The sequence below is a fragment of the Luteimonas sp. gir genome (assembly GCF_037198055.1).
Classification (GTDB): Bacteria; Pseudomonadota; Gammaproteobacteria; order Xanthomonadales; family Xanthomonadaceae; genus Luteimonas; species Luteimonas citri_A.
In genome coordinates this window covers 57,434-115,104 of sequence record NZ_JBBAXQ010000006.1, presented here as the reverse complement: position 1 = coordinate 115,104, position 57,671 = coordinate 57,434, and the positions used below count along the sequence as shown (strand labels likewise).

Sequence of the window (57,671 nt, the reverse complement as noted above, 5' to 3'; positions counted from 1 at the left end):
CGGTCGCTGCGCGTCTGCGCATCGTGCTCGTCGGCACCCAGCATCCCGGCAACATCGGCTCGGCCGCACGCGCGCTCAAGACGATGGGACTGCACCGTCTGGTGCTGGTCGCGCCGCAGAAGTTTCCGCATGCCGATGCCGAGGCGATGGCCGCCGGCGCCGACGACGTGCTGGCCTCGGCCGCGCGTTTCGACACCCTGGCCGAGGCGGTCGCCGATTGCCGGTTCGTGCTCGGCTGCACCGCACGCAGCCGGCGGGTGCAGTTGCGCGAGCTGCGCCCGCGAGACGCCGCGGCCGCGGCGCATGCGCAGGCACTGGACGGCGGCGAGGTGGCGCTGGTGTTCGGGCGCGAGCGCACCGGGCTCGAGAACTCGGAGCTGCAGCTGTGCCATGCCGCCGTGCACATCCCGGCCAATCCTGACTACAGCTCGCTGAACCTCGCGGCCGCGGTGCAGGTGCTCAGCTACGAGCTGCGGCTGGCGCTGCTGGGTGAGACAGCGGCTCCCTCGGCGGTCGCGCCGGTCTCCACCGACGCGGTGCCGCACGCCCAGCTCGAAGGGTTTTTCGCCCAACTGGCTGACACGCTCGAGGCGATCGACTTCCACAAGGGGCGGGCACCCGACTCTGCGATGCGCAAGCTGCGCCGGCTGTTCGTACGCACCGGACTCGATGAGAAGGAGGTCCGGCTGCTGCGTGGCATCCTGGCCGATGCCCAGCGCATGGCGCAGTTGGCCGGTGAGCGCCGCGAGCGCTGAGCCGCCGGCTGCGCCAGGCTAGGTGAGCCGTGAGAGCCAGTCCGTTGCCGCGGCCGCCAGCGCGCCGCTGAGCACACCGAACACCCCGATCGCCAGCAGGCCGGCGGCCCAGGCGACCAGCAGCAGGGCGCCGTCGCGCTCGAGCAGCGCCAGTGCGTAGGCCAGCAGCAGCACGGCGAAGACATAGTTGGTGAACGGGATCGGCAGCGCCAGCAGGATCCCCAGCAGCACCAGCAACAGGCCGGTGAACATGGTGGCTGCGCGATGGTCGAGGACGCCCGGCAGGCGCGGGCGGCTGACCCGCTCCAGACGCCGGAACCAGGGCTCGAGCACGGTCTCGAAGCGCTTCACGGCGCTGCGGTGCGGGCCGCGTTCGGCGATGAACCCGGGCAGCCACGGCTTGCGCAACCCGATCAGCAACTGCAGCCCGACGAAGATCACCAGCGGGCCACCGACCGCCCCGCCGACGCCGGGGATCGGGATGAACGCCGGCAGCGTGGCGACGAACAGCATCATGCCGAACACGCGCTTGTCCAGGCCGGCCAGCAGGTCGCGGAAGCGCAACTGGTCGCCAGGATCGCCCGCCGCCATCGCCGCGAGCAGTTCCCGGGTCGAAGCTTCCTCACGCGAACGCAGCTCCGGCCGATCAGGCCGCATCGTCGGCCTCATGCTCGGGCAGCCGCTGCAGCAGCAGCTTGTCCACGCGCGGCCCGTCCAGATCGACGATCTCCACGCGCCAGCCGTTGGCGTCGAAATGCTCGCCGACGTTGGGAATGCGTCCGAACTGGGCGATGGTCATGCCGGCGGCAGTGTGGAAGATGTGCTCGTCCTCGCCCGGCAGCTCGCCTCCGCCGAGCAGTTCGCGGACCGCTTCGACCGACAGGCTGCCGTCGACCAGCAGCGAGCCGTCGTCGCGCGTGACCACCAGCGGTGAGGCGTCCACACCGCTGCTCTGGGTGCGCCCGATCACCGCTTCCATGACATCGTTGATGGTGACCATGCCGGTGATGTCGCCGTACTCGTCGACCACCAGCGCCAGCGACTGCTGGTTCTCGCGCAGGATCTCCAGCAGCTTCATCGCCGGCGTCGACTCGGACACGAACAGCGGCTCGCGCAGGTACTTGAACAGGTCGAAGGCCCCGGCATCGAGCCGGTCGATCAATGACTTGATCTCCAGGATCCCGACCACGTCGGCGTCGTTGCCGCGCAGCACCGGGTAGCGCGAATAGGGTGTGTCGCGCATCCGCGCCAGGTTCTCTTCGAAGCTGGCCGACACATCGAGCCAGGCGATGCGGGTGCGCGGCGTCATCAGCGTCTCGGCATCGCGGTCGCCCAGCGTGAGTACGCGGTTGACCATGTTGCGCTCGTCGGCGTCGATCACGCCCTGCTCGTGGCTCTCGCTCACCAGCATGCGGATCTCTTCTTCGGTCACCTGGGCCGCTTCGGTGTCGTTGAGCCGCAGCAGCCGCAACAGGCCGCGGACCGAAGCGCTGAGCAGCCACACCGCCGGGGTCGCGATGCGCGAGAGCCAATGCATCGGCAGCGCGACCACGCTGGCCACGCGCTCGGGTGCCAGCAGCGCCAGCCGCTTGGGCAGCAGTTCGCCCAGCACGATGGTCAGGAAGGTGATGAGGCCAACAGCGAGCACCGTGCCGGCGGTGGTCGCATAGGCGCCCAGCGCCGGCAGCCTGGACGCCAGCCAACTGCCGATGGCGCTGCCCAGCGCGTCGCCACCGAGCATGCCGGTGAGCACGCCGATCAGCGTGATGCCGACCTGGACGGTCGACAGGAAGCGCTCGGGATGCTGGGCAAGCTCCAGGGCCGTGCGTGCGCCGCGCCGCTCGGCCATCTGCTTCAGGCGCGGCTTGCGGGACGTCACGACCGACATTTCCGACAGCGCGAAGAACGCGTTGCAGGCAATCAGCGCCAGGACGATGAGGATCAGCTCAAGCATCGACGGCGCCCGGGTTCAGGCCAAGGCCGGAGGTGAAGGCCGGCAGGCGAGGGCATCGGCGGGCGGAGGGCGGTCTAGGGTCGTCGTCCATGGGGGGCGGGCAGCGCAGAAGGGCGCGGGCCGGACTATAGCAGGTGCCCGCGTGAGGACCCCGGGCACGTCCGGGGTGGTCGCAGGCGTCATGGAGCCGTCATAATTCGCCCTTGCGCAAGCGCCCGGCCCCGCGGGTGCGCGGACAAAGGCGTCGGCATGTTCTCCCTGCAAACCATCTTCGGCCAAGGCAACCAGTTCTACACCCTGCTCGAGGAGGCGGCGGTCGCCGCGCACGACAGCGCCATCGCGTTGCACGCGATGCTCAAGGAAGCCGATCGGCAACCCGCGCTCGACGCCTTCAAGCTGGCGCGCATGCGCGAGCGCGAGGCCTCCGACAAGATCAGCCAGGCCCTGGTCGACAGCTTCATCACCCCGATCGAGCGCGAGGACATCGAGGCGCTGGGGTCGGCGTTGTACAAGATTCCCAAGCAGATCGAGAAGTTCGCCGATCGCTACTCGCTGGCCACCCAGCACCTGGAGCACATCGACTTCGCGCCGCGCGCGGCGATGCTCGAACAGGCCTCTGCGGTGGTGGTGAAGATGGTCAAGACCCTGCGCAGCATGAAGCTCGAGCCGATGAAGGCGCTCAACGACGAGCTGCGCGCGCTGGAGAACGAGGCCGACCGGCTGATGCTCGAGCTTTACCGCGATATCTATTCGGGCAAGCTCGATCCGCTGCAGATGTTCCTGCTCAAGGAGTTCTTCGAGATCCTCGAGAAGGCCATCGACCGCTGCCGCGAGGCTGGGGTCGTGGCCTACGAGATCGTGCTCAAGAACTCCTGACGGGCCGCCGACCATGCTGACCCTCGTGCTGATCGTGGTCGCGACCGCGCTGGTGTTCGAATACATCAACGGGTTCCACGACACCGCCAACTCGATCGCGACGGTCGTCGCCACCAAGGTGCTCTCGCCGATGCAGGCGGTCGGGCTGGCGGCGTCGATGAATCTGATCGGCGCGCTGATGGGCACCGCGGTCGCCAAGACGATCTCCTCGGGCCTGATCAATGCCGGCGTGATCGATGTCGGCTCGCAGCTGATCCTGTGCGCGTTGCTTGGCGGCATCATCTGGAACCTGATCACCTGGTGGTGGGGCCTGCCGTCGTCGTCCTCGCATGCGCTGATCGGCGGCCTGATCGGCGCCGCGCTGGCCGCCGCGTCCAACAATTTCGACGTGGTGGTGTGGTCGGAACCGGCGACGCCGTTCTGGCAGAGCGCGGGCGTGCTGTGGAAAGTGGTCGTGCCGATGGTCAGTTCGCCGGTGTTGGGGTTCGCGGCCGGCTTTCTGATGATGGGCGTGCTGTTCTTCGTGATCTCGATGATGGCGCGCAGCGGCGGCGTGCTGGCGCGCATCGCGCGGCCGCGCTGGGTCAATGCGTTCTTCGGCAAGAGCCAGATCGTCTCGGCCGCCGGCATGGGCTTCGCGCACGGCATGAACGACGCGCAGAAGACGATGGGCATCGTGGCACTGACCCTGGTCAGTGCGCAGAGCGTGGGCACGCTGGACAACCTGCCGGGCTGGCTGGCGTTCCTGCACCCGTCCGAGGCCGCGCTCAACAACGGCGACATCGATCTGTGGATCAAGATCTCCTGCGCGCTGGTCATGGCCGCGGGCACCGCCGCCGGCGGCTGGCGGATCATCAAGACGCTGGGCCACAAGCTGGTCAAGCTGCACCCGATCCACGGCTTCGCAGCCGAAACCAGCGCCGCCTCGGTGATCCTCGCGGCGTCCTCGCTGGGCATTCCGGTCTCGACCACCCACAACATCTCCTCGGCGATCATGGGCGTGGGCACCGCCAAGCGGCTGAATGCGATCAAGTGGTCGGTGGTCAACAAGATGATCTGGGCCTGGATCCTGACCATCCCGATGTCGGGCGGCATCGCCTACGGGCTGTTCCGGGTGTTCCACCACTTCGGCTGGGTGTGACGCCGGCCCGCCAAGCAAAGAGCGCGCGGGCCGACCGGCCCGTATCGCCGTCCCCGGCGCCGGGCGAGGGCCCGCACGCCCGCATCGTGGCTGCGATCCTTGCCGTGCCCGCCGGGCGGGTCGCCGGCTATGGCCATATCGCACGCCGCGTCGGATTGCCCGGCCGGGCACGGATGGTGGCGCGGGTGCTGCGCGACCACGACGGGCCGGCGCTGCCCTGGCACCGCATCGTCCGCAGCGATGGGCGCATTGCATTTTCCGACGGCTCGCCCGGCTTCGAGGAGCAGGTGCGCCGGCTGCGCGCCGAAGGCGTGACGGTCGTGCGCGGGCGCGTGCGCATGCCGGTCGAGGACGGGCTCGATGCGGCGTTGTGGGGACCGGACGCGCGCGACTGACGGCGACGCAGTCGACACGGCACGCCGGTATCATGGGCGCGCATAACGAGGAGTGCCGATGTTTCCGAGGTTGCCGCAGGCCGTCAAAGTGATTCTGGCCATCAATGTCGTGGTGTTCCTGCTGCAACTGGTGATCGGGAGCCTGCTCGCGCCGTTCATGCTCTGGCCGCTGGGCGGTGCCGACGCCGGTGGATTGGGCTTCCAGCCGTGGCAGCTGCTGTCCTACGGCTTCATGCACGACCCGCGCAATCTCGCGCATCTGGTGTTCAACATGCTGGCGCTGGTGATGTTCGGCTCCCAGCTCGAGTACACCTGGGGCACACGGCGCTTTGTGACCTACTACCTTGTGTGCGTGGTCGGCGCCGGGCTGTGCCAGCTCGCGGTGGTGACCTGGTCGCTGACGCAGGGGGCATTCCCGTATCCCACGCTCGGCGCGTCGGGCGGTGTGTTCGGTCTGTTGCTGGCCTACGGCATGCTGTTTCCGAACCAGCGGATCATGCTGTTGTTCCCGCCGATCCCGATGCGGGCGCGCACGCTGGTCATCGTCTACGGCCTGGTCGAGCTGGTGCTGGGCATCACGGGCACGCGCTCGGGTGTGGCGCACTTCGCGCACCTGGGCGGCATGTTGTTCGGCTGGCTGCTGATCCAGCACTGGCGCGGCCGTCCGCCGTTCAACCGCAGCCGGCGCCACGTGCGGAGGCTGTGAGCTGAGCGGCATTCCTGGCAATCGAGATTGAGGGTTCGTAGAAGCGGATTCCTTGACCGACAGCGCACTGTTGGGAAACGAAGAAGGCCGCACATCGTGCGGCCTTCTTTTTGGGGTCCTCTCAAGGGCGGAGCCGGGAGTTCCTCTTCGGATAGGCAGCAGCCTGTCAGCCGGAAGCCGCTCTCCCCTCGGTCAGGACATCCTGTCCTGACTCGGGCGCACGCCATCCATGGCGCGCTCGACGCGGCCACCGGCCGCCAGTCCGCTGCCGTGGACGTTTGCATCCTGTCTTCGAGTAGACCAAGGGTCACATGCTGAAGAAGTCGCGCACCCTCGGCCCCAGCGCGACGCGCGTTCCGGAGACGGGCGCGACTTCGGCGAGGCGTCTTCCTTCGCGCCTGGCCGGACGGGATGCCACGTCTCTTCTGGTGATCGCGCGCCGCTTCTACGAATCCCCAAACGCGGCTTATCGCCAGATCCGGACCTGATCCTCGGCTTTGCGGTTGAGTGCGTCGCCGGCCTTGCACTGGAAGGTCTCGGCGAACGCCGGCAGGTTGGCGACCGGGCCGTTGGTGCGCCACTGGCCGGGGGCCTGCGGACTGGTCGCGGCGTTGCGCGTCGCGGTATCGACCGCCGACTGCTGCCGCCACAACTGCGCCCAGGCGTGGAAGAACGCTTCGCGCGACGGCTTGGCCAGCTCGGGCGAGGCCTGCTGCAGCGCATCCCAGGCCAGTTCGACACCCGCCAGGTCGGCGGCATTCTCGTCACGGGTCAATGCCCCGTTGACGTTGACCCCGGTCAGGCCGGGATAGGGATAGCCGTTGTACTGGGTGACCAGGCGGTCGGTCGTCTGCATCCACGCCGCGTCGTCAGCCGGGGTCCACCAGCTGCGCAGGGCGTCGTTGCTGTCGACGGACTTGCCCTTGATGTCGACCGCGCGGCTCATTTCGTGGCCGACCAGCGCGCCGAAGGTGCCGTAGTGCGCGGCGCCGTCCTGGGCCATGTCCAGCACCGGCGCCTGCAGCACCGCGGCCGAGACGATGATCCGGTTCTGCGCCGGGTCGTAGGCCAGGGCCGGCGTCTGCGGCAGCACGTCCCAGCGGCGGGCGGCATTGGTCTGCCCGATGCGGCGCATTTCCTGGCCGTGGCGCCAGGTCGCGGCGATGAGCATGTTGCTGCCGAAGCTGCCGCGGCCCATCGGCTGGACGGTGTAGTCGATGTCCTGCACCGGGGCGCCGATCTCGATCCGCAGCTTCGCCAGCTTGGCGCGCGCTTCGGCCTTGGTCGGCTCGCTCATCCAGGTGCTGCGGTCGATGCCGCGGCCCAGCGCATCGCGCACTTGGCCTGCGATCGTTTCGGCGCGCGCGCGGGTGGCATCGGGCAGGTGGCGGCCGATGTACTCGCGCGAGACCATCGGGCCGGCGGCGCGGTTGATCGCCGCCAGCACCTGCTGCCGGCGCTCGGGCTGGACGGCTTCGCCGCGCAGGATGCGGCCGTGGAAATCGAACTCGGCATCGCGGAAGCGCTTGGAGAGGTACGGCGCCATCGCATTGCCGATATGGAAGCGCAGGTAGGCCTTCCACTGCTCGGGCTTGAGCGTATTGACCAGCGTGTCGAGCTGCTGGAACAGCGCGGCATCGGCCAGCGAGACCTGCTGCGCGGTCACGTGCTGGGCCTGGAGGAAATCCTCCAGTTGCAGGCGGCGATACTGCTTGCCCAGGCCGGCGACGTCGACCAGCGCGTACTGGGTGCGCGGATCGCGGATATCGGCCAAGGGCTTGGAGGCGGCGGCGATGCGGCGCTCGAGGTCGAGCACCAGCGCAGTATCGGCCTCGAGCCGGTCCTCGGTGGTTCCGGTCAGCGCCAGGATGTTGCGCACGTACTGGGTGTACTGGGCGAACACCTCCTGGGTCTGGGCATCGCCGCGGCTGTAGTACGCCGGGTCGGGCAGGCCCAGGCCGCCCTGGACGAAGTAGGCGATGTTGCGGCTGAGGTCGGCCACATCGACCTCGGCACCGAAGTTGAAGAGCACCGGGATCCCGACCGAATGCAGCGCGGCGATCGACGGTGCGATGTCGCGGGTCCGGCGGATGCCGTCGATGCGCGCGATCAGCGGTGCGATCGGCTTGGCACCGTCGGCCTCGACCGCGGCCTCGTCCAGGCCGCTGGCCCAGAAGTCGCCCAGCAACTGTTGCACATTGTTCTGCGGCGCCTGCATCGCGGCATCGAGCAGGTCGTACTGCTGCTGTTGCGCCAGCGCCTGCAGTTCGCCGAGCGCCGAGCGCGTGCCCTGGCCGGCGACCAGGACATTGGCGGCCAGCCAGTCCTTGTTGACGACGGCGTACAGGTCGCTGCAGGCAGTCACCGGCGGCGGGCCCTTGGGCGCGGCGGCGCGCCGGCGCTGGGCGTCGGCATCGGTGCTCAGGCCCACGAGCAGGGCGATCGACGCGGCAAGCAGCGCCGGGCGGGCGAGGGTGGCATGAATCGGCATTGCGGATTCCGTTCGGCGTGATGCGCGCAAGTCTAGCAAGCGCGCAAGTGCGCGACGTGCAGACGCAGGCAGGGTGCGGTGCACCGGTCGGTGGACCCGCATCGCCGCGATGCCAGCGCCTGGAAACGACGAGGCCCGGCGTCGCCGCCGGGCCTCGCTGGTCAGCCGATCGGGGCTGGCCGGGGCGTTACCAGATCACCACCTGGCGCTCGCCGTCTCGCACCATCGGGTCGCCCGGCTTGCACTGGAAGGCGGCCGCGAACGCCGGCAGGTTGGACGGCGCGCCGATCGCGCGGAACGACGACAGCGCATGCTCGTCGGTCGCCAGCCGCTGGGTCAGCTGCTCGGGCGTGAAGTTGCGGCGCCACACCGTCGCCCAGCTCAGGAAGAAGCGCTGGTCGCGGGTCATGCCATCGGTCATCGGGTCGGGCGTGCCGGCGGTGGCCTTCTTCATCGCGTCATAGGCCGTCGCCAGGCCCCCCAGGTCGGCGATGTTCTCACCCAACGTGTGATTGCCGTTGAGCGCGCGGCCATCCGGCAGGCGGTAGTCGTTGAACTGCTGGACGAGCTTGCCGGTGCGTGCCTTGAAGCCGGCGAAGTCCTCCGGCGTCCACCAGTCCTCCATGTTGCCGGTCGGCCCGAAGCGCGCGCCCTGGTCGTCGTAGCCGTGCGTCATCTCGTGGCCGATCACCGCGCCGATGCCGCCGTAGTTCATCTCGTCGGTGGCCTCGGGGTCGAAGAACGGCGGCTGCAGGATCGCGGCCGGGAACGTCAGTTGGTTGGCCAGCGGGTTGTAGGAGGCGTTGACCGTCTGCGGGCGCATGCCCCACTCGGACTTGTCGACCGGCTTGCCGATCTTGCCCAGATCCCACTTGTAGTTGAACTCGGTCGCCGCCAGCACGTTACCCAGGTAGCTGTCGCGCGAGGTCGTCAGGCCGCTCCAGTCGCGCCACTTGTCGGGGTAGCCCACGCGCGGCTCGAACGTCTCCCACTTGGCCAGCGCCTTGCGCTTGGTCTCCGGGCTCATCCACTCCAGGTTCTCGATGCGCTGCTTGAGCGCGTCGCTGAGGTTGGCGATCAAGGCCTCCATCTTGGCCTTGGACTCGGGCGGGAACGCGACCTGCACGTACAACTGGCCCATCGCGTGGCCGATCTCGTTGTCGACCGTGCCGAGCACGCGCTTCCAGCGCGGCTCGATTTCCTTCTGGCCGCCGAGCGTGCGGTCGTAGAACGCGAAGTGCTGCTGCACGAACGCGTCCGACAGGTACGGCGAGGCGCCGTCGACGAGATGGAAGCGCAGGTACGCCTTCCACTGCTCGACCGGCACGTCGACCAGCATCTTGTCGACTTCCTGGTGGAACTCGGGCACCGACAGCGACAGCGTCTGCGGCACCGCGATGCCCTGCGATTCGAAGAACGTCGTCCACGGGAAGTTCGGCGTGAGCTTGTCGGCCTCGGCCACGGTGATCGGGTTGTAGTACAGCCCGACATCGCGCGAGAACGCCTCGCGGGACTTGGAGACCCTGGCGATGCGGGTCTCGAACGCCATCACGTCCTTGGCCTGCGCCTGGGCCTGCTCGGCCGGCACGCCCGACAGCTCGAGCACCTTGGCGATGTGGGCGACATAGGCCTCGCGGATGCCAGCCTTGTCGGCGGCGCTGTAATAGGTGGTGTCGGGCAGGCCCAGGCCGCCCTGGCCGGTCGCAGCGATGTTGACCGAGGAATCCTTGAAGTCCGGCATCGCGCCGATGCCCCACAGGAAGCCCTGGCCCTTGGCCGCGCTGGTGCGCAGCCACTGCGCGATCGATGCGCTGTCGGTCAGGCCATCGATAGCAGCCAGTTCGCCCTGCAGCGGCGCCAGCCCCTGGGCCTCGATCGCGGCCTCGTCCATGCCGGTCGCCCAGAAATCGCCGACGAGCTTCTCGATGCCGGTCGCGTCGGTATGTTCGGCCGCCTGCTGCGCGAGCTGGTGCTGGACCGCGGTCGAGCGCTCGTCGAGCATTTCGAACGCGCCCCACGAACTGCGGTCGCCGGGGATCGGGTTGGCCGCCAGCCACTTGCCGTTGACGTAGCCGCCGAAGTCGGCGCAGGCGTTCTTGGTGGTGTCCAGGTCGTCGATCAGGAAGCGGTTGTAGGGCGGCAGCGCGGCCTCATCGAGGTGGAACGTCGGCGCCTGGGCCGTCTGCGGTGCGTCGGCGGCGGGGGCCGCGGCGTCCTGGCCGCCCGAGCAGGCGGACAGCGCGAGCACGACGGCGCCGGTCAGCAGCAGGCGCTTGGGAACGATGGCAATCAAGACAGTCTCCGGGAGAGCGGCGCCGGACGGCGCCCTGTGAGCGCGCACTCTACGCCTGCCCCCGGGTGCCCGGGGGTGTCGAAGGTCATGCGGGCGCGGGCCGCCGCGGCGCCGCGGTGCAGGCGAGCCGGATGGCAGGGTGACGTTCGACCCATGTGCACGGTCCGGTGCGGGCGCGACGATCGGCGCTGGCATGCCGATGGACTGGAACTTCCGATGCTCGCGATCGATGGCCTCACCAAGACCTATGCCAACGGCGTGCGCGCCCTTGACGGCGTGACCCTCGACATCCCGCGCGGCATGTTCGGGCTGCTGGGCCCCAACGGCGCCGGCAAGTCCTCGTTGATGCGGACATTGGCGACGCTGCAGTCGGCCGACGCCGGCAGCGTGACCCTGGTGGGCGAGGGCGGCACGATCGATGTCCTGCGCGACAAGGAGGCGGTGCGCAGGCAGCTCGGCTATCTGCCGCAGGATTTCGGGGTCTATCCCAAGGTCAGCGCGCTCGACCTGCTGGAGCATTTCGCCGTGCTCAAGGGGCTGACCGAGCGCAAGGTCCGACGCGAGGTCGTCGACGGTCTGCTGCAGCAGGTGAACCTCTGGGAGGCGCGCAAGCGCAAGCTCGGGACCTATTCGGGCGGTATGCGCCAGCGCTTCGGCATCGCCCAGGCCTTGCTCGGCAATCCGCGGCTGGTGATCGTCGACGAGCCCACCGCCGGTCTCGACCCGGAGGAGCGCAACCGGTTCCTGAACCTGCTGGCGGCGATCGGCGAGGACGTCGCGGTGATCCTGTCCACGCATATCGTCGAGGACGTGACCGACCTGTGTCCGACGATGGCGATCATGAACCGCGGCCAGGTGCTGCTGACCGGGCGCCCGACCGACGCGATCGCCGCGCTCTCGCAGCAAGTCTGGCGCAAGCAGGTCACCAAGGAGACGCTGGCCGGTTACGAGGCGGCGCACACCGTGCTGTCGACGCGCCTGGTCGCCGGCCAGCCGGTGATTCATGTGCACAGCGCCGAACGCCCGGATGCGGGCTTCGTGCAGATCGAACCGGATCTGGAGGACGTCTACTTCCAGCGGCTGCGCCTGCAGGCCAGGCAGCAGGCCGTGTCCGCGCCCGTCGCCTGATCGGGAGCGCGACATGCTGATCGAGTTCTTCCGCTTCGAGCTGCGCCAGCAGCTGCGTGCCCCGCTGCTGTGGTTTCTGGCTGTGCTGTTCGCGCTGCTGGGCTTCGGCGCCGCGTCCAGCGATGCCATCCAGATGGGCGAGGCGATCGGCAACGTGCACCGCAACGCGCCGGTGGTCATCGCGCAGATGTTCGGGGTGTTCACCCTGCTGACGATGCTGATCGTGCCGATCTTCGTCAGTACCGCGCTGCTGCGCGACTTCGAGCAGGGCACCGCCGACCTGCTGTTCGCAGGACCGGTCCGGCGTCGCGACTACCTGCTCGGCCGTATCGCCGCGGCGATGCTGGCCAGCTTTGCGGTGTTCGTGATCATCGCCATCGGCCTGTTCGTCGCCCAGTTCATGCCGTGGATCGACCCGGTCCGATTGGGACCGGTGTCGCTGCGTCCCTATCTATGGGCGCTGGGTGTCATCGTGCTGCCGAACCTGCTGTTCGTCACTGCGCTGCTGTCGCTGTTGGCGGTGACCACCCGGTCGATCCTGTGGGTCTATATCGGCGTCCTCGCGTTCTTCGTGCTCTACGGCGTCAGTGCCACATTTCTTCAGGACATCGACAACGTCTGGCTGGCGACGCTGCTCGAGCCGCTGGGCGGCCGTGCGCTGTCGCGCACGGTGCGCTACTGGTCGGCCGAGGAGCGCAATACCGGCTTGCCGGCGCTGGGGGAGTACCTGTTGGCCAACAGGGCGTTGTGGATCTGCGTGGGGTTGGCGCTGTTCGTCGCGACCTTTGCGCTGTTTCGCACCGAGCGCACCGGGACCGGTCGCGGTGTGTGGCGGCGTCGGCGCACGCGCGTGGCCTCGCCGCCCGCGGCCACGGTCGTGCCGGCGCGTGCGCCGATCCGTGCACAGCCCACGTTCGGCAGGGCTACCTCGTGGACCCAGACCTGGCGGCAGGTGCGTTTCGACACCGCCGGGGTACTGCGCAGCGTCCCGTTCCTGGTGATGTTGCTGTTTGGCATCGTCAACTTCGTGCCGTCGGCGTTCTCGCAGCAATCCCTGTACGGCACGGGTGTCTATCCGACGACCTCGCAGTTGCTCGATGCATTGCGCGGCAGCTACAGCTTCCTGCTCTTGCTGGTGGTGATGTTCTATGCCGGCGAGTTGGTATGGAAGGAGCGCGCGGCCAAGCTCGGCGAGGTCGTCGACGCGATGCCCGTCGCCAACCGCATTCCGCTGTTGGCCAAATGCCTGACCTTGCTGGTCGTGGTGGTGCTGTTCCAGGCGCTGGGCATGGTCATGGCGATGGCGATCCAACTGGTCAAGGGCCAAGTCCAACTCGAACCGACGGTGTACCTGCAGGCGCTGGTGCTCGATTCCATTCCCTATATGGTGATGGGCGGGCTGGCGCTCGCCCTGCAGGTGTTCGCCAACAACAAGTTCATCGGCTATGGCCTGCTGGTCCTGGTGCTGGTCGCGCAGGCCGTGCTCGGCACGCTCGACTTCACCCACAATCTCTACATCATCGGCGGGTGGCCGAACGCGCCGTATTCGGACATGAACGGCTACGGCCACTTCCTGGTGGGCCAACTGGCGTTCCAGGGCTACTGGAGCCTGTTCGTCACCGCTCTTTTGTTGTTGGCCGCGTCGCTGTGGGTGCGCGGTCGCGACAGCGGCCTGCGTCAACGCTTGGCCGGCATGCGCGCAGAACTGCGCGGTGGGCTGGGCGTGGCGCTCGCGGTCACGCTGCTGGCGTTCGTCGGGCTGGGAGGGGTTCTGTACTGGAACACCAACATCCGCAATGACTTCGTCTCGCCCGACGGCCAGCTCGACCTGCGCGCACGCTACGAGCGCGAGTACAAGCGGTACGAGTCCTTGCCCCAGCCCCGGATCATCGCCAGCCGGTCCGATCTCGATCTGCGTCCGGAGACGCAATCGATGAGCGGCGAACTCGTCTACACCGTGCGCAATCCACACCCCACGCCCATCCAGGACGTGCATCTGGGCATGACCGAGGACCGCGCGCTCGTCGAGGTCGATCTCGGTGGGCAGACCTTGCTCGAGCATGAGGTGCCGCTGGGATACCGGATCTACCGCTTGGCCACGCCGCTGGCGCCGGGAGAACAGCGCGATTTCCGCTTCCGTCTCGACTTTCACCCCACCGGCATCACCAACGATCAGGCGCAGACGGCATTCGTCGAGAACGGTACGTTCTTCGACAGCGACCTGTTTCCCCAGTTCGGCTACAACGCGCGGCTGGAGATCGACGACCGCAACGAGCGCCGCAAGCGCGATCTTGGCGAGCCGCGTCGCATGCCCAAGCTCGAAGACGAAGCCGCGCGCGCAAACCCGTACATCGGCGACGACGCGGACTGGATCGACTTCGCCACCACGATCTGCACCGCGCCCGATCAGATCGCGCTGGCGCCGGGCTATCTGGAGCGCGAATTCGAGCGTGACGGCCGCCGTTGCTTCCGCTATGCGATGGATCGGCCGATGCTGAACTTCTACGCCTTCCTGTCGGCGCGCTGGCAGGTTCGCAAGGGGACCTACCGCGACATCCCGATCGAGGTCTACTACGACCCCAAGCACCCGTTCAATGTCGACCGGATGATCGAAGCGGCGCAGAAGTCGCTGGCGTACTACGAGGACAACTTCACCCCCTACCAGCATCGCCAACTGCGGATCATCGAGTTCCCCGGCTATGCCAGCTTCGCCCAGGCCTTCGCCAACACCGTGCCGTACTCCGAGTCGATCGGCTTCATCGCCGACCTGCGCGATGCCGACAAGGTCGACTACGTGTTCTACGTCACCGCCCACGAGGTCGCCCACCAGTGGTGGGCGCATCAGGTGATCGGTGCGAACGTACAGGGTGCGACGATGCTGTCCGAATCGTTGGCGCAGTACTCGGCCCTGATGGTGATGGAGCGCGAATACGGCCGCGCCCGCATGCGTCAGTTCCTGAAGTACGAGCTGGACCGGTACCTGAGCGACCGGGGCGGTGAACGCATCGAGGAACTGCCGCTCTACCGGGTGGAGAATCAGCCGTACATCCACTATCGCAAGGGGTCGCTGGTGTTCTACCGGCTGCGCGAGGAATTGGGTGAAGCGGCACTCAATCGTGCGCTCAAGCGATTTCTCGAGGACAAGGGCTATCAGCAGCCGCCGTACACCACCTCACGCGAGCTGCTGGGCTACATCCGCGCAGAAGCGCATCCAGATCAGCAGGGCCTGATCACCGATCTGTTTGAGGAGATCAGCTTCTACGACAACCGGGTCGAGTCCGCGATGGCAAGGCGGCGCGAGGACGGGCGCTTTGACGTCACCTTGAAGCTGCACGCCGCCAAGCGTTATGCCGACGGGACCGGACGCGAGACGGATGGTGCGATGGACGACTGGATCGAGGTTGGCGTGTTCGCACGTGGTCCCTCCGGCAAGGAACGCGATGAGCAGGTGCTGTACCTGGAGCGGCATCACATCACCGATCCGGATCCGGAGATCACCGTGACCGTCGATGCGGCGCCGTACGAAGCCGGTTTCGATCCCTACAACAAGCTGATCGACCGGGTCTCGTCGGATAACCGCAAACGCGTTGCGCTGTGATCACCCGCTGCATTGCCGGCGCATTGCGCGACCTGGTGGCCGGCAATCGCCGTTCCATAGGTCCGAAGCGCCCGAGGTCATTCCCGCCCGGACGGCGCTTCCGGAGGATCGACCGGCGCTCCGGGGTTCAACGACCGCCCCTCGCGCCGAGGCCGGGTGAACGGCACCGGCTTGGGCCCCGGTGCGTCGGTGTTCTTGATCAGCAGCGGGATGCCGGCGCGGGTGTCGTTGCTCGCGGTTTCCAGGTCGAAGCGTTCGGCGTCGAGACGGCGCACCTGGGCGGCGATCGCATCGGCTTCGTCGTCGTCGACACCGAGTGCGCGCAGCGCAGCGGCGCCGAACAGCACCGCCGATTCGAAGGTCTCGCGCACCTGCACGTCGACGCCGGCATTGACCAGCTTCAGCGCATGCTCGCGGTCGTAGGCGCGCACCAGCAGCCGGGCCTGGGGAAACTCGTGGGTGACCAGCTCGACGATGCGGTCGGCGGCATCGCGATCGTCGACACAGACCGCGATCGCGCGGGCACTGTGCGCGCCCGAAGCGTGCAGCACGTCGAGCCGGGTGCCGTCGCCGTAGTAGACCTTGAAGCCGAAGTCGGCGGCGCTCTGGATCATTTCGATGTCGGTATCGATGATCGTCACGTCGACATCCCGGGCCAGCAGCGACTGGCTCATGACCTGGCCGAAGCGGCCGAAGCCGATGATCAGCACGCTGCCGGTCTGGTCGGCGACGGCCTCCACGCCATCGAGCGACGGGCGATCGCGCCGGGAGGTCCAGCGCCCGGTCGCCAGCACGACCAGTGGGGTGAGGGCCATCGACAGCACGACCACGGCGGTCAGCGTGGCGTTGACCCGGGCCTGGATCAGGCCGCTCGCGGCCGCGGCGGCGAACAGCACGAACGCGAACTCGCCGCCCTGGGCCATCAGCACCGCGCGTTCGAGCGCTTCGCGATGGCCGCTGCGGGTGACGCGTGCGACGACGTAGATGCACAGCGCCTTGGTCGCCATCAGCGCCAGCACCGCCGAGACGATCAGCGGCCAGTCCTCGACCACCACCGCCACGTCCAGCGCCATGCCCACGCCGAGGAAGAACAGGCCCAGCAGCAGGCCGCGGAACGGCTCGATGTCGGCCTCGATCTGGTGCCGGAACGCAGATTCGGACAGCAGCACGCCGGCCAGGAACGCGCCCATCGCCATCGACAGCCCGCCCAACTGCATCAGCAAGGCCGCGCCGAGCACCACCAGCAGCGCGGCGGCGGTCATCACTTCGCGCGCGCGGGCGGCGGCAAGGATCCGGAACAGGGGATTGAGCAGGTAGATGCCCGCCACGACCAGTGCGGCCAGCGAGCCGATGCCGATCGCGATCGCCATCCAGCGCGACGGCGCGTCGGCCGCGGCCTCCGGCGTCGGCGACAGGAACGCGATCGAGGCCAGCAGCGGCACGATCAGCAGGTCTTCGAACAGCAGCACCGAGACGATCTTGCGGCCGTGCGGCAACGCGATCTCACCGCGCTCCGACAGCAGTTGCATGACCACCGCGGTCGAGGTCATCACGAAGCCCGCGGCGCCGACGAAGGCCACCGGCCAGGGGAAGCCGAAGGCGTAGGCCACCAGGGTCAAGGCCGTGGTCGCGAGCAGGATCTGCAAGGCGCCCAGTCCGAAGATCTGCCGGCGCAGCGCCCACAGATGCGAGGGCCGCATTTCCAGGCCGATCACGAACAGGAACATCACCACGCCCAGTTCGGCCACATGCAGGATCGCCTGGGGATCGGAGAACCAGCCCAGGCCGAACGGGCCGATCGCCAGGCCCGCGGCGAGATAGCCGAGTACCGAGCCCAGCCGGAAGCGGCGAAACAGCGGGACTGCGACCACCGCCGCGCCCAGCAACGCGACCAGTTGCACCAACTGGCCGGTGGTGTCGTGGGCGTCGGCGGCCACCGGTCAGCGCCTCGGGGCCATGGCCGAGAGCAACAGAAAGCCCCCGGCCAGTCCCAGTTGCTGCAGGAACTGCAGCATCTGGCCGGTGCGGGCCGAGGCGCGCACTGCCCAGAACGGATGCGAGAGCACGGCATCGATGAGCACCAGCGCCACCGCCGCCAGCGCGGTCCAGCGCAGTTGCCAGCCGGCGACGATCAGCACGCCCACCAGCAACTGCGCCAGGCTGAAGGCCAGCGTCGTGTCGGAGGTCGGCACGCCGCGCAGCGCCGCCCACAGGCGCAGTGCGCCGGCGACGATGAAGACCGCGGCCAGCAGCCAGCGACCAAGCGTGACCGCGCCGCCCTGGGCGCCGGAACCAGAAGCCATCGGGAACTCCGTGAACGGGAACCCGACGGAGCGTGCCATATGCGCCGCACAACGCACAGACCCGACCGGTGGCGATGGCGCCGCGGGCTGCGGTGCCCTAGAATGGGCGGGTCCTGCAGCGCGGTCGCCCACCCAAGGTCCTTGGACCCGGTCACGATCCTGGTATGCCGTCGGCGCGTCGCGCCGTTTTCGGTCTTTATCCCGCACGTCTTTCGTCGCGCAGACACGGTGCCCGGGCGTTCCCGGTGCCGTCACATCGGATCTCGCAGCGCGGTTTACGGATAGCTCCGGGGTCCATCGCCATCGTCACGGCCATCGGCTGTTGCCCGCACGCGCGGGCCGCCGGGACGTGGACTGGCCCACAGGAGTCCTTGCATGACCACGTTCGAAACCCTCGGGCTGTCGCCCGCGCTGCTGCGCGCGCTGACCGAAACCGGTTACACCACCCCCACCCCGATCCAGGCCGAAGCCATCCCGCTGGTGCTGGGCGGCCATGACGTGCTGGGCGGTGCCCAGACCGGCACCGGCAAGACCGCCGCGTTCGGTCTGCCGCTGCTGCAGCGCCTGGCCAAGGAGACCCCGCCCAAGGGGCAGCGCAAGCCGCGCGCGCTGATCCTGGTGCCGACCCGCGAGCTCGCGATGCAGGTGTCCGACAATCTCAAGGCCTATGGCCGCCACCTGCGCATGAACGTCACGACGATCTTCGGCGGCGCGGGCATGCAGCCGCAGATCGACAACCTGCGCCGTGGCGTCGACATCCTTGTCGCCTGCCCGGGGCGGCTGCTCGACCATATGGATTCGGGCCACGCCAAGCTCGACGCGGTCGAGCTGCTGGTGCTCGACGAAGCCGACCGCATGCTCGACATGGGCTTTTTGCCGCAGATGAAGCGCATCCTGGGCCGGGTGCCCAAGGCGCGCCAGACACTGCTGTTCTCGGCCACGTTCGAGCCGCGGATCAAGGCGCTGGCGCTGGAGTTCATGCGCGATCCCAAGCAGGTGCAGGTTGCGGCCAACAGCACGATCGCCGACACCATCGCCCACCGCGCCCACCCGGTCGACAACAGCCGCAAGCGCGATCTGCTGGTCGATCTGCTGTCCAAGCGCCACACCGACCAGGTGCTGGTGTTCGGCAAGACCAAGCACGGCTGCAACCGTCTGGCCGAGCAGTTGGCCGAGTCCGGCCTGCCGTCGGTCGCGATCCATGGCAACAAGAGTCAGGCGCAGCGGCAGAAGGCGCTCGACGCGTTCAAGTCCGGCCGCGCCCGCATTCTGGTCGCGACCGACGTCGCCGCGCGCGGGCTCGATATCCCGAACCTGCCGCTGGTGATCAACCACGATCTGCCGATGGTCGCCGAGGACTACGTGCACCGCATCGGCCGCACCGGCCGCAACGGCGCGTCGGGCGAGGCGTTGTCGCTGGTGTCGCCGGAGGAGGGCGGTCTGCTGCGCCAGATCCAGCGCATGCTCAAGGCCGAGATCGACATGAGTGCGGTCGAGGGGTATGAGCCGAGCCAGCCGGTCCGGCTGGATACGCCGATCCCGAAGAACGGCGGCGGTCAGCGCCGTCAGCCGGCCGGTGGTCGTCCGGGCGCGCGCATGGGCGAGCAGAAGCCCGGTGGTCAGCGTCCGCCGCGCAAGCCGGCCGCACGCGGCCACAGCAAGCCGCAGGAACGCGGCGCGCATGCGCACGCCGGTCCCAGGCCGCACCGCCAGGGCGCCGGCAGGCCGCAGGGCGCCCGCCAAGACACCCGCGCCTGAGCCATCGGCGCGCGGTATCCAACCCCGCTTCCGCTTGCCGGAAGCGGGGTTTTTTGTGCCTTCTCTCCAAGTACGGAAGCGCTTTCCTTCGGATAGGCAGCAGCCTGCCGCCCGGAAGCCGCTCTCCCCTCGGTCAAGGCCGCTTCGCGGCCCAGCCACGCGAAGCACGCGTGGCGTTCGCATAAACGCGCGGCTGTGCCGCGCACGCCGTCCATGCTTACCCTGCCTTGACTCGGGCGCACGCCCGATCCGCTTCGCGCATCGGTCCGGCCCGGCGAAGCACGCCGGGCGTTCGCCCACTCGCGCGGCACGCCGCGCAAGCGGAAGCGGGCTCACCCTTGGCGTGCTCGACGCGGCCACCGGCCGTCAGTCTGCTGCTGTGGACGTGTGCAACCTGACTTCGGTAGCCGCACCGCCCGTCACGCTGACGAACGCGATGCGTGCGTCGTCGCCTGGCCGCGCAGCGGCCTTGACCGAAGCGCGAGTTCTGGCAGGTGGATGCCCGTCCTAACTTGACAGTCCTATCAGCGCAGAAAGGGCGCGACGGCGGACTGTTGGCTGACGCTGCGTGGACATGCTGCGGGCTGCGAGCGGTTTGAGCGCCGAAAGGCGCTGGCGTCAGCCGTTCTTGCGCTTGCCCTTGCGCGGGGACGATGGCGTCTTTGCCGCAGCGCGCCGCGGCGTCGCGGCCGGGCCGCCGTGCGCGGCGATGAAGTCGCGGACCTGCGGGTAGACCTGGTTGCGCCAGCGGCGGCCGCTGAAGATGCCGTAGTGGCCCGCGCCCTCGACGGTGAGGTGGGCGCGGTCGGTTTCGGCGATGCCGGTGCACAGCGTGTGCGCGGCGCGTGTCTGGCCTTCGCCGGAGATGTCGTCGAGCTCGCCTTCGATCGTCAACAGCGCAGTGCCGGCGATCCGCGACGGATCGACCGGCTCGCCGGCCACGACCCAGCGTCCGCGCGGCAGCAGGTGCTGCTGGAACACCACGCGGATCGTGTCGAGGTAGTACTCGGCCGGCATGTCGAGCACGGCGTTGTACTCGTCGTAGAAGCGGCGGTGCGCCTGCGCGTCCTCGAGGTCGCCCTTGATCAGGTTCTCGTAGAACGCGCGGTGCGATTCGAGATGCCGCTCGGGATTCATCGCCATGAAGCCCATGTGCTGCAGGAAGCCGGGATACACCAGGCGCCCACGCCCCGGATAGTTCATCGGCACCGGGTGGATGACGTTGTGCCGGAACCACGACAGCGGCTTTTCGGTCGCCAGGTTGTTGACCGCGGTCGGCGACTGTCGGGTGTCGATCGGTCCACCCATCATCACCAGCGAACGCGGCGTCGGCTCGCCGCGTGCGGCCATCAGCGACACCGCCGCGAGCACCGGCACAGTGGGCTGGCAGACGCTGATCACGTGCAGATCCTCGGCGCCGATGTGACGGATGAAGGTCTCGATGTAGGCGACATAGTCGTCGAGCGAGAACCCGCCCGACTCGGTGGGCACCATTCGCGCGTCCACCCAGTCGGTGATGTAGACCTTGTGGTCGCGCAGCAGCGTGCGCACCGTGTCGCGCAGCAGGGTGGCGTGGTGGCCCGACAGCGGCGCGACCACCAGCACGCGCGGCTGGGCGCGGATCACGTCCAAGTGCGCCGGATCGTCGGTGTAACGCTTGAAGCGCAGCAGCTTGCAGAACGGCAGTTCCAGTTCGTCGAGCTGCACGACCGGATAGGTGCGGTCGTTGTGCTCGACCGAATGGATGTCGAAGTCAGGCTTCTCGTAGTCCTTGCCGATCCGGTAGAGCAGTTCGTTGGCCGCGGCGATCTGGTCGGCGCCCGCCAGCTGCGACAGCCAGGTGCCGCCGGGCGCATAGGCGCGCGCGGTGGCGTCGGCCAGCAGCGTCCATGGCTTCATCCACGCGCGGCCGAGTTCGTGCATTTGGTAGAACAGCATGGCGGGTATCCGGGGAACTGGTTGTGCGTCGCAACATATTCTAGGCTGCATGAACCGGTCCTGCGGGATTGCGGCCGGATTCAGCCAGTCATTGGCGCCAGTTCGAGTGCCGTGGCGGCGTCGGCCAGGGCCGGCGAGAGCCAGCAGTGCGAGCCCAGCGGGCGAAAGCCGACGCCGGCAAACCGCGTGCGGTAGAAGCGGGCCGGACGCTGCCGGAAGCCGTCATCGTCACCTTCGGCGCCGTCCTCGCGGGCGAAGGTCTCCAGGAACGCGACGCCACCGCACAGCGCGGCCAGACCGGGCAGGCCACGATCGAGCTCGCGTGTGTCCAGGTAGTGCATGACGTCGCTGCACACCAGCAGATCGACCGGGGGGCAGGGCCGCAGCATCGCGAAATCGCCGAACCGCGCCAGGTGCAGGTTGCGCGTGCGTCCGTGCCGACCGACCGCGTAGGTGCTGGCATCGAAGCCCAGGTACTGCGCCTTGGGGCGCAGCTTACGCAGCGGTGCGCGCCAGGCGCCTTCGCCGCAGCCGATGTCGAGCACGCTGCGCAACGGCCGTTCGAGATGGTATTCGGCGGTCGAGACCGCGAGCGCGACCTTGCGCGCCAGGCGCGCCGGCCCGCCGATGTCGCCGGCGCGGTACCAGCGGTCGAAGTAGGCACGGTCGTATTGCTTGGCCATCAAAGTGCCGGCGCGAAAGGGGCGGTCATTCTAAGCGGCAGCGCCGCGTGCGACCCGATGCGGTCGACATGCGATCCTATGCGCCAGCCGAAGGAGCCAGCGCACGATGCAAGCCTATCTGTGGGTCAAGACCTTTCACCTGGTGTTCGTGATGGCCTGGATTGCCGCCGCGTTCTACCTGCCGCGGATCCTGATCAACCTGGTCGAGGCGCAGGGCCGTGTCGAGGTGCACGAGCGGCTGGTGCTGATGGGGCGGCGGTTGTACCGCTTCGGGCATGTGATGGCGGGTCTGGCGGTCGCGCTGGGCCTGGTGCTGTGGCTGGGCTATCGGGTGCTGCCGGACTTCCCGACGATGGTCGGCGGTGCGGGCTGGATGCACGCCAAACTGCTGCTGGTGGCGCTGTTGTTCGCGCATTTCGTCGTCGGCGGGCGCTGGCTCAAGGGCGCTGGGCGCGGCCGCGCGTTGCCCTCCACGCGTGCGCTGCGCTGGTTCAACGAAGTGCCGGTGCTGTTGCTGGTGGGCGTGGTGTATCTGGTGATCGCCAAGCCGTTCTGAAGCTCCGTACAGCACAACGCCCCGGCCGGCGTAGACCGACCGGGGCGTGTCCTGTCGATCACTCGTGCGCGGTGACGCCGGCGTCGATGCGTGCGTAGCTGCGGTCGCCGAAGCCGCCGGCCGTGCTGCCGTCGGAGATCGAGAACAGCCGCTCCGACAGGCCGTAATCGCTATTGCCCAGGTTGCGGCCCAACGACAGCGCGAAGTCCCAGGCCTCGGGCGTGGGGTAGCTGCCGTCGCGGTTCTGGTAGCCCAGCAGATGGCCCAGGCTCATATGGGCGCCGTTGCCGACCGCGGTGGCGGTCTTGTCGGCCAGCGCGGCCATCTGCTGCTCGCTGAAGCTCAGGGTCACGGTCTGGCCTTCCTGCACCGGCGTGCCGTCGAGGTTGCCGCTCAGTGCGGTGTTGAGCATCTGCACGTTGCTCTGGTCGACCTTGATGTCGTAGCTGTAGACGCGCGCGCTGGCGATCTCGTTGCCGTTCGCGTCCCAGCGCTGGGTCACGTTCATCGGCACGTTGCCTGCGTATTGCAGGTCGACGTTACGCTCGATGCTGCCGTCCGGACGCGTGGTCACGACCATGTTGCCGGTGTTGCGTGCACCGTCGAGCGACAGGTTCACCGGCCCGAGCTTGGCGCTGAGGTTGGTCTGCGAGCTGTAGTCCAGGCGCTCGATGGTGGCGACGTCCGCGACGCCGGCGCCGTTCGTCTCGGGCATGCGGCCGGCGGCCAGGAAGTCGTTGTAGGCGGCCTGGCCGGCCTCGGTGGACAGGTCGAACTCGGCCGTGCGCAGCGTCGCACCCGCCAGGCTGTCGTTGCGACCGAGCATGACGTTGCCGATCCCGAATTCCACGCCGACGCCGTTGTAGGCCTTGATCGCTTCGGTCGGTCCCGCGGTCACGCGGACCGTGTCCTCGCCGGTGCGCGCGATCACGGTGCTGACCCCGGTCTCGTCGGTGATCTTGGTCTGCGTGGCGAGATTGCGGAACGTCGCCTTGAACTCGTTGGTGGTGTAGTCCGAGCCGTTCATCGTGACCGTGGACCCGACCGGCATCGAGCGCGGCGAGAACGGATTGACCGACAGCGGATCGACGCCGGCATCGGCCGGCATCGCGACCTGATAGCTGGCGCGGATGCCATCGGTCCGGCCGAGCTCGACGCCGGCCTGCGGCGTGTTCACGCCGCCCTTGAGGAACACCGAAACATCGCTCGAGGCTTTATAGGTCGTCACGCCATTGGCGGTGTTCACACCGCCGGTCACCGATGCATTCGCACCCGCGCCAAAGCTCACGCCATAGCCCTTGGCCGACTTCACCGACTCGCTGAAGGACACGCCGCCCGAGGCAGTGACCGAGCCGGCCTCCGGATTGACGCTGACGTTGCCGCTGCTCGACGTGGTGGACTGGTGCACGGTGCCGGCATCGCTGGTGTATGTGGTGCGGGTGTCGGTACGCGTGCTCTGGTTGGCGCTGATGCCGCCGGAGTTGGAGATCGAGACCCCCTGGCTGTCGCTCTGCGACACGCGCGTGGGGATCACCAGCTCGTCGCTGGGATAGATCATCTCCGGGTTCACGACCTGCGGGTTGGCCTTGAGCAGGTCCTGCGGCGAGACGCCGTACTGGTTCGCGATCTGGACCAGGCTCTCGGCCGGTTGCACGATGTGCCGTGTGGGCTCGGTGGACGGGGATGCGGGAAGCGACGACGGTGCGTGCGCTGCGGCGGGCTGAATGCTCATGCGGAACCTGACTGGGAAATCCTATTCAGGATAAAAGTCGGGCCTGCGCACGGCAGCTAGGGTGATCCCGAGGTCGAGGCGTACGACACCCGCTCGGCCAGTCTCGATTCAGCGATGCGCTTACCGCTTCGGTGGCTACTGCATCGCCCAGCCGTGGCTGACGTTGAGGCTCTGTCCGGTCAGTGCGTTGGTCTCGAACGCGGCCAGCATCAAGGCGACGTTGGCGACATCGTCGAGCGTGGTGAACTCCCCATCCACGGTGTCCTTGAGCATGACCTGGCGCACGACCTCGTCCTCGCTCAGCCCCAGCGCCTGTGCCTGCTCGGGGATCTGCTTCTCCACCAGCGGCGTGCGGACGAAGCCGGGGCAGACCACGTTCGCGCGCACCCCGTATTCGGCGCCTTCCTTGGCCACCGCGCGCGCCAGGCCGAGCAGCCCGTGCTTGGCGGTGACGTACGGGGCCTTGAGCTTGGAGGCGAGGTGGGAATGCACCGAGCCCATGTAGACGATGGCGCCGCCTTCGCGGCGCCTGGCCATGTCGCGCAGGCACTCGCGCGTGGTCAGGAACGCGCCATCGAGATGGATCGCGAGCAGCCGCTTCCAGTCGGCGAAGTCGAAGTCGACGATCGGGTTGACGATCTGGATGCCGGCGTTGGCGACCAGCACGTCGATCCGCCCGTAATGTGCGATCGCGCGGGCGATCCCGTCCACGACCTGCGCCTCGTCGGCGACATCCATCGTCAACGCCAGGGCGTCGCCGCCGGTGGCACGGATCCCGGCGGCGACTGTCTCGGCGGCCTCGGCCGCGAGGTCGGCGACGACCACGCGGCCGCCGGCCGCGGCATAGACCTCGGCGATGCGCCGGCCGATGCCGCTGGCCGCGCCGGTGACCACGCAGACCTTGCCGTCGAGACGATTCATGCGCGCATTCGCCATGGAGAAGATGCCGCGCAGCTTAGCTCGACCGCAGCGCGTGCGTCAGTGCGTGCGTGCCGGCGCCAGTATCGGCAGCTCGACCGGCACGCCGTCGGCGTTGCAGTGGCCACCCGCGCACAGCTGCGCACGCAAGGCCGGGGTCGCCTGCACGATGATGTGGTAGATCGCGTTCTGCTCCATCGTGCCGCGCACCGCGTCGCTGCCCGGGCCGCGTGCCCAGATGCCGACATCGTCGCCGCCGTGCGATTCGCTCTTCATCGGCACCAGCGCCTCCTGCATGTAGTCCGGGTGCTCGGTGTCGACCTCGCGCAGGTCCGGCCGTCCCTGCGCCGGCTCGACACTGCGGGGCGCGTGGGCATGGGTCTTGGGCCCGGCCGGTTGCTGGTCGCTGGCACCGGTGTAGCCCGGGCCGTTGGCGTAGGACAGCGTGGTGTACGGCAGGCCGGTGGCATCGAGTGCGTAGGCGGTGGGATCGCCCTCTTCGCCGGTGCGGCCACGGACCTTGCCCAGGATCGGATTGCCGCGCGCCGGGTAGCCGACGAAGTTCAGCGTGTGCGAGTGATCGGCGGTGACCAGGATCAGCGTATCGTCGGCGGAGGTCGCCTCGACCGCGGCCTGCACTGCGCGCGACATCGAGACGGTTTCGTCCAGAGCGCGGAACGCGTTGCCGGCGTGGTTGGCGTGATCGATGCGGCCGCCCTCGACCAGCAGCACATAGCCCTTGCCGTCGCGCGAGAGGGCGTCGATCGCGAAGCGCGTCATCGTTTCCAGGTCGGGCTGGCCATCAGGGCCGGTGTCGCGGTCGTGCTCGTAGTCCATGTGGCTGAGGCCGAACAGCCCCAGCACCGACGACGATGCACGCGCCGCTTGCAGCTGCCGCGTGGTCCAGACGAATGCGCCATCGGGCCGGGCCGCCTGCCACTCTTCGACGAGGTTGCGTCCATCACGGCGTTGGCCGCGGATGCCGGGCATCACCTCCGCATCGGGCAGGAACGGACGCGCACCGCCGCCCAGGGCGACGCGCGGGCCGTAGCCATCGCGCACCGCGTCGACGAACTGGCTGGCGATGTCGCGGCAGCCGGCCGCGCGTGCGGCCTCGGGCATGTCGACATCGCTTTCCCAGTTGCGGTCCGGAACGTGGGCGTAGGTCGCGGCGGGGGTGGCATGGGTCAGCCGCGCGGTCGTGACGATGCCGGTCGCAAGACCGGCCTCGGCGGCCAGGCGCAGCCACGACTGCAGGTGCCGGCCCTGGCTGTCGGCGCAGTCGGTGCGGTCGCCGGCCGAGACGCCGATCGCGCCCATGTGCGACTTCACACCGGTGGCGACCGCGGTCATGGTGCCGGCCGAGTCGGGCGTCTGCGAATCGGTGTTGTAGGTCTTGCTCAACCCGGTGTGCGGGAAGTGCTCCCAGCTCAACTGGTGTTCCTCGCCGGTGCCGCCGTTGCGCTGGCCTTCGAGAATGCGGGCCGCGGCGACCGTGGTCAGGCTCATGCCGTCGCCGAGGAAGACGATGACGTTCTTCGCGTTCCCGGCCATCGCGCCATTGCCCGCCGCACGCGCAGCGCCACTGCGGTACCACCATTGCGCGGTCTCGTCGGCGGGACGGGCGGCGACGGGGACGTCGACGTGCAGTGCGGTGCCGGCCTGGGGCGGCGCGGGGGCGTCGATGGAGGCGCAGGCAGCGCAGAGCAGGGTCAAGGTGCAGGCGATGCCCGCGGAGAAAACGCGCATGGAGAGTCGGCCCGGAAACGAAAAGATGCGCCTCCATTATGCCCGCCCCGCATGGCAGGCTCGTGTCGGTCGCGCGGCGCGCTACCATCGGAGCGCCGGCGAGGCGATTCCCCCACGCCTGCCGGCGCGGAACGACGACCATGACGCTGACCATTGCGCTGCTCGAAGACGACGACATGCTGCGCGAGCGCATCCTGCTGCCGCGCCTGGCCGACTTCGGCTTCCAGATCGACGGCATGGCCAGTGCGGCCGAGCTCGAGCTGCGCCTGCGCCGCGGCGTGCCGGACATCGTGGTACTGGATGTCGGCCTGCCCGATGCCAGCGGCTACGACGTCGCGCGCAGCTTGCGCATGCGCCATCCGCGGATGGGCATCGTGATGCTGACCGCCCGGCGCGATACGCCCGACCGGGTGCGCGGGCTCAACGAGGGCGCCGACGCCTATCTGGCCAAGCCGGTCGAGATCGACCTGCTGGCCGCGACCCTGCACAGCCTCGCCCGTCGCCTGCACGGTGATGCGCCGTCGCCTGCACCGGTCGATGGCTGGCGACTGGCCGACAACGGCTGGCGTCTGGTCGGGCCCAGCGGTCACGGCGCGGCGTTGACCAAGTCCGAGCGGCGGATGCTGCAGTGCCTGGTCGACGCCGAGGGCGAGACGGTCGCACGCGACCGCCTGATCGCCGCGGTCTCCGACAACGTCCACGATTTCGACCCGCATCGGCTCGACACGCTGATCTACCGCCTGCGCCGCAAAGTTGCCGAGGCCTGCGGCGACGTCCTGCCGTTGTCGGCGGTGCACGGCGAAGGTTACGTGCTGACCTCGCTGCGCTGATCGCGCAGCGCCTCGGGCGCGCGCGGCAGGCGGATGCGGAAGGAGGTGCCCGCACCAGGCGCGCTCTCGACCTCGATCGTGCCGCCGGCGCCGGTCACCAGGCTGTGTACCACCGCCAGGCCCAGCCCGGTGCCGCTGCCGGCCGCCTTGGTGCTGAAGAACGGCTCGAAGATCCGTTGCCGCACGGCCTCGTGCATGCCGTGGCCATCATCGCGCAGCACGATCTCGACCCCGCCGTCGGCCGCATCCCCCGCGCTCGCCTCGAACGTGCCGCCGTCCGGCATCGCGTCGCGGGCGTTGGAGGCGAGGTTGAGCAGCGCCAAGTCGAAGTGGTGGCGGTCGATGCGGATCGGCAGGGCGGCGTCGACGCGCGGCACGCGCACGCGCACATCCGGGCCGAACGTCTGCCGCAGCATCGGCGCGAGTTCGGCCAGCGCGCGACCGACGTCGACCGTGTCCAGCGTCGCCGGCTGCGGCCGGGCGAACGTCAGCAACTTGCGCGTCAGCGCCATGCCGCGCTGGGAGGCCTGCTCGACGCCCTCGAGCGCCTGCGCCAGTGCGTCGGCACGCGCATGCGCATCGGCGCCCGGGTCGACCCGATGGCGCTCGCTGGAGAACGCCGCCATCAGCGCCAGGATGTTGTCGAAATCGTGAGCCACGCCGCTGGCCAGGCGTCCGGTGGCCTCGAGCTTCTGCGCCTCGATCAGTTGCGCCTGCGCCTGCTCGCGCTCGCGCATCTCGTTCTCCAGTCGCGCGCCACGCGCCTTCGATTCGGCCAAGGCTTCGCGCAGCGCCGCGATGCTGCGATCGAGCACCAGTGTGATCACCAGATAGCTCATGAAGAACGAGGGCAGCAGCACCGCCGCACGGGTGAGCGCCTGCTCGGCGTCCGCATTGGGGATGAGCGCCACGCCCACGCCGATCAGGACCACGCCCAGCACCGCCAGGAACACCATCCACAGCGCGCGCCGGCCCAGGATCAGGCCGGCGATCACCAGCGTGAGCATTTGCGCGGTTTGATCGATCAGCACGCCGGTGGTCGCGTAGCCCACGCTGGCCGCGCCCAGTTGCGCGGTCACAAACAGGGCGATCGCACCGCGCAGCGCGCCGCGGCGGATCAGCCACAGGCACAGCCAGCACAGCAGGGCGGCGACGATGTCGGCGGTGATGAAGGGACGGAACTGCGGCGCGAGCATGCCGGCGGTCAGATGGCGCCACCAATTCAGCGGCACGGTGACGCCCAGGAACACGAACAGCACCTGCAACGTCGCGGCATTGCGCCGATCCATCGGCTCGTCGAGCGGCACGCGCTGCAGCCAGTCCGAGATCCGCTGGAGCCCGGAGACGGCCCGGCGACGCAGGCGGGGAAGCAGACTCGACGGCATGTTGGTGGCCGTCGGCGGACGGAATGTGAGGAGTCGTGATGATCCGGCCAGATTCAGAGTGTGACAAGTCACGCGACTGAAATTTAGTGTCGGACCTCGGCCGCAATGGCCCTCAGGCCCCGCAGCAGGTGGGGCCCGTCGACGGGACTCGACACACAGCAACGGCACGGCGGACGCGGCAGGGGGCTGCGTGCGCGGACGTGCCCATCGTCTTCGTCTCATTCCAGGGGTTAGCGTAATGAACAGGATCTACAGGCTGGTCAGGCATCGGGCCACCGGGCGGCTCGTCGTCGCGTCCGAATTGGCGCGCCGCAGCGGCCGCGCACGCACGGTGCGGGGATTGGCACTGGCAGCGGCGCTGGGCGCCGTACCGGCCGCGGCGTTCGCCGTCGACGCGGACACGGTCGCGCCGCGTGCCGACGATGTCGCCGCCGTGCCGTACTTCGCCGCGGTCGGTCGCGAAGATTCGAGCGAAGACGCCGGCGCATTCGCGGCCGGCGAGGAAGCCACGGCGGCCGGTGAGACCGCGACTGCGATCGGCTACGGCGCCTCGGCCTATGGCGCCGGTGCGACTGCCTACGCCAACGGCACGGTCGCGGTCGGCCATAACGCGCTGGCCCTGGCCGAGAACGCGTTGGCACTGGGCAACGGTGCCGAAGCGGGCAACCTCAACACCATCGCGATCGGCACCGAGGCGACCGCGCTGGGCGACCAGAGCCTGGCGATCGGCCTGGGTGCCTACAGCGATGGCCCGGCGAGCATGGCGGTCGGCGCGCACAGCAGCGCCGAGGGGCTGTGGGCCACGGCCTACGGTTACAACGCCAGTGCGACCGGCGAGATGGCGCACGCGCTGGGCGCGGGCGCATGGGCCAGCGGCTACAACGCCACGGCGGTCGGCGGTAGCGCGTTCGCCTATGAGGAAGGCGCGACGGCGCTGGGCGCCGGTGCGCTTGCGCGCGGTGGCTATTCGACCGCAGTCGGCAACTTCAGCTTCGCGAACGGTGCCCAGTCGGTGAGCCTGGGCAACGGCGCCTACGCCAACAGCGATGCCTCGATTGCGGCCGGCTACCAGGCGATTGCCGAGGGCGACGGGTCGCTCGCGCTCGGGACCTGGGCCAATGCCGGTGGTTTCCGGCCGTGGGAACTGGGGGGCGGTCCCGGCGGTCGCGAGGCGGCGCCGTACGCGGTCGCGCTCGGCGGCTTCAGCACCGCGCTGGGGCGCAACGCGCTGGCGCTGGGCTTCCAATCGCTGACGCTGGAGGACAACGCCGTTGCGCTGGGCGCAGGTTCGCTGGCAGACCGCGGCAACGCGGTGTCGGTCGGCGCATCGCAGCAGTGGACGAACGGCAACGACGGCACGGTCAACCAGGCCTTCACCCGGCAGATCATCAATGTCGCGGCCGGCACCGAGGACACCGATGCGGTGAACCTCGCCCAGCTCAAGGCCGTGTCCGGCAACCTCGGCGAACTGGCCGAAGGCGCGGTGCGCTATGACGGCTCCGATAAGGCGCGCGTCTCGTTCGGTGGCGCCAACGGCACGCGTCTGGACAACGTCGCCGCCGGCCGGATTGCGGGCGACAGCCGCGAGGCGGTCAACGGCGGCCAGGTGCACGACGCCTTGCGCAGCGTCGCCGATGTCCTGGGCGGCGGCGCAACGGTCACCGCCTTCGGCACGGTATCGGCGCCGGCCTATGTGCTGCAGGGCGTGCATTACAGCTCGATCGGCCAGGCGCTCGGCGCGATCGATGCACACATCAGCCGGATCGATGCGCACATCGGCGCGGTGGAAGCGGGGGGACGCGGGATCGCGATCGGCGGCGACGGCGAAGCCAGCGTTGGCCCCGACAGTCCGAATGGTGTCGCGGTCGGCAGCGGCGCGGCCGCCAACGGCGAGAACGGTGTGGCCGTGGGCGGCGGTGCGTACGCGCATGGCCCCAACGACACCGCGGTCGGCGGCAACGCGCAGGTGCACGCCGACGGCAGCACCGCGCTCGGCGCCAACACCTCGATCTCGGCCGGCGCCACGAATGCGGTGGCCGTCGGCGAGGGCGCCTCGGTGTCGGCGGCCTCGGGTACGGCGATCGGGCAGGGCGCATCGGTGACCGCCGACAACGCGGTCGCGCTGGGCCAGGGCTCGGTGGCCGATCGGGCGAACACCGTGTCCGTCGGCAGCACCGGCAACGCGCGGCAGATCACCCATGTCGCCGCCGGCACTGCCGCGACCGACGCGGCCAATGTCGCGCAGGTCCAGGCCGGCGTGACCGAGGCCAAGGCCTATACCGACACCACCGCGACCAAGACGCTGTCCTCGGCGAATGCCTACACCGACCAGCGTTTCGCGGCCTGGAACGACGACTTCGCGGCCTATCGCGGCGATGTCGAGCGGCGCTTCAGCGACGTCGACCGCCGGCTCGACAAGCAGGGCGCGATGAGCGCGGCGATGCTCAACATGGCCACCAACGCCGCCGGCACGCAGAGCCCGCGCGGGCGCGTGGCGGTCGGCGCCGGCTTCCAGAGCGGCGAGCGCGCGTTGTCTGTCGGCTATGCCCGCAAGCTGGGCGACCGCGGCTCCTTCAGCCTCGGTGGCGCGTTCAGCGGCGACGAGGCCTCGGCCGGCATCGGCTTCGGCATCGATCTGTGATCGTGCGGCCGGCGGACGCCGCCGGCCGTTTCCCAATGCCCCCGGCAGCGCGACGCGCGATTGCCGAAAGCTCGACCCAATCGAGGAGTTCGACCATGAACAAGACATCCATCAGCCTGGCCCTGGCCGCGATCCTGGCCGGCACGCTCGGCGCGCAGGTCGCCGACGCGGCCCGCACCCCCGCCAGGATCGTGCCCCGCATCGATGTGGCGCCGCCAGCCGAGGCCGCGTCCGATCGTATCGTCGTGCGCTATGCGCAGACGCGCATCGCCAGCACCGACCGCAGCGGCAAGCTGCAGATCGCAACCGCCGCGATCCGTCGTGCGGGCCTTGAGCGTCCGGCCGCGGCGGGGCGCGCGGCCAAGGCGCTGCCGGCATTGCAGGTCGGCCATCTGCGCACGACCGCAGTCGGCTTCGACGTGCTGCGGCTGTCGCGCCCGTTGCCGGCGCGCGACCTGCAGGCGCTGGTGACCGAACTGTCCGCCGACCCGGCGGTGGCCTCGGTGCACGTGGACCGGCGTATGCGCGCGACCGGCGTGGACAAGCGCACCGTCTCGCCGCAGCTCACGCCCAACGACGAATTCTTCGCCAGCCATCAGTGGCACCTGCAGGGTTCGGCCGGGGCGATCAACGTCGCCAATGCCTGGGACCGTTCGACCGGTGCCGGCGTCGTGGTCGCGGTGCTCGACACCGGCATCCTAGCCGAGCATCCGGACTTCGCCGACAACATCCTGCCCGGCTATGACTTCATCACCGATCCGTTCGTATCCCGGCGTGACACCGCCGATCGCGTGCCCGGCGCGCTGGACCATGGCGACTGGAATCCGGTGGCGGGCGAGTGCTACAGCGGCTCGCCGGTGATCGACAGCACCTGGCATGGCACCCACGTGGCCGGCACGGTCGCCGAGGCGACCCATAACGGCATCGGCGGTGCCGGCGTCGCCTACGACGCCCAGGTGTTGCCGGTACGCGTGCTCGGCCGCTGCGGCGGCTACGACTCCGACATCGCCGATGCGATCGTCTGGGCCTCGGGCGGCGCGGTCGAGGGGGTGCCGGTCAATGCGCACCCGGCCGAGGTCATCAATCTCAGCCTCGGCGGGCAGGGCCAGTGCGAGGCAATGACCCAGGCGGCGATCGACGATGCGGTCGCGCGCGGCAGCGTGGTTGTGGTGGCGGCCGGCAACTACAACGACGATGCGCAGCGTTATTCGCCGGCCAACTGCAAGAACGTGATCACGGTCGGCGCCAACCGCATCAACAGCGGGCGCGCGTATTACTCCAACTTCGGTGCGGTGGTCGATGTCTCTGGTCCCGGCGGTGGCGGCGAGTTCGACACTGGCAACGGCGGTTGGAACGGCTACGTGCTGCAGACCGGCTACGACGGCAAGACCACGCCGACCTCCGGGCAGTATCTCTACACCGGGTTGATGGGGACCTCGATGGCGGCCCCGCATGTGTCGGGTATCGCCGCGCTGGTGCAGAGCGCGCTGGTGGCGCAGGACCGCCCACCGATGACGCCTGCCGACATGGAGATCCTGCTCAAGCGCACCGCGCGTCCGTTCAACGTGCCGCCGCCGGCCAATACCCCGATCGGTGTGGGCATCGTCGATGCGACCCGCGCGCTCGAGAAGGCGCTGGAGACGCCCTGCGATCCGGCCACCGAGACCTGCGAACTCGGCACGCAGTTGTTCAACGGCGCCGACGTCACTGGCTTGGCGTCCACTGGCGAAGGCGCGCTGTTCCGCTTCGAGGCGCAGGCCGGCCGCACGCTGACGCTGATGACGCTGGCCGGCCGTGGCGACGTCACGCTGCATGCGCGTTATGGGGCGCCGCCGACTGCGAGCGCTTACGAGTTCCGTTCGGCGCGTGCGGGCAGCAACATCGAGACGATCCGCATCACTGCGCCCAAGGCCGGCACGTACTACCTGCAGTTGAGCGGCAGCTATACCGGGCTGACTGTGGTCGCCCGTCAGTAGTCGCATCCGTGCGCCCGGCGGCCGTTGATGCCGCCGGGCGTTGCACTGGTGGGACGCTGGCGTCGCGGCAGGGGCATCGCCAACCCCCATGCGCTCACGTATCGTCGCAGTTCGACGTTTCGGGCAGGCCGCAATGAACGCAGTGGCGTGGTGGTTCAGGATTCCGTTCTGGCAGCGCGTGCTCGGTGCCTTCGTGCTCGGCGCGCTGGCCGGCTGGCTGCTCGGGCCGGCGGCCGGCACCTGGCTGCAACCGCTGGGCACGCTGTACGTCAACCTGATCCGGATGATCGCGGTGCCGCTGGTGTTCTTCGCGGTCATCAACGCGGTCGCCGCCCTGCACGGGCAGCAGTCGATCGCTGCGCTGGGCGGGCGCACGTTCGGCTGGTTCGCCGCCACCGCGGTGCTCGCGGTGGGTGTCGGCTTTGCCGTTGCCTACACCTTCAATCCCGGGCTCGGCGTGGCGCCTGGCTCGCTGACCGCGGCCGCCGACTACACCCCGCGCGAGGTGCCGACCCCGGTCGAGGTGCTGCTCGGCGTGGTGCCGACCAACCCGTTCGCGGCGCTGTCGGAAGGACGGATCCTGCAGGTCATCTTCTTTGCTGGCCTGCTCGGCTTCGCACTGGTCAAGCTCGGCGAGCGCGTCGCTGCCCTGCGTACGCTGGTCGGTCAGGCGTCCGACGCGATGATCCAGGTCACGCGCTTTGTGCTCGAGATGACCCCGATCGGCACCTTCGGTCTGATCGCAGCGCTCGTGGGCACCTACGGCTTCGAGAAGCTGCTGCCGTTGGGCAGCTTCGTGATCGCGCTGTATGTCGCGTGCGCCGCGCACATCGTCATCGTCTACAGCGGCCTGCTGCTGGTGCACGGGCTCAATCCGCTGAAGTTCTTCCGCGGCGCCGCGCCTGGCATGCAGGTCGCGTTCGTCAGTTCGTCGAGCCTGGCGGCGATGCCGGTCGCGTTGCGCGCAGTCACCCACAACCTGGGCGTGAACCGCGACTACGCCGCGTTCGCGGTGCCGCTGGGTGCGACGATCAAGATGGACGGCTGCGGCGCGATCTATCCGACGCTGGCCTCGGTATTCATCGCGCAGTATTTCGGCATCGAGCTGAGTTTCGCGCAGTACGCGGCGATTTTGCTGGCCTCGGTGCTCGGCAGTTTCGGCACCGCCGGCGTGCCAGGCACGGCGGTGGTGATGGCGACGGTCGTGCTGTCGGCGGCCGGTCTGCCGCTCGAAGGCCTGGGCCTGCTGCTGGCGATCGACCGGATCCTGGACATGATGCGCACGATGACCAACGTCACCGGGCAGATGCTGGTGCCGGTGTTGGTCGCGCGCGAGACCGGCCTGCTCGACCGCGAGGTCTATGAGGCGGCGAGCAGCAACGTCGGGCTCGACGACACCGGCGCCGACGCGCCGCGCTGACAGTCAGCGCGATTGGAGGCGGGTTCCCAGACGACCGCCGCACCAGGCCAGTGGCAGGGCGCCGAGCGCGTCGAGCAGGGTCATCCATAGCGGCTGCGGCAACAGCCAGGCGTTGAGCAGTACCGCGATCAGGATCAGCGCGCCGATCGTCAGCGCCATGCGCATCGGCCGCCGGCGCGCGATCCGGGCGGCGACCCAGCCACCGCACAAGGCCCCGGCCAGCCAGCCGAGCGCGACCAGCAGCAACATGCCGGTCGGTGCGACTGCAAACAACTCGGCCGGGTTGGCATCGGTCGGCAACGTACCGACCGGCAGCGGAAACAGGCGCTTGCCGAGGAACTCGAAGCCCAGCGCCACCGTCGTGGCGGCCAGCATGCCGAGCATCAGCGAGGCCAGTGTGCGGAGCATCTGGCCGCGTGGCACCGGCCGGCTGGCGGCCTCGTCGCGCACGCGCGCCCCTGCGGGCTGCGTGCGTTGGCGTGGGCGACGTGCCGGCACCGGACTTTAGCGAGCGGACGCCGCCGCGGCCGGCGGCGGCTCGAAGGGAATCGTGTCGGGCGCCACCGCGCCGCCGGAGATGATGAAGCTCATCGCCTGGTCGACGGTCCAGTCGGTCGGCGTGACCTTGTCCAGCGGCACGATCTCCAGATAGCCCGAGGTCGGGTTGGGCGTGGTCGGCACGTAGACCGCCGCAAGCTCCCGGCCGGTGCCCTGTTCGCGGATCACGCGGGTGACGAAGCCGACCGATTTCATCTGGCTGTGCGGGAAATCGATCAGCACCACGCGCTGGGTGCCGTCGGGCTTGGTCTGCAGGATGTCGAGCAGCTTGCGCGCACTCGAATAGATGATGTTGGCCAGCGGGATGCGGCGCACCAGCGCGTCGACCCAGCCGAGCATGCGCTGGCCGACGACGCGGCGGGTCAGCCAGCCGACGGCGAGGATCAGCACGATCGTCGCGATCATCGCGACCGTCGCCTGGACCGAGGCGACATTGATCCATCCCAGCGCCGGGAACGCGGCGGAGATGCCGTGCGCCAGCGGCACCACCCAGGGCGTGCTGATATCCGACAGCAGCACGAAGACGAACTTGACGACGATCCAGGTCAGCCAGATCGGCAGCAGCGTCAGCAGGCCGGTGAGGAACAGGCGCTGCAGGCGTCCGCCCAGGGAGTGGGCACTCATGAAAGATCCGCGAGGCAAAAGGGGGGGCGTCATCATGCCCGGGAACTCATGGCAGATGCACGAGCCGGAAGCCGACGTCGTCGTAGCCGCGCTTGGGATCGAGCGCGCGGCTGTCGAGTGCGTCGCGCCGGCTGCGGCCGGCGGCGATGCGATCCTTGCATGCCGCCGCGCAGTCGCTGCGCCATTCCGCCGGCCCATCGGCGGACGCCGGGGCGGCTGCGCCTTGCGTGGTGGAGGCCACGACGATGCTGCGGCCCTCGCGTTCGCTGCGCCAGCGTGCATAGTCGACCGCGTCATGCCAGGACACGCATACCACCGGATCGCCCGCGCTCTGGTCGAAGCCCGGCGACTCCCAGTCGCGCGGTGCCAGCGCCCGCAGGACCGAGCCGCGCGCGCGACACGGTGCCGACTTGCGGCCGGTCGCGGCGACGAAAGCCGCGTAATCGCCACGGCTGACCGGCGCGTTGGCGATCGCGAAACTGGTGTCGCCGCTGCGGACCACCCGCGCGCCACCGGGAATCTTCGCCGCGAGCGCGTTGAGATCGGGAATGGCCTGCGCTTCGCGGCGCAGGCGCGCCTTGGTCGCGGCGTCGAGCCCGGCGGCATCGGCCGCGGCCAGACTGGCGATCGCGTCGTCGCGATCGACCGCGGTCACGGCGTCGGCGATGCGCGCCTCGATCGCATCGGCGACCTGCGCGCGCACCGGCTGCAGCGCCGCGATTTCCTCGGCGCTGCCGGCATGCGCGCGCGCGGCCTGCAGCAGTTCGGTGGCCGCGCCATCGTCACGGCTCGCGATCAGCGCGGCCGCGCGGTTGCCGACCGCGGCGAAAACGCGCGTGGTCAGCGACGGCAGTCCCAGGTGTTGGGCATCGGCCGCGCGCGCGCGGCGCAGGCACTCGAGCGCGTTGTCGTCGTGCGGCGCCGCCAGTTTTCCGGCCCGCAGCAGGCGTTCGGCGGCGGCGAGGTGGCGGTCGGCCTCCGACACGGGCGCCGCCTGCGAGGCTTCGATGCCGGCGGCGGCCGCCACCGCGTCGGGATCGGCCTGCGGTGCGAGATCGGCAGCGGCGTCGCCGTCGGCGGTGTCCTGGTCCGCGACCGGTGGCGCGCTCGCGATCGATGCGGTCGGCGCGGCCTCGTCGGCCGCTGTGGTCGTGGCCGAGGGGCGCTCCCAGGCGCGCCAGACGCCGACACCGGCCAGCAGCACGATCGGGAGCGCCAGCCATGGCAACAGGCGGCGTCCGTCGTGACCGATCCGGCGGATCCGACCGGTGATCCGGGCCTCACCATCGCGCTGGGGCACCTGCTCGAGCGCCCGCAGCATCTGCCCGGCATCGGCGAACCGCCGTTTGGGCGACTTCGCCAGTGCCTGGTCCAGGAACCGCTGCCAGTGGCGCAACTCGGGCGGCAGGCGCGGCACCGGGTTCTGCACGTGCGCCAGCGCCATCGACAGCGCGTCCTCGCCCGCGAACGGCAGTGCGCCGGTCAGCATTTCCCAGGCCAGCACGCCGACGCTGTAGAGGTCGGCGCGGAAGTCGACCTGTTGTCCGCGGGCCTGCTCGGGCGCCATGTACGCGGTGCTGCCCACTGCCAGCCCGACCATCGTCATCCGGGTGCCGTAGCCGCGCCGCAGCGCGATGCCGAAATCCGCCAGCAGCGGCCGGTCGGTCTCGTCGAACAGCACGTTTTCGGCCTTGACGTCGCGGTGGATCACCCCGCGCGCATGCGCATAGGCCAGCGCCGACAGCAGGGCCTGCAGGATCGCGCGGACCCGGGCCTGGTCGCCCCGGAGGTCGCGCTGGCCGAGGTGGCCATGCGGCAAGTGGGGCATCGCGTACCAGGGCAGCCCGTCGGCGGTGCGACCGACATCGTGGATGCCGACGATGTTGGGATGCTCGAGGCGTGCGATCGTCCGCGTCTCGTTCTCGAACCGGCGTCGGCTGACCTCGTCGGCCAGCGTCTCGGGGCGCATGACCTTGATGGCGACGTCGCGTCCCAGCGACAGCTGCGTGCCGAGGTACACCGTGGCCATGCCGCCATGGCCGATGACGCGCAGCAGGCGATAGCCCGCGATCTGCGGCAGCGCAGGCGACTCGTATCCGCTTGTGGTCTGCGACATGCGTGTTCCCCGTAGCGCTACAGCATACCGACCGGCTGACGGCTTGGGGCGTCGTGCGCGCGGCTCAGGCGGGCGTTGGGGCGCTGCCGCGGTCGCGCTTGCGGCGCACGTAGATCTGCTTGCGCACGCGGGCGACCGGTTCGCCGGCCGCATCGACGACCTCGGTGGTGAACCAGCGCAGGTGCTTGTCGCCGTGCGCGGTCGCTTCGCGGATCGCGTTGACGGTGGCCGCATCGAGATCGAACGTGGCATGTACGGTGCCGCGCCCAGGACGGATGAATTCGATCTCGGCGGCCTTGTCCCAGACCACGTAGTCGTCGCCGAGCGCGCGCAGCGTCATCACCATCCAGAACGGGTCGGTCATCGCGAACAGGCTGCCGCCGAAGTGGGTGCCGACGTAGTTGCGGTTGTACCAGCGCCGGCGCAGCTCGACCCGGGCGTGCGAAAACCCGGGCGTCAGCGCGGTGACGCGAATGCCGGTGAACAGGAACGGCGGCCAGAGATTGAACAGCAGACGGGCGAGGCGCGGCGACATGGCGGGCGGACATGACCAGGGCGTTGGAACATTACCATACGCACCTGTATGTTTAGCGTTGCCCGCACCGGCAGGGCCGATGCAGGCGACTGGCGCATCGGCGCGTCAGAACAGCAGTGAGGCCATCTTCCTGCGGTAGCGGCCGACGAGCTCGGCGTCATCGACGATGCGGAACGCATCGATCAGCGCCTTGCGCGGCAGGCCGTCGTCGAAATCGCGGTCGCGGCGCAGCATCTCGATGAACTGGTCCAGGCCGGCTTGTGCATCGCCGGCGACGATCTGGCGCACGCCCAGCAGGTGGCGGGCGCGCAGGTCCGCAGGATCGCGTTCGATCGCCGCCTGCAAGGCTTCGATGGGCGGCGCGTCGGCCAGCAGCGCGGCAAAGTCCAGGCGCGCCCGCGCCTTCACCGCGCGATCGTCGGTGGCGAGGTTGGCTGGCAGGCCGTCGAGCAGGCCTTCGACTTCCTGCGCCGCGCCGGTCTGCAGCAGCGCCAGCGCCAGGTCGAGCCGCAGCTCCGCCTTGTCGGGTTCGGCGGCCACCGCCTCGCGCAGCCGCGCGACCTCGGCCTGCGGATCGAGCGGGGCGTCGTCGTCGGGCGAGGCGCCATCGCCCTGCGCCGGCACGATGCCGTGGCGCTGCAGGAACTCGCGCAACTGGCCCTCGGGCAGCGCGCCCGGAAAGCCGTCCACCGGCTGGCCACCGGCGATCAGGAAGACCGTGGGCACCGAGCGGATCTGGAACGCCGCGGCGATCTGCGATTCCTTGTCGACGTCGACCTTGGCGAGGATGAAGGCGCCGTTGTACTCGGCCGCCAGCTTTTCGAGCACCGGGCCCAGGGTCTTGCACGGGCCGCACCATTCCGCCCAGAAGTCCACCAGAACCGGCACATCGAGCGAGGCCTGCAGCACCGCCGACTCGAAGGTCTCGGTGGTGACATCGACGATATGGGGCGAGCGTTGGGGAGCGGGGGCCTGGCCGTTGAGCAGCATGCGGAAGTTCCAGTTGCGGTCGGGGAGCCGCCGGAGCGGCCCGACTAGAGGTGGCGACGGTTGCGCAGGATACAAGCGCAGACCGCGCGATCTGTGGATCCCCAGCGACATCGGCGCGGCGGCACGCCAGGCGCCTATCATCCGGCCCGGACATGGCCGGAGTGGGGTGGATGGGAACAACGATGCGGTGGCGGTCGCTGGGGCCGGTGCTTGTGGCGCATGTCGCGACCTGGCTGGCGATGGTCGGCTTCGCGCGGGTCGCGGGCCTGCCGGCAGGCGTGCCGCTGGCATTGCCGGGTGCGCACGCGCTGCCGCATGCGGCTGCGTTCAATCTGCTCGCGTTCGTGCTGCCCGGCCTCGTGCTGGCCGTCGTGGCGTGGTGCGCGCGCGCGCGTTGGTGGCCGGATGCGAGCCTGGCGGTCGGCATCGCCCTGCGGCTGTGGCTGCTGGCGGCGCTGCTGTTCGCGCTGCAGGGCGCATTGCCGCTCGATGCCGGCGACCTCGACGGCGGCGGCAGCCGGGCGCACGCCAGCGCGTGGATGCTGTGGGCCCTGGCCTTCGGTGCCGGGGCAGCCTTGGCCGCCATCGCCATGCCGGGCGTGCGGCTCGTCTCGCTGTTGGCCGCGCTCGCGGTCGTGGCCGCACTGGCATCGCCGGCGGTCGCGGCCGCCGGTGCGGCCGACCGCGTGTTGCTGCTGGCCTGGTGCGGCTGGACGGCCTGGCTGGCGTGGCGGTTGCCGCGCCGGGTCGGCTGACTCAGTCGAGCGTCGCCGATGCCTCCGGCGCGCGGTACACGCGACCGGCCTTCATCACGAAGTCGACCGCCAGCACCGCATTGATGTCGGCGACCGGGTCGCCCGGCATCGCGATGATGTCGGCGCGCCGCCCGGGCTCGACGATGCCCTGGTCGTCGACACCGAGCACGGTCGCGGCGTGCAGCGTCGCCGACTGCAATGCGTACGACGCCGGGATCCCGGCCTCGACCATGTAGATGAACTCACGCGCGTTGTCGCCGTGCGGGCCCACGCCCTGGTCGGTGCCGAAGGCGATCGGCACGCCGGCGCGATAGGCGCGCGCGGCGGTGTCCTGGATTTGCGCGCCGATCGTCGCCGCCTTCGGGCGCACGACCTCGGGGAAGTAGCCCGGCTCGCGCGCCTTGTCGGCGACGAAACGACCGGCGTAGATCGTCGGCACGTACCAGGTGCCGCGCTGCTTCATCAGCCGCATGACCTCCTCGTCCATATGGGTGCCGTGCTCGATGCTGGTCACCCCCGCCAGCACCGCGCGCTTCATGCCCTCGGTGCCGTGGGCATGCGCGGCGACGCGGTAGCCGTAGTCCTTGGCGGTGTCGACGACCGCCTGGACTTCGTCGACGGTGAACTGCGGCGCATCGCCCGATCTGGCGTAGCTGAGCACGCCACCGGTCGCGGTGATCTTGATCACGTCGCTGCCGTCCTTGTAGCGCTGGCGCACGGCCTGGCGGGCATCGTCGATCGAATTGATCACGCCTTCAGTCGGGCCCGGCGGGCCGAGCAGATGCGAGAGCATCGAGTTGTAGCCGTTGCTGGGATCGGCATGGCCGCCGGTGGTGGCGATGGATTTGCCGGCCGCGAAGATCCGCGGGCCGCGCACCAGACCCTGTTCGATCGCATCGCGCAGATGCGGTGCGACTTCGCCGCCGAGATCGCGCACCGTGGTGAAGCCGGCGAACAGGGTCTTTTCCGCGTAGCCGACCGAGCGGTAGGCGAAATCGACCGGGTCGAGGCGGAAGCCTTCCGAATAGCTCTGCGGGCCGGACTGCGAGCCCAGGTGCACGTGCAGGTCGGTCCAGCCGGGCATGCAGGTGCGCCCGGCGAGCGCGATCGTGCGCGCCGAGCCCGCCGGCGCCGCGTGACCGGCGGCGACCGATTCGATCCGGCCATCGGCGACCACGATCGTATGCGCACCGAGCACGCGGCCGCTGCGCGCGTCGAACAACCGCTCGCACTGCAGGGCTGTGCGGTCTTGCGCCTGCGCGGCGGGTGCGAGCAGGGCGACGGCGAGCAGGGCGAGCACCGGCGACGGTGCGGTGAGGCGGCTGGTCATGCGGCGGGCTCCGGGCGGCCAGGACAGGAAGCCGGATTGAAGCACGGCTGCAGGGCGTGCGCCCGCGCGGCGCTCAGTCGGTCTGCGAGGCGTGCAGCACCCGATTGCGGCCTTCGGCTTTGGCGCGATAGAGCGTGGCGTCGGCAACCTGCAGCAGCAGTTCGGGCGTGGTGCCGTTGGCGGGGAAGGTCGCGATGCCGATCGACAGCGTCACCGGGCCGAGGGTCTGGCCCATGTGCTGCACGCTGGAGATCTCGACCGCGCGGCGGATCTGCTCGGCGCGCAGGCGCGCATTCGCCGCGTCGAGCTCGGGCAGGACCACCGTGAACTCCTCGCCGCCGTAGCGGCAGGCGATGTCCTCGGTCCGCACGCCGGCCTGGATCAGCCGGCCGACCTGGCTGAGCACGGCGTCGCCGGCGGCATGGCCGTGGGTGTCGTTGAAGCGCTTGAAGTGATCGACGTCGAGCATCATCAGCGACAGCGGCAGCTGGCGGCGCTCGCAACGTTGGAGCTCGCGCGCCAGGCTCACCTCGAGATAGCGGCGATTGAACAGCGAGGTCAGCGGATCGCGCAGCGACTGCGTGCGCAGGGTCTCGCGCAATTGCAGGTTGGCCAGCGCCAACGCCATCTGTTCCGACAACGAGGCCAGGATCGAGGCGTCGTTGTCGCTGCCCGACGGATCGCTGGCTGCGCTGACGTGCAGCATGCCCAGCGACTGGCCCTGCGCGATCAGCGGTACGCACAGCGTCGACACACCGTCCAGCGGCACATCCCGGTCGATGTGCGCGCAGCGCAGCCCGCCGCTGCGGCCGCGCAGATAGTGCGGCTGGCCACGACGCAGCGCCCAGCAATCGTCCTGGGTGACGGTGTCTTCGTGGCTGATCGGGTGCTCGCCGAAGGTGCCGGCGCTTTCGAGGAAGTTCTGCGACGGGCGTGCCAGGTAGCAGCGACCGCTGGCGCCGGGCACCAGCTCGACGACCGCGCGCGTGGTCAGCGCCACGATCTCTTCGCGGCTCTGGCAGCTCTGCAGCATGCCCGCGTACTCGCTCTGGGTATGCCGCTGTTCCGACAGCGCATGCAGGTCGCGCATCGCATTGCGCGCGTCGCGCTCGAGCCGGCGGCTGCGCCGGTTCTCGCGCGACAGGCTCCACAGCATGAAGATCAGCAGGCCCAATGCGACGACGAACGCCAGCACGATGAACACCACCAGCAAGGTCGCGCGCTGCTGACTGGTGACCTGGCGTTCGGCCAGCAGCCGGGCTTCCTCGTCCATCAGCTGCTGGCGCAATGCCGACATCGCCGTGGCGCGGCGGACGTTGTCGCTGATCCGTCGCTGGCGCTCGTCGTCGGGCAGCGCGGCCATCTGCACCGGATCGAGCAGGATCTCCATCGTGCTCAGATGCCGCTGCATGTCCGCATCGAAGGTGCGCGCCAACGCCTGCTGGGAGGGGTTGTCGGCGGTCAGTTCGATCAGCCTGCGGCTGTACTGGCCGGCGCGCGCCACCGCGTCGCCGTACTCGGGCCGGAAACTCTCGCGGCCGGTCAGGCGGTAGCCGCGCGCCTTGGACTCGGCCTCGTGCAGCGCCGCCTCCGAGGCGACAAGCAGGTTGATCACCAGATAACTGTGCTCCAGCGACCCGTTCGCCCGCTCCAGGCTGCGCACACCCACGATCGCCGCGGCGGCGGCGCCCACCAGCAGCGCGAACGCCAGCAGGATCGCCGGCAGGCGCAGGGCTCGGGAGCGGGAGAGAGGTGATGTCCGAGACATCAGACGAGTCTAGCAGCCCGTTCGGCCGTACCGGGCTCGCGTGGCGGACGCGGGGGCGCTGGGGTAGGCTTGCCGGCTGTCCTCTGCCGCCAGAACTGTCCGTGTCCAGCGATCCTGCCGCTCCGTCCGTCAACGCCTATCAGCCCACCCGCGTCGAGGCCGACGCCCAGCGGTTCTGGACCGACACCCGCGCCTTCGAGGTCGTCGAGCGCAGCGACCGGCCCAAGTATTACTGCCTGTCGATGCTGCCGTACCCCTCCGGCGCGCTGCATATGGGACATGTGCGCAACTACACGCTCAGCGACGTCATCAGCCGCTACCAGCGCATGACCGGCAAGAACGTGCTGCAGCCGATGGCCTGGGACGCGTTCGGCCTGCCGGCCGAGAACGCGGCGATCAAGAACGCGACGGCGCCGGCGAAGTGGACCTACGCCAACATCGACCACATGCGCGGCCAGCTGCAGGCGCTGGGTTATGCGATCGACTGGAGCCGCGAGTTCGCCACCTGCAGCCCGGATTACTACGTCCACGAACAGCGCATGTTCGTGCGGCTGATGAAGAAGGGCCTGGCCTACCGCCGCAACGCAGTCGTCAACTGGGACCCGATCGATCAGACCGTGCTCGCTAACGAGCAGGTCATCGACGGGCGCGGCTGGCGCTCGGGCGCGGTCGTGGAGAAGCGCGAAATCCCGCAGTGGTTCCTCAAGATCACCGACTACGCGCAGGAACTGCTCGACGGCTTGGACACGCTCGAGGGCTGGCCGGACTCGGTCAAGACCATGCAGCGCAACTGGATCGGCCGCAGCGAGGGCCTGGAAATCACGTTTGCGGTCGACGGCGAAGCGACCCCGCTGACCGTCTACACCACGCGTCCCGACACGCTGATGGGCGTGACCTTCCTCAGCATCGCCGGCGAGCATCCGCTGGCGCTCAAGGCCGCGCAGGACAACCCCGAACTGGCCGAGTTTCTCGCCGATCTGCGTCAGGGTGGCGTGTCGGAGGCCGAGCTCGAGGCCCAGGACAAGCGCGGCATGGCGACCGGCCTGTGGGCGATCCATCCGGTCACCGGCGAGGACGTGCCGATCTACGTCGCCAACTTCGTGCTGATGGGCTACGGCACCGGCGCGGTGATGGCGGTGCCCGCGCACGACCAGCGCGACTGGGAGTTCGCCAAGGCCTACGGCCTGCCGGTGCGGCCGGTGATCGTGCCGCTGGCGGTGCGCGATGCGCTGCGCGAGGTGATCGGCGATGTCGCGCACGATGCCGACCCCTTCCAGGCGGCACTGTCGGGCGGTTCGGTCGATGCCTACGACACCTCGGCGGCCGTCGCGGTGGTCCGCGATTATCTCGACGGCATCGAGCAGCGCGGCGCCTACACCGAGCGTGGCGTGCTGATCAATTCCGGACAATACGACGGGCTGGATTTCGACGGTGCGTTCGACGCGCTGGCCGCGTACCTGGGCGCACAGGGGCAGGGCGCACGCAAGGTCAACTTCCGGCTGCGCGACTGGGGCGTGAGCCGCCAGCGCTACTGGGGCTGCCCGATTCCGGTGATCTATTGCGAGGCCTGCGGCGCGATACCGGTGCCCGAGGACCAGTTGCCGGTCCTGCTGCCCGAGGATGTCGAGGACGCATTCGCCAACCCGGGCGTGGTGCAGTCGCCGATCAAGTCCGACCCGCAGTGGCGCAAGACCACCTGCCCGGACTGCGGCGGCCCGGCCGAACGCGAGACCGACACCTTCGATACCTTCATGGAATCGAGCTGGTACACCGCGCGCTACACCTCGCCCGGGGCCGCGGACATGGTCGACGAGCGCGCCAATTACTGGATGCCGGTCGACCAGTACATCGGTGGCATCGAGCACGCGATCCTGCACCTGCTGTACTTCCGCTTCTACCATCGCCTGATGCGCGACGCGGGCCTGGTGCAGGGCGACGAGCCGGTGCGCAACCTACTGACCCAGGGCATGGTGATCGCCGAGACGTTCTATCGGGACCAGGACAACGGCGGCAAGGACTGGATCCATCCGGCCGAGGTCGAGGTCACCCGCGACGACAAGGGCCGCATCGTCGGCGCGGTGTCCAAGCGCGATGGCGCGCCGGTGCGGGTGGGCGGCGTGGAGAAGATGTCCAAGTCCAAGAACAACGGCATCGATCCGCAGTCGATGATCGACAAGTACGGCGCCGACACCGTGCGCCTGTTCTCGATGTTCGCCGCCCCGCCCGAGCAGTCGCTGGAATGGAACGAGGCCGGCGTCGAGGGCATGGCGCGCTTCCTGCGCCGGCTGTGGATGCAGGTCCAGCGGCATGTCGAGGCCGGCCCGTCCGGCGCCTTCGACGTCGCCACCGCGACCCCGGCACAGCGGACGCTGCGCCGTCAGCTGCACGAGGCGATCCAGAAGGTCAGTGACGACTACGGCCGCCGCCACAGCTTCAACACCGCGATCGCCGCGGTGATGGAGCTGTTCAACCATGTGCAGAAGTTCGAGGCCGACGACACCAACGCACGTGCGCTGCTGCAGGAGACGCTCTCGACGATCGTGCTGTTGCTCAACCCGATCACTCCGCATATCGCGCACGCGCTGTGGCAGCTGCTGGGCCATCCCGAGACCCTGCTCGAGGACCAGCCGTTCCCGCGTGCCGACCCTGCCGCGCTGGCGCGCGATGCGCTGACGCTGGCCGTCCAGGTCAATGGCAAGTTGCGCGGCACGATCGAGGTCGCCGCCGACGCCGCCAAGGACGCGGTCGAGGCCCTGGCCCTGGCCGAGCCAAACGTGGCGCGGTTCCTGGCCCAGATGACCGTGCGCAAGGTCATCGTGGTGCCCGGCAAGATCGTCAATATCGTCGCCGCCTGAACCTGCCGGGGCGGCGCGTCCGCGCGCCGCTTGCCGGCCAACACCGCCTCGTCCAGACTCCGTCCATGAGCATCCTCCGCCCGGTTTCCCTCCGTCTGGCCGCTGTCGCCACGGTCCTTGCGCTGACCCTGTCGGCCTGCGGCTTCCATCTGCGCAACGCGCTGACGCTGCCGGCGGAGCTGGGGCCGGTGGATATCGTCTCGTCCGATCCCTACAGCCGGCTTGCGCGCTCGGTCGAGCGCGCGCTGGCCGCGGCCGGGGCGCAGATCGCCGAGCAGGACGCGGTCGATGTCGCCGTGCTCGACATCCGCTCCGAGCGCTGGGCCTCGCTGCCGGCGAGCCTCGATGCCCAGGGCCGCGCGCAGGAGTACACGCTGCGCTATGCGGTGGTGTTCTCGATGCGCGATGCCGACGGCCGCGACATCGTGCCCCAGCAGGCGATCGAGCTGGCGCGCGACTACCTGGCGCTGCCGACCGATTCGATCGGTGCCGATTCCGAGCGCGAGCTGCTGTCGCGCGAGCTCGAGCGCGAAATGACCGCCTCGATCATCCGCCGCATCGATGCGGTGTTCCGCAACCCGCAGGAACGCGAGCGCGGTTGATGGCGACAGTCCCGGCCAGCGGCGCGTCCTCGCCGTGGAGCTGACCCCCGAGCGCCTGCCTGCGCAATTGGCGCGCGAACCGCTGCGGCCGGCCTATCTGATTGCCGGGCCCGAGCCGCTGCGCGTGCTCGAGGCCGCCGACGCGGTGCGGGCTGCGGCGCGGGCCCAGGGCGTGTCCGAGCGCGAGGTGTTCGAGCCTGAAGGCCGCGACGTGGACTGGAATGCGCTCGAGGCGACGTTCCGCGCGCCCAGCCTGTTCGCCAGCCGACGGCTGATCGAGTTGCGCCTGCCCACGACCAAGCCCGGCAAGGAGGGCGCGCAGGTCATCGCCGGCTTCTGCGCCGACCCGCCGGCCGATGTCACCTTGCTGATCACCGGCGGCGAGTGGAGCCGCCAGCACGGCGGCAAATGGAGTGAAGCGGTGGCCGCGGTTGGGCACCTGGTCGTCGCCTGGCAGGTCAAGCCGCACGAACTCGAAGGCTGGATGGAAGCGCGCCTGCGCAGTCGCGGCGTGCCTGCCGAGCGCGCCGCGGTGCAACTGCTGGCCGAGCGCGTCGACGGCAATCTGCTGGCCGCCGCGCAGGAGGTCGACAAGCTCGCGCTGCTGGCCGACGGCCAGCCGCTGGATGCGGCGCGGATGCAGGCACTGGTCGCTGATGCCGCGCGCTACGACGTGTTCCGGCTGCTCGATGCGACGATGAACGGCCAGCCGGCCCAGGCGGCCCGGATGCTGGCGGGTCTGCGCGCCGAGGGTGCGGCGATTCCTGCATTGATGGGCATGATCGTCATGGAGCTCACGCGCGCGGCCAGCCTGGCGCAGGTCCAGGCGCGCGGCGGCAACATGGCCGCCGAGTTCAAGGCCCAGCGCATCTGGGACGCGCGCCAGGCCGGCTACCGGCGTGCGCTGCAGCGGCATCCGGCCGCGCGCTGGGAGCGCTTCGTCGCCGAGGCCGGCAGGATCGACCGGATCGCCAAGGGGCGCGGTCGGCCGGGGATCGACCCGGCCGACCCCTGGCTTGCGCTGGAGCGGCTGCTGATCGCAGTGGCCGACGCCCGGGCCGGCGCATTGCTGGCGGCCTGATCCCGGCGATGCTCTATCTGGTCTACGGCGGCACCTTCGATCCACTGCATTGCGGCCACCTGGCGATCGCACGGGCCGCGCGCGACGCGCTGGGCTGCACCGTCCGGCTGATGCCGGCTGCCGACCCGCCGCATCGCGCCCCGCCCGGCGCCGATGCCGCGCAGCGCGCGGCGATGATTGCGCTGGCGATCGACGGCGAGCCGGGCCTGCTGCTCGATCGCGAGGAACTGCTGCGTGGCGGCCGCAGCTACACCGTCGACACGCTCGCGGCGCTACGCGCACGCCTCGGCGAGGCCCGGCCGCTGGCGTGGCTGGTCGGCGCCGACAGTCTGCTCGGCCTGCCGCACTGGCATCGCTGGCAGGCGCTGTTCGAGCTGGCGCACCTGGTGGTCGCCGAGCGGCCGGGCAGCGGCCTGGACGGCGCATTGGCCCCGGAGCTGGCGGCCTGCCTGGCCGATCGCTGGACCGACGCACCGGCCGCGCTGTCGGCGACCCCGGCCGGGCGGGTGCTGCGCTTGCGCCAGCCGCTGCATCCGGTCTCGGCCACACAGGTCCGCGCGCAGGCGGCGGCCGGCGCGCCGCTGGCAGGGTTGGTGCCGGACGCGGTGGCCGCATTCATCGAGGAGAAGGGGCTGTACCGGCCGCAGGCGGGCGCTCCGCTATAATCGCTGCCGCACTTTTCGAGTCCCGATCCCTTGTCCGATACCGCCCACGTCATCAAGACCCGTCTGCCCGAGCCGCCGCCGGCGGCAGATGTCCTGCTCCGGACCGCGCTCGACGCGGTCGATCATCTCAAGGCTGTCGACGTCGTCGATATCGACGTGCGCGGCCGCAGCAGCGTCTGCGACTTCATGGTCGTCGCCTCCGGGACCTCCAGCCGCCACGTGAAGTCGATCGCCGACGAGGTCGTCAAGCGCGCCAAGCAGCTCGACTGCCAGCCGCTCGGCGTCGAGGGCGAGCGCGAGGCCGAGTGGGTGCTCGTGGATCTGGGCGACGTGGTCGTGCACGTCATGCTGCCGCGCGTGCGCGAGTTCTACGCGCTCGAACGCCTGTGGACCGTCGGCGACCAGCCGCCGGGCGCCGGCGAGCCGCGCAGCGACGGGTGAAACGGCACTCGGCCACGGCCGATGACCGTCCGCCGCGCGTGACCGCATGAAGGCCCGGCTGGTCGCGGTCGGCGAGCGCGCCCCCGCCTGGGTGGCCGATGGCTTCGGCGAGTACCGCAAGCGCCTGTCGCACTGGTTGCCGCTGGACCTGGTGGAGGTCGAGCCGGGCCTGCGTGGCAAGGGTCGCGACACCGCGCGTGCAATGGCCGACGAGGGTGCGCGCGTGCTCGCCGCGCTGCCGCGCAATGCCCTGGTGGTCGCGCTCGACGGCCGCGGCCGCATGCATTCGTCCGAGGATCTCGCCCAGCGGCTGGAACACTGGCGCGCGCAGGGGCGGGATCTGGCGTTCCTGATCGGCGGACCCGAAGGCCACGCCGACACGGTGTTGGCGCGCGCCGACGAGCGCTGGTCGCTCGGCCCGCTGACGCTGCCGCACATGCTGGTGCGGCTGGTGCTGGCCGAGCAGCTCTATCGGGCCGCGGCGATGCTGGCCAACCATCCCTATCACCGCGCCTGACGCGGGGCGCCCGCGACGGCGGGCGCTCGCGTGCGTGGGCGCCGCGCTACACGCGCTACAGCCGCGCGTCGACCTCGTCGGCCGGCAGAATCGCCTTGACGTCGAACAGCACCGCGCCGGGCTTGCCGTAGGCGCGGATCCCGGTGCTGCCGAGCTCGCGGAACTGGGTATGCGCGACCGCCAGGACGATGGCGTCGTAGGCGCCCGCTTCGGGGGTCGCGACCGGGCGCAGCCCGTATTCGTGCTCGGCGTAGGCCGGGGCCACCCACGGGTCGTGCACGTCCACCTCGACACCGTAGCTGCGCAGCTCGGCGACCACGTCGACCACGCGCGTATTGCGCAGGTCCGGGCAGTTCTCCTTGAACGCCAGGCCCAGCACCAGCACGCGTGCGCCGGCGGTCTGGATACCGCGCTGCTGCATCAGCTTCACCAACCGCTGGGCCACGTGCAGGCCCATGCTGTCGTTGATGCGGCGCCCGGCGAGGATGACCTCCGGGTGGTAGCCGATCTGCTGGGCTTTGTGGGTGAGGTAGTAGGGATCGACGCCGATGCAATGGCCGCCGACCAGGCCGGGCCGGAACGGCAGGAAGTTCCACTTCGTGCCGGCCGCTTCGAGCACCTCGTGGGTGTCGATGCCGAGCCGTTCGAAGATCAGTGCCAGTTCGTTGACCAGCGCGATGTTGACGTCGCGCTGGGTGTTCTCGATGACCTTCGCGGCCTCGGCCACGCGGATGCTCGAGACCCGGTGCGTGCCGGCCTCGACGATGTCGCGGTAGAGCGCATCGACGAAGTCGGCCGCGGCCGGTGAGGAGCCGGCAGTGACCTTCAGCGTGTTCTCCAGGCGGTGCAGCTTGTCGCCCGGGTTGATCCGCTCGGGGCTGTAGCCGACATGAAAATCGTCGCGGTAGCGCAGGCCCGAGGCCTGCTCGAGGATCGGCACGCAGACCTCCTCGGTCGCGCCCGGATACACCGTGGATTCGTAGATCACCACATCACCGGCCGCGAGCGTGGCGCCGACCGCGCGGCTCGCGCGCTCCAGCGCCGACAGATCCGGGCGTCGGTAGTCGTCGACCGGCGTCGGCACCGTGATCACGTGCACATTGCAGCGCGCGAGCGCTGCCGGGTCGGCGCTGTAGTGCAGGTGCGTCGCCGCGCGCAGTTCGCCTTCCGACAGTTCGCGGGTATGGTCATGGCCGGCCTGCAACTGCTCGATGCGCGCCTGGTCGATGTCGAAGCCGAGCGTGGGGTGGCGCCGCCCGAACGCGACCGCGAGCGGCAGGCCGACGTATCCCAGGCCGACGACGGAAATGCGGATGTCGTCGCGTGCGGGCAGCGTTGCGCTCATGGGGGAAGGCGTTCGGACAAGAGGACGGCCCAGTTTAGCGCAGCGCTCCGGGGCGACCGGGTCAGCGCTGCGCGAGCCAGTCGGTGATCGTGTCGGGCTGCCGCATCCAGGCGAAATGGTCGGCGGCAATGCCCAGGGCCCGGGCATCGAAGGTCGTGATCGTCGGTGCTGGCGTGGCGAGCTTGCCGAGCAGGTAGCGCAGCGAGGACACCGGCGCCAGCCAGTCGTCGGCGAGCACGGCGGCCGCGACCGGAACGTCGACCCGATGCAGCGCGGTGTCCAGATCCAGATCGAGGCCGGCGGCGCGATAGCGGCCCGACAGCCCGCTGCGCGTCCAGTCGGCGACGACGCCGCGGGCTTCGTTGCCGCCGAAGCCGAGCCGGCGACCGGGGAGTGCGCCGTTGACCCGCGACAGCCAGGCCATGAACCGATACAGCGCTGGCAACGCGAGCGCGCGCGGGCCGGAAAACGCGCGCCAGTACGGCGCGCCGCTGGCGACCAGCCACAGCGCCTGCGCCGCCTCGGGGCGGCAGGCCAGATGGCAGCAGGCGAGTTGGCCACCGAGGCTGTGGCCGCCGACGATGCGGTCGGCGTCGGGCACGGCCGTGCGCATCGCCGCCTCGCTGCAGGCGATGTCGCCGAGCAGGTCGCGATACCCCCAATCGACGTGTCGCCCGGCGCGCAGCGCGCTCGAGCCGATGCCGCGCCATTCGTGCAGGAACACCGCGATGCCCTGGGTAGCCAAGCGTTCGGCGAACGGCAGGTAGTGACGCGCCGCCACGCCCAGCGCGGGCAGCCAGAGCAGGCTGCGCCGTGGCGCCGTCGGCACGCGCGCGATCAGTTCGTAGCGGTGACCGTCGCCTGCGACCAAGGCCAGTGGCGGCGACGGCGTGCTCATCGGGCGATCGGCCCCAGGTGGCCAAGCACGCTGACCGTACTGCGCCCTGGCCGGTAGGCGTCGCGCATCGTCGCGTGCACGTAGTCGATGCCCTGGCGGCAGGCATCCGCCGGCGACGCCCCCAACGCCAACTGCGCGGCGATCGCTGACGACAGCGTGCAGCCGGTGCCGTGGCCGTCGATCGCCAACCGCGGCGCATCGTGTTCGAACTGCACCTGCGCATCGGCGTAGCGGTCCACCACGCGGTCGCCTTCGTCGAGGTGGCCGCCCTTGAGCAGCACGCCGCGCGCACCGAGCGCGCGCAGCGCGCCCACTGCGGTGCGTGCGCGGTCGGCATCGGCGATCGATGAACCAAGCAGCAGTTCCGCTTCGGGGATGTTGGGGGTGAGCACGGTCGCACGCGGCAACAGCCGGGTACGCAGCGCTTCGAGCGCATCGTCGTCGAGCAGCTTCGCGCCGGAGGTCGCGATCATCACCGGGTCGAGCACCACCGGGACGTGCGGATGCGCGGCGAGCGCGTCCGCCACCGCGACCACGATCGACGCGGTCGCGAGCATGCCGATCTTGACCGCACGCACGTCGAAGTCGTCGAAGCAGGCGTCGATCTGCGCCTGCAGGAATGCGACCGGTGGTGCGTGCACCGCACTCACCCCGCGGGTGTGCTGCGCGGTCAGCGCGGCGATCGCCGACAGCCCGTGCACACGATGCGCGGCGAAGGTCTTCAAGTCGGCCTGGATACCCGCACCCCCGCCCGAGTCGGAGCCGGCGATGGTGAGCGCGGAAGGGGGGCGAGGGGTGTCGGACATGGCGCTATTCTGCCGCAACGGTTGGCGCGCACGCGCTTAACGTCAGTCGACGCGTCGCGCATCGCGTACCAGCGTCCAGTGCCGATAGCCCGCATAGCCCAGGCCGGTCAGGCCGGTCAGTGCGGCCGGGATCAACAGCGCGTGGTAATGCAGCGCCCGGAACAACCAGGTCCCGAGCACGCCGCCGCCGAGGAAACCGCTGATGATCAGCCCGCTGAGCGTGAGCCGGCGCATCGGCAGCGGCTTGCCGCGGATCAGATGGCCCAAGCCGATGCCAAGGTCGGTGAACATGCCGCTGAGATGGGTCGTGCGCACGATCGCGCCGCTGTAGGTGGTCACCATCGCGTTCTGCAGGCCGCAGGCCATCGCCGCCAGCAACGCGCCGTTGAGCGGCTGGGACGAGAACAGCGGCACCGCGGCCAGCAACAGCGCCGACTCGAGCGCGAGCGCGGCGCCATAGCGCCGCCCCAGTCGCAGTGCACTGTCCTGGATGATCAGGCCGCTGAGCATCGCGCCAAGGCTGAAGGCGATCAGGATCGCCCACAGATGGCGCACCGAGCGCCAGTCGCCGTCAGCGAGCGCGGCGCCCAGCAGGCTGGTGGTGCCGGTGAGATGGCTGACGGCCAGATGCTCGAAGCCCAGGTAGCCGGTCACATTGACCATGCCGGCAATACACGCCAGCGTCACCGCACCCACCCAGACCCAGCGTGGCAGCTGCATCCCCATCGCCTCAGCGCACCGCCCGCGGCTGCCGGGACATGCTCATGCCGGGTCCTTGAGCCGCACGCCGCGGCCACGTCCATGGCTGGGGCGGTCGTTGCCGATCAACTCGACGCCGGCTGCCTCCAGTGCGTCGACGATCTTGGTCAGCGTCGCGATCGAGCCGCGCACGTCGCCGGCGCTGGCCTCCATGCGCTGGATCGTCGGCAGCGAGACGCCCGACAGCGCCGCCAGCGCGCGCTGGTCGAGCCCGAGCAACGCGCGCGCGGCGCGCAATTGGGTGGCGGAAATCATGCGGACGGCCCTGGACGCATGCCCGCATGTTGCATCGCAGCGCATGCCGATGCAAGCCGGAGAGGTTCAAATCGATGGCTGATGCATCACTTTGGCCGGCGCAGCCTTAGGCGACATGGCAGTGCGGCGAGCCGCGCAGGCACGCGGGCCGACACCCGCATGCGCGGGTGCCGGCGTCGTGTCAGCTGCGGTCGATCAGCGGATGCCTGCGCCGGGCTCAAAGCACCTCGGACGCGAAATCGGCCAAGCGCGAGCGCTCGCCGCGGCGCAGCGTGATGTGCGCGCTGTGCGCCCACTGCTTGAAACGGTCCACCGCGTAGGTCAGGCCCGAGGTCGTCTCGGTCAGGTAGGGCGTATCGATCTGCTCGACGTTGCCCAGGCACACGATCTTGGTGCCTGGGCCTGCGCGGGTGATCAAGGTCTTCATCTGCTTGGGCGTGAGGTTCTGCGCCTCGTCCAGGATCAGGTAGCGGCTGAGGAAGGTGCGCCCGCGCATGAAGTTCAGCGAGCGGATCTTGATCCGCGACGCCAGCAGGTCGTTGGTCGCCGCGCGGCCCCAACTGCCGCCGTCCTGGTTGTGCGTCAGCACCTCGAGGTTGTCGGTGAGCGCGCCCATCCATGGCGTCATCTTCTCTTCCTCGGTGCCGGGCAGAAAACCGATGTCCTCGCCGACGCTGACCGTTGCGCGGGTCATGATGATCTCGCGATAACGCTGTTGGTCCATCGTCTGCGCCAGACCCGCCGCCAGCGCGAGCAGGGTCTTGCCGGTGCCGGCGGTGCCCAGCAGGGTGACGAAGTCGACGTCCGGATCCATCAGCGCATTGAGCGCGAAGTTCTGCTCGCGGTTGCGCGCCAGGATGCCCCACACCGCATGCTGGTTGTGGCGGAAATCGTCGACGATCTGCAGCGTCGCGCGGCCGTTCTCGACCGCCACGACCCGGAACTCCGACTCCTCGTCGCCGGGCAGGTAGAGGAATTGGTTGGGATACCAGCCGTCCTCTTCGTCGGCGGCGAGCTCGTAGAACGTGCGGCCCTTGTCGGTCCAAGAGCGCAGGTCCTTGCCATGCCGGGTCCAGAAGTCCTCCGGCAATGCGGTCGCGCCGGTGTAGAGCAGACTGAAATCGTCGAGCGCGCGATCGTTTTCGTAATCCTCGTTGGCGATGCCGGCGATCGCGGCCTTGATCCGCAGGTTGATGTCCTTGGAGATGAACACAACCGTGCCGTCGGGCTCATCGCGCTGGAGCGCGAGGATCGCGCCGAGAATGCGGTTGTCGGGGGCGACCGCACCGAACGAGGTCTTGTCCTCCTTGGGCACCGTGGTCTGGAAGCGCAGGTGGCCGACACTGGCGGCGCCGCGCAGTTGCAGGCCCTGCGGGCGGGCGAGCGGCAAGCCCGAGGCGATCCGCTCGCTGCCCGAGGCTTCGATCAGCTCGTTGATGAACCGGCTGACCTGCCGGGCATTGCGGCTCGATTCGCTGGTGCCCTTCTTGGCGTTGTCGAGCTCCTCGATCACCTGCATCGGCAGGTAGACATCGTGCTCCTCGAACTTGAACAGCGCCGTGGGGTCGTGCATCAGCACGTTGGTGTCGAGGACGTACACACGCTTGCCTTGGGTCATCATCGTGGTCGCGGCGCTCCGTGGCGGGGCGGGGAGGGAGACAGGATCGGGGCCAGCATCCGCGCCGGCGGTCGAGAACGGGTGAGGCCGGCCATCCGACCGCGGTCGACCGCGCACGGCAGCGCTGCCATGGCCCGGAATCCGGGATGGCGGCCGCCGGGGCGGGCAAGGGCGATCACCGGGACTGCGCGGCCTGCAGCGCGTCGAACACGGCCTGGGCGTGGCCGGCGACGCGGACCTTGCGCCACTGGGCTGCGATGCAGCCCGACGGGTCGATCAGGAACGTGCTGCGCTCGATGCCCAGCACCTTGCGGCCGTACATGGTCTTTTCGCGGATGACATCGAACGCGCGGCACAGCGCCTCGTCGGCATCGCTGACCAGCGGGAAGGCGAAGCCCTGTTTGGCGCAGAAGTTGTCGTGCGCACGCACCGAATCGCGCGACACACCGAGCACGTCGGCGCCCAGTTCGCGCAGGTGCGGCAGCAGCGCATTGAAATCCAGGCCCTCGGTCGTGCAGCCGGGCGTGGCGTCCTTGGGGTAGAAGTACAGCACCAGCCAGCGACCCGCATAGGCGGCAAGCGTGGTGGTCGTGCCGCCGGACAGGGCCAGCGGCAGTTGCAACGTCGAGGCGGCGAGGGGCGTGGCGCTCATCGAACAGTCGGCCGTTCCATGCCGGTGGCGTTGCGCATCACGATGCGCGATGCCGATGCGGGAGGCAAGCGGTGCACCATCGGCATCAGAACTTCATCGGGTCCATGATGGCGTCGAGATTGAGGTGGTCGCAGAACTCGAGGAAATCGTCGCGCAATGCGGCGATGTGCATGTTCGAGGGAATGCCGATGGTGACCTGGGCCGAGAACATGTCCGCGCCGGTCTGCATCGCGCGGTAGCGCGAGGAGTGCAGGCTCTCGATCGTGATGCCCTGGCGGTCGAAGAAGTCCGCCAACTGGTACAGGATGCCCGGCTTGTCGGCCGCGACGACTTCCACCACGTAGGGCAGCAGGTTCGACTGCACCGGCTTGGGGCCGGTGCGGTACCAGATCAGTTTCAGGCCTTCCTCGCGCTCCAGGCGCGTGAGCATCGCCTCGAGCTTGGCGACCGCGTCCCAGGGGCCATTGGCCAGTGCGGTGACCGACACATCGCGGCCCACGGTGGACAGGCGGGTGTCGACGAGGTTACAGCCGCTGTCTGCGATCCGGCGCGACACCGACAGCAGCGGCGAGGCCGGATGCGTGGTGTAGGCGTTGATGAGCAGGTAGTTCTCGTTCGGCGCAGGCCGTGAAGCGGTATCGGAATCAGTCAAGGCGGCGTCCGCGGCGGGAATCTGGTCGACGGCAAGCGCGTCGGGGGCGACTGGAGGGTGAACGGCGATCCGGCCGGGGCCGGTGCTGCGGTCAGCATACTTGCCCGCGCTTCGCGGCCGCAAGTAACATCGGCCGGCATTTTCCCCGTGTTTCCGCCACTCGTGCGCCCATCGGGCGCGTTCCGGCGAGCACGCCCGTCCCGTCCTCACGCCTTGGATGCCTCATCTTGCGACTCTCCGGCAGCATCACCGCTCTGGCCACCCCGTTCTCGCCCTCCGGCGCGCTCGACCGGTCGGCGTGGAAACGTCTGGTGGATGCGCAACTGGCGGCGGGGACCCAGGGGCTGGTGGTTGCCGGTTCGACCGGCGAGGCGGCGACGCTGGACGATGAGGAGTACGACTGGCTGATCGCCGACACCGTCGCGCGGGTCGCCGGCCGTGTGCCGGTGCTGGCCGGGACCGGGCAGCCGGGCACGGCGAAGACGATTGCGCTGACCCGTCGCGCGGCGGCGCTCGGCATCGATGCTGCGCTGGTCGTGGTGCCGGCCTACGTGCGCCCGACCCAGGCGGGGCTGGACGCCCACTTCCGCGCGGTCGCCGATGACGGCGACGTGCCGGTGGTG

At 69.6% G+C, this 57,671-nt stretch carries 47 protein-coding genes and 1 pseudogene (2 of these 48 running past the window's edge); 21 read left to right on the top strand and 27 right to left on the bottom strand.

Going from position 1 to position 57,671, the window contains the following annotated elements; all coding sequences use genetic code 11:
- Positions 1–755 carry the 3' portion of an RNA methyltransferase gene (locus tag WAF18_RS10020; RefSeq protein ID WP_337244961.1) on the top strand. The gene continues 37 nt to the left of window position 1, outside the view, so 755 of the gene's 792 nt are visible here — the last part of the coding sequence; the start codon falls outside the window, past its left edge; it ends in the stop codon at positions 753–755.
- An 18-nt stretch (positions 756–773) separates the two neighbouring features.
- Here WAF18_RS10020 and WAF18_RS10015 read toward each other — a convergent pair whose 3' ends face one another.
- Both WAF18_RS10015 and WAF18_RS10010 read right to left on the bottom strand, forming a co-directional pair.
- Entirely contained in the window at positions 774–1,412 is a 639-nt protein-coding gene (locus tag WAF18_RS10015) for an exopolysaccharide biosynthesis protein (RefSeq protein ID WP_241945681.1), read from the bottom strand.
- On the bottom strand, positions 1,402–2,709 hold the full coding sequence (locus WAF18_RS10010) for a hemolysin family protein (RefSeq protein WP_337244960.1): 1,308 nt from the start codon (positions 2,707–2,709) through the stop codon (positions 1,402–1,404). The genes WAF18_RS10015 and WAF18_RS10010 overlap by 11 nt, the downstream gene beginning before the upstream one ends.
- A 249-nt stretch (positions 2,710–2,958) precedes the next feature.
- Here WAF18_RS10010 and WAF18_RS10005 point away from each other — a divergent pair, with 249 nt between their 5' ends.
- From WAF18_RS10005 to WAF18_RS09990, 4 genes are read left to right on the top strand one after another with little or no spacing between them, the layout of a single operon-like run.
- Positions 2,959–3,585, top strand: coding sequence for a DUF47 family protein (locus tag WAF18_RS10005; protein ID WP_183426139.1), 627 nt, complete (start codon positions 2,959–2,961; stop codon positions 3,583–3,585).
- Positions 3,586–3,598: 13 nt separating this feature from the next.
- Complete coding sequence (locus WAF18_RS10000) at positions 3,599–4,726, top strand: inorganic phosphate transporter (RefSeq protein WP_183426138.1); 1,128 nt, start codon at positions 3,599–3,601, stop codon at positions 4,724–4,726.
- Positions 4,723–5,121 carry an MGMT family protein gene (locus WAF18_RS09995; RefSeq protein WP_337244959.1) on the top strand — a complete coding sequence of 133 codons (399 nt, stop codon included), beginning with the start codon at positions 4,723–4,725 and terminating at the stop codon, positions 5,119–5,121. Before WAF18_RS10000 ends, WAF18_RS09995 begins: the two co-directional genes overlap by 4 nt.
- Positions 5,122–5,179: 58 nt before the next feature.
- Positions 5,180–5,827 (top strand): rhomboid family intramembrane serine protease, encoded by a 648-nt coding sequence (locus WAF18_RS09990; RefSeq protein WP_337244958.1) that lies wholly within the window; start codon positions 5,180–5,182, stop codon positions 5,825–5,827.
- 466 nt (positions 5,828–6,293) lie between these two features.
- Here the strand turns inward: WAF18_RS09990 and WAF18_RS09985 are convergent, their stop codons facing one another.
- Complete coding sequence (locus WAF18_RS09985) at positions 6,294–8,318, bottom strand: M13 family metallopeptidase (protein ID WP_337244957.1); 2,025 nt, start codon at positions 8,316–8,318, stop codon at positions 6,294–6,296.
- Between the two features lie 187 nt (positions 8,319–8,505).
- Positions 8,506–10,608, bottom strand: a complete 2,103-nt coding sequence (locus tag WAF18_RS09980; protein ID WP_337245021.1) for a M13-type metalloendopeptidase — start codon at positions 10,606–10,608, stop codon at positions 8,506–8,508.
- Positions 10,609–10,827: 219 nt separating this feature from the next.
- Here WAF18_RS09980 and WAF18_RS09975 point away from each other — a divergent pair, with 219 nt between their 5' ends.
- Positions 10,828–11,739, top strand: a complete 912-nt coding sequence (locus tag WAF18_RS09975) for an ABC transporter ATP-binding protein (protein WP_337244956.1) — start codon at positions 10,828–10,830, stop codon at positions 11,737–11,739.
- Between the two features lie 13 nt (positions 11,740–11,752).
- Positions 11,753–15,337: a M1 family aminopeptidase gene (locus tag WAF18_RS09970; protein ID WP_337244955.1), complete on the top strand. Its 3,585-nt coding sequence runs from the start codon at positions 11,753–11,755 to the stop codon at positions 15,335–15,337.
- 77 nt (positions 15,338–15,414) lie between these two features.
- Here the strand turns inward: WAF18_RS09970 and WAF18_RS09965 are convergent, their stop codons facing one another.
- Positions 15,415–17,274 carry a monovalent cation:proton antiporter-2 (CPA2) family protein gene (locus WAF18_RS09965; protein WP_337244954.1) on the bottom strand — a complete coding sequence of 620 codons (1,860 nt, stop codon included), beginning with the start codon at positions 17,272–17,274 and terminating at the stop codon, positions 15,415–15,417.
- 3 nt (positions 17,275–17,277) lie between these two features.
- Positions 17,278–17,640, bottom strand: a complete 363-nt coding sequence (locus WAF18_RS09960; protein WP_337244953.1) for a hypothetical protein — start codon at positions 17,638–17,640, stop codon at positions 17,278–17,280.
- 375 nt (positions 17,641–18,015) lie between these two features.
- Between WAF18_RS09960 and WAF18_RS09955 the strand changes: the two genes are divergently transcribed.
- Positions 18,016–19,398, top strand: coding sequence for a DEAD/DEAH box helicase (locus WAF18_RS09955; RefSeq protein ID WP_337244952.1), 1,383 nt, complete (start codon positions 18,016–18,018; stop codon positions 19,396–19,398).
- Positions 19,399–20,097: 699 nt separating this feature from the next.
- Here WAF18_RS09955 and phaZ read toward each other — a convergent pair.
- Positions 20,098–21,387: pseudogene (gene phaZ / locus WAF18_RS09950) on the bottom strand (polyhydroxyalkanoate depolymerase); the annotation flags it as partial.
- Between the two features lie 29 nt (positions 21,388–21,416).
- Positions 21,417–22,019 (bottom strand): class I SAM-dependent methyltransferase, encoded by a 603-nt coding sequence (locus tag WAF18_RS09945; RefSeq protein ID WP_337244951.1) that lies wholly within the window; start codon positions 22,017–22,019, stop codon positions 21,417–21,419.
- Positions 22,020–22,125: 106 nt separating this feature from the next.
- Here WAF18_RS09945 and WAF18_RS09940 point away from each other — a divergent pair, with 106 nt between their 5' ends.
- A complete protein-coding gene (locus WAF18_RS09940) occupies positions 22,126–22,575 on the top strand; it encodes a CopD family protein (protein ID WP_337244950.1) in 450 nt (149 codons plus the stop codon).
- A 58-nt stretch (positions 22,576–22,633) separates the two neighbouring features.
- Here WAF18_RS09940 and WAF18_RS09935 read toward each other — a convergent pair whose 3' ends face one another.
- From WAF18_RS09935 to WAF18_RS09925, 3 genes are all read right to left on the bottom strand, one after another.
- Positions 22,634–24,307, bottom strand: coding sequence for a LysM peptidoglycan-binding domain-containing protein (locus tag WAF18_RS09935; protein WP_337244949.1), 1,674 nt, complete (start codon positions 24,305–24,307; stop codon positions 22,634–22,636).
- A gap of 135 nt (positions 24,308–24,442) precedes the next feature.
- On the bottom strand, positions 24,443–25,228 hold the full coding sequence (locus WAF18_RS09930) for a 3-hydroxybutyrate dehydrogenase (RefSeq protein WP_337244948.1): 786 nt from the start codon (positions 25,226–25,228) through the stop codon (positions 24,443–24,445).
- 57 nt (positions 25,229–25,285) lie between these two features.
- Positions 25,286–26,974, bottom strand: a complete 1,689-nt coding sequence (locus WAF18_RS09925; protein ID WP_337244947.1) for an alkaline phosphatase — start codon at positions 26,972–26,974, stop codon at positions 25,286–25,288.
- Positions 26,975–27,114: 140 nt separating this feature from the next.
- Here WAF18_RS09925 and WAF18_RS09920 point away from each other — a divergent pair, with 140 nt between their 5' ends.
- Entirely contained in the window at positions 27,115–27,804 is a 690-nt protein-coding gene (locus WAF18_RS09920; RefSeq protein WP_337244946.1) for a response regulator transcription factor, read from the top strand.
- On the opposite strand, the gene WAF18_RS09915 is transcribed toward WAF18_RS09920, so the two are convergent.
- Positions 27,780–29,189 (bottom strand): ATP-binding protein, encoded by a 1,410-nt coding sequence (locus WAF18_RS09915; RefSeq protein WP_337244945.1) that lies wholly within the window; start codon positions 29,187–29,189, stop codon positions 27,780–27,782. The two genes, WAF18_RS09920 and WAF18_RS09915, sit on opposite strands and share 25 nt — an antisense overlap.
- Before the next feature lie 238 nt (positions 29,190–29,427).
- On the opposite strand from WAF18_RS09915, the gene WAF18_RS09910 reads away from it, so the two are divergent.
- The 3 genes from WAF18_RS09910 to WAF18_RS09900 all read left to right on the top strand — a co-directional run bounded on the left by WAF18_RS09910 (position 29,428) and on the right by WAF18_RS09900 (position 35,226).
- A complete protein-coding gene (locus WAF18_RS09910; protein ID WP_337244944.1) occupies positions 29,428–31,830 on the top strand; it encodes an ESPR-type extended signal peptide-containing protein in 2,403 nt (800 codons plus the stop codon).
- A gap of 95 nt (positions 31,831–31,925) precedes the next feature.
- Positions 31,926–33,806 (top strand): S8 family peptidase, encoded by a 1,881-nt coding sequence (locus WAF18_RS09905; protein WP_337244943.1) that lies wholly within the window; start codon positions 31,926–31,928, stop codon positions 33,804–33,806.
- A gap of 133 nt (positions 33,807–33,939) precedes the next feature.
- A complete protein-coding gene (locus WAF18_RS09900; protein ID WP_337244942.1) occupies positions 33,940–35,226 on the top strand; it encodes a dicarboxylate/amino acid:cation symporter in 1,287 nt (428 codons plus the stop codon).
- A gap of 3 nt (positions 35,227–35,229) precedes the next feature.
- Here the strand turns inward: WAF18_RS09900 and WAF18_RS09895 are convergent, their stop codons facing one another.
- The 5 genes from WAF18_RS09895 to trxA all read right to left on the bottom strand — a co-directional run bounded on the left by WAF18_RS09895 (position 35,230) and on the right by trxA (position 40,049).
- Complete coding sequence (locus tag WAF18_RS09895) at positions 35,230–35,634, bottom strand: hypothetical protein (protein ID WP_337244941.1); 405 nt, start codon at positions 35,632–35,634, stop codon at positions 35,230–35,232.
- Positions 35,635–35,730: 96 nt separating this feature from the next.
- Positions 35,731–36,408: a DUF502 domain-containing protein gene (locus tag WAF18_RS09890; RefSeq protein WP_337244940.1), complete on the bottom strand. Its 678-nt coding sequence runs from the start codon at positions 36,406–36,408 to the stop codon at positions 35,731–35,733.
- Positions 36,409–36,454: 46 nt separating this feature from the next.
- Complete coding sequence (locus tag WAF18_RS09885) at positions 36,455–38,524, bottom strand: bifunctional serine/threonine-protein kinase/formylglycine-generating enzyme family protein (protein WP_337244939.1); 2,070 nt, start codon at positions 38,522–38,524, stop codon at positions 36,455–36,457.
- 64 nt (positions 38,525–38,588) lie between these two features.
- Positions 38,589–39,059 carry a DUF4442 domain-containing protein gene (locus tag WAF18_RS09880; RefSeq protein WP_337244938.1) on the bottom strand — a complete coding sequence of 157 codons (471 nt, stop codon included), beginning with the start codon at positions 39,057–39,059 and terminating at the stop codon, positions 38,589–38,591.
- Positions 39,060–39,164: 105 nt separating this feature from the next.
- Complete coding sequence (gene trxA, locus WAF18_RS09875) at positions 39,165–40,049, bottom strand: thioredoxin (RefSeq protein ID WP_337244937.1); 885 nt, start codon at positions 40,047–40,049, stop codon at positions 39,165–39,167.
- 170 nt (positions 40,050–40,219) lie between these two features.
- Here trxA and WAF18_RS09870 point away from each other — a divergent pair, with 170 nt between their 5' ends.
- Positions 40,220–40,804 carry a DUF998 domain-containing protein gene (locus WAF18_RS09870; protein WP_337244936.1) on the top strand — a complete coding sequence of 195 codons (585 nt, stop codon included), beginning with the start codon at positions 40,220–40,222 and terminating at the stop codon, positions 40,802–40,804.
- A 1-nt stretch (position 40,805) separates the two neighbouring features.
- Here WAF18_RS09870 and WAF18_RS09865 read toward each other — a convergent pair whose 3' ends face one another.
- The gene (locus WAF18_RS09865; RefSeq protein WP_337244935.1) at positions 40,806–42,134 is read right to left on the bottom strand and encodes an amidohydrolase family protein; all 1,329 of its coding nucleotides are present in this window, start codon (positions 42,132–42,134) and stop codon (positions 40,806–40,808) included.
- Between the two features lie 73 nt (positions 42,135–42,207).
- On the bottom strand, positions 42,208–43,902 hold the full coding sequence (locus WAF18_RS09860) for a diguanylate cyclase (protein ID WP_337244934.1): 1,695 nt from the start codon (positions 43,900–43,902) through the stop codon (positions 42,208–42,210).
- Between the two features lie 101 nt (positions 43,903–44,003).
- Here WAF18_RS09860 and leuS point away from each other — a divergent pair, with 101 nt between their 5' ends.
- The 6 genes from leuS (at position 44,004) to rlmH (ending at position 50,063) form a co-directional block, all read left to right on the top strand.
- Positions 44,004–46,757 (top strand): leucine--tRNA ligase, encoded by a 2,754-nt coding sequence (gene leuS / locus WAF18_RS09855; protein ID WP_337244933.1) that lies wholly within the window; start codon positions 44,004–44,006, stop codon positions 46,755–46,757.
- Between the two features lie 65 nt (positions 46,758–46,822).
- Complete coding sequence (lptE, locus tag WAF18_RS09850; protein ID WP_337244932.1) at positions 46,823–47,359, top strand: LPS assembly lipoprotein LptE; 537 nt, start codon at positions 46,823–46,825, stop codon at positions 47,357–47,359.
- Positions 47,360–47,393: 34 nt separating this feature from the next.
- On the top strand, positions 47,394–48,440 hold the full coding sequence (holA, locus tag WAF18_RS09845; protein ID WP_337244931.1) for a DNA polymerase III subunit delta: 1,047 nt from the start codon (positions 47,394–47,396) through the stop codon (positions 48,438–48,440).
- An 8-nt stretch (positions 48,441–48,448) separates the two neighbouring features.
- Entirely contained in the window at positions 48,449–49,105 is a 657-nt protein-coding gene (gene nadD, locus WAF18_RS09840; protein WP_337244930.1) for a nicotinate-nucleotide adenylyltransferase, read from the top strand.
- A 30-nt stretch (positions 49,106–49,135) separates the two neighbouring features.
- A complete protein-coding gene (gene rsfS / locus WAF18_RS09835) occupies positions 49,136–49,546 on the top strand; it encodes a ribosome silencing factor (RefSeq protein ID WP_337244929.1) in 411 nt (136 codons plus the stop codon).
- A gap of 46 nt (positions 49,547–49,592) precedes the next feature.
- Complete coding sequence (gene rlmH, locus WAF18_RS09830) at positions 49,593–50,063, top strand: 23S rRNA (pseudouridine(1915)-N(3))-methyltransferase RlmH (protein ID WP_337244928.1); 471 nt, start codon at positions 49,593–49,595, stop codon at positions 50,061–50,063.
- A 55-nt stretch (positions 50,064–50,118) separates the two neighbouring features.
- Here the strand turns inward: rlmH and WAF18_RS09825 are convergent, their stop codons facing one another.
- From WAF18_RS09825 to WAF18_RS09790, 8 genes are all read right to left on the bottom strand, one after another.
- A complete protein-coding gene (locus WAF18_RS09825; protein ID WP_337244927.1) occupies positions 50,119–51,408 on the bottom strand; it encodes a nucleotide sugar dehydrogenase in 1,290 nt (429 codons plus the stop codon).
- A gap of 61 nt (positions 51,409–51,469) precedes the next feature.
- On the bottom strand, positions 51,470–52,306 hold the full coding sequence (locus WAF18_RS09820) for an alpha/beta hydrolase (protein ID WP_337244926.1): 837 nt from the start codon (positions 52,304–52,306) through the stop codon (positions 51,470–51,472).
- A complete protein-coding gene (gene thiD, locus WAF18_RS09815) occupies positions 52,303–53,112 on the bottom strand; it encodes a bifunctional hydroxymethylpyrimidine kinase/phosphomethylpyrimidine kinase (RefSeq protein ID WP_337244925.1) in 810 nt (269 codons plus the stop codon). Before thiD ends, WAF18_RS09820 begins: the two co-directional genes overlap by 4 nt.
- Before the next feature lie 42 nt (positions 53,113–53,154).
- Positions 53,155–53,838 (bottom strand): YoaK family protein, encoded by a 684-nt coding sequence (locus tag WAF18_RS09810; RefSeq protein ID WP_337244924.1) that lies wholly within the window; start codon positions 53,836–53,838, stop codon positions 53,155–53,157.
- 36 nt (positions 53,839–53,874) lie between these two features.
- The gene (locus WAF18_RS09805; RefSeq protein ID WP_183426106.1) at positions 53,875–54,126 is read right to left on the bottom strand and encodes a helix-turn-helix transcriptional regulator; all 252 of its coding nucleotides are present in this window, start codon (positions 54,124–54,126) and stop codon (positions 53,875–53,877) included.
- Between the two features lie 217 nt (positions 54,127–54,343).
- A complete protein-coding gene (locus WAF18_RS09800; protein ID WP_183426268.1) occupies positions 54,344–55,744 on the bottom strand; it encodes a PhoH family protein in 1,401 nt (466 codons plus the stop codon).
- A gap of 175 nt (positions 55,745–55,919) precedes the next feature.
- Positions 55,920–56,396: a peroxiredoxin gene (locus WAF18_RS09795; protein ID WP_337244923.1), complete on the bottom strand. Its 477-nt coding sequence runs from the start codon at positions 56,394–56,396 to the stop codon at positions 55,920–55,922.
- 85 nt (positions 56,397–56,481) lie between these two features.
- Positions 56,482–57,069, bottom strand: coding sequence for a glycine cleavage system protein R (locus tag WAF18_RS09790; RefSeq protein WP_183426267.1), 588 nt, complete (start codon positions 57,067–57,069; stop codon positions 56,482–56,484).
- A 206-nt stretch (positions 57,070–57,275) separates the two neighbouring features.
- Here WAF18_RS09790 and dapA point away from each other — a divergent pair, with 206 nt between their 5' ends.
- Positions 57,276–57,671, top strand: the 5' portion of a protein-coding gene (gene dapA, locus WAF18_RS09785; protein ID WP_337244922.1) for a 4-hydroxy-tetrahydrodipicolinate synthase. Its footprint extends 507 nt past the window's final position; the window shows 396 of its 903 coding nt (coding positions 1–396); it begins with the start codon at positions 57,276–57,278; its stop codon lies off the right edge, out of view.

Coding starts and splice junctions, on each gene's coding strand:
- lptE (WP_337244932.1), top strand. CDS start 46,823: ATGAGCATCCTCCGCCCGGTTTCCCTCCGTCTGGCCGCTGTCGCCACG.
- WAF18_RS09870 (WP_337244936.1), top strand. CDS start 40,220: ATGGGAACAACGATGCGGTGGCGGTCGCTGGGGCCGGTGCTTGTGGCG.
- WAF18_RS09915 (WP_337244945.1), bottom strand. CDS start 29,189: ATGCCGTCGAGTCTGCTTCCCCGCCTGCGTCGCCGGGCCGTCTCCGGG.
- WAF18_RS09930 (WP_337244948.1), bottom strand. CDS start 25,228: ATGAATCGTCTCGACGGCAAGGTCTGCGTGGTCACCGGCGCGGCCAGC.
- WAF18_RS09945 (WP_337244951.1), bottom strand. CDS start 22,019: ATGGCCAAGCAATACGACCGTGCCTACTTCGACCGCTGGTACCGCGCC.
- WAF18_RS09920 (WP_337244946.1), top strand. CDS start 27,115: ATGACGCTGACCATTGCGCTGCTCGAAGACGACGACATGCTGCGCGAG.
- WAF18_RS09895 (WP_337244941.1), bottom strand. CDS start 35,634: ATGCTCCGCACACTGGCCTCGCTGATGCTCGGCATGCTGGCCGCCACG.
- WAF18_RS09975 (WP_337244956.1), top strand. CDS start 10,828: ATGCTCGCGATCGATGGCCTCACCAAGACCTATGCCAACGGCGTGCGC.
- WAF18_RS10010 (WP_337244960.1), bottom strand. CDS start 2,709: ATGCTTGAGCTGATCCTCATCGTCCTGGCGCTGATTGCCTGCAACGCG.
- WAF18_RS09905 (WP_337244943.1), top strand. CDS start 31,926: ATGAACAAGACATCCATCAGCCTGGCCCTGGCCGCGATCCTGGCCGGC.
- WAF18_RS09795 (WP_337244923.1), bottom strand. CDS start 56,396: ATGAGCGCCACGCCCCTCGCCGCCTCGACGTTGCAACTGCCGCTGGCC.
- nadD (WP_337244930.1), top strand. CDS start 48,449: ATGCTCTATCTGGTCTACGGCGGCACCTTCGATCCACTGCATTGCGGC.
- WAF18_RS10015 (WP_241945681.1), bottom strand. CDS start 1,412: ATGCGGCCTGATCGGCCGGAGCTGCGTTCGCGTGAGGAAGCTTCGACC.
- WAF18_RS09925 (WP_337244947.1), bottom strand. CDS start 26,974: ATGCGCGTTTTCTCCGCGGGCATCGCCTGCACCTTGACCCTGCTCTGC.
- trxA (WP_337244937.1), bottom strand. CDS start 40,049: ATGCTGCTCAACGGCCAGGCCCCCGCTCCCCAACGCTCGCCCCATATC.
- rlmH (WP_337244928.1), top strand. CDS start 49,593: ATGAAGGCCCGGCTGGTCGCGGTCGGCGAGCGCGCCCCCGCCTGGGTG.
- WAF18_RS09810 (WP_337244924.1), bottom strand. CDS start 53,838: ATGGGGATGCAGCTGCCACGCTGGGTCTGGGTGGGTGCGGTGACGCTG.
- WAF18_RS10000 (WP_183426138.1), top strand. CDS start 3,599: ATGCTGACCCTCGTGCTGATCGTGGTCGCGACCGCGCTGGTGTTCGAA.
- WAF18_RS09825 (WP_337244927.1), bottom strand. CDS start 51,408: ATGAGCGCAACGCTGCCCGCACGCGACGACATCCGCATTTCCGTCGTC.
- WAF18_RS09820 (WP_337244926.1), bottom strand. CDS start 52,306: ATGAGCACGCCGTCGCCGCCACTGGCCTTGGTCGCAGGCGACGGTCAC.
- WAF18_RS09985 (WP_337244957.1), bottom strand. CDS start 8,318: ATGCCGATTCATGCCACCCTCGCCCGCCCGGCGCTGCTTGCCGCGTCG.
- WAF18_RS09900 (WP_337244942.1), top strand. CDS start 33,940: ATGAACGCAGTGGCGTGGTGGTTCAGGATTCCGTTCTGGCAGCGCGTG.
- WAF18_RS09890 (WP_337244940.1), bottom strand. CDS start 36,408: ATGAGTGCCCACTCCCTGGGCGGACGCCTGCAGCGCCTGTTCCTCACC.
- WAF18_RS09970 (WP_337244955.1), top strand. CDS start 11,753: ATGCTGATCGAGTTCTTCCGCTTCGAGCTGCGCCAGCAGCTGCGTGCC.
- WAF18_RS09935 (WP_337244949.1), bottom strand. CDS start 24,307: ATGAGCATTCAGCCCGCCGCAGCGCACGCACCGTCGTCGCTTCCCGCA.
- WAF18_RS09880 (WP_337244938.1), bottom strand. CDS start 39,059: ATGTCGCCGCGCCTCGCCCGTCTGCTGTTCAATCTCTGGCCGCCGTTC.
- WAF18_RS09990 (WP_337244958.1), top strand. CDS start 5,180: ATGTTTCCGAGGTTGCCGCAGGCCGTCAAAGTGATTCTGGCCATCAAT.
- WAF18_RS09865 (WP_337244935.1), bottom strand. CDS start 42,134: ATGACCAGCCGCCTCACCGCACCGTCGCCGGTGCTCGCCCTGCTCGCC.
- WAF18_RS09885 (WP_337244939.1), bottom strand. CDS start 38,524: ATGTCGCAGACCACAAGCGGATACGAGTCGCCTGCGCTGCCGCAGATC.
- WAF18_RS09955 (WP_337244952.1), top strand. CDS start 18,016: ATGACCACGTTCGAAACCCTCGGGCTGTCGCCCGCGCTGCTGCGCGCG.
- WAF18_RS09940 (WP_337244950.1), top strand. CDS start 22,126: ATGCAAGCCTATCTGTGGGTCAAGACCTTTCACCTGGTGTTCGTGATG.
- WAF18_RS09910 (WP_337244944.1), top strand. CDS start 29,428: ATGAACAGGATCTACAGGCTGGTCAGGCATCGGGCCACCGGGCGGCTC.
- WAF18_RS09805 (WP_183426106.1), bottom strand. CDS start 54,126: ATGATTTCCGCCACCCAATTGCGCGCCGCGCGCGCGTTGCTCGGGCTC.
- thiD (WP_337244925.1), bottom strand. CDS start 53,112: ATGTCCGACACCCCTCGCCCCCCTTCCGCGCTCACCATCGCCGGCTCC.
- WAF18_RS09860 (WP_337244934.1), bottom strand. CDS start 43,902: ATGTCTCGGACATCACCTCTCTCCCGCTCCCGAGCCCTGCGCCTGCCG.
- WAF18_RS10005 (WP_183426139.1), top strand. CDS start 2,959: ATGTTCTCCCTGCAAACCATCTTCGGCCAAGGCAACCAGTTCTACACC.
- WAF18_RS09800 (WP_183426268.1), bottom strand. CDS start 55,744: ATGACCCAAGGCAAGCGTGTGTACGTCCTCGACACCAACGTGCTGATG.
- WAF18_RS09960 (WP_337244953.1), bottom strand. CDS start 17,640: ATGGCTTCTGGTTCCGGCGCCCAGGGCGGCGCGGTCACGCTTGGTCGC.